Source organism: Ancylomarina salipaludis, assembly GCF_004122035.1.
GTDB lineage: Bacteria > Bacteroidota > Bacteroidia > Bacteroidales > Marinifilaceae > Ancylomarina > Ancylomarina salipaludis.
In genome coordinates this window covers 57,672-115,342 of sequence record NZ_SAXA01000012.1, presented here as the reverse complement: position 1 = coordinate 115,342, position 57,671 = coordinate 57,672, and the positions used below count along the sequence as shown (strand labels likewise).

Genomic DNA, 57,671 nt, shown 5'->3' with positions numbered 1-57,671 from the left:
AATCAAGCTGTAATTATACTGAAAGATATTATTAGGTAAGGCAATTGCATTATCCAGTCGGGTTTCTGAATCAATCATTATGGGACAGGTTTCGTTTATCTGACTAGCGGCAGCCATCATGGCTTTATCAAAGGTCGCTTCTTTAAAAAAATCTGTAAACGAAAAATTAACCAGATTTGTAGTTATCGTCACAATAGCAACCGTTGCAATCAATCCAATCCAGTATTTAGCCCCTTTGCGCTTAGCATGTCTTTGTTTTTCTATTCTAGCCCTATTGATATCTTCCTCTGAGATACATTCTATTCTTTTAAAATCTTCGAAAGACTGATCCGAATTTCTCCTTTTCCAATCGGAGTAGTTGTTATCCAATTTCTGATTGCAGTCGGTACAAAACACCTGATATTCGGTTTTTAATTTATTTAAATGACCACATTTATTGCACTTTAGGTATTCCATTTCGTCTTTGTTTTATTTATTTTCTATTCCTTAACACACTAAATCCCCTAAAAAGGATTCCTACATAGCACCCCTAGGCCCCTTTAGAGGTTTAGGGGAATATCCCATTCTCATTTGCTGACAAGAGTGCCGGGAACACTCATAAATGAAATGCTATCAAAAATAAAAATTATATGAATTAAACAGTATTTATCCCGGGAGTAAAACGACAATGCAAATCAAAATAGAAAGACTCTATATAATAAAACACAAAAGGCTCATTTGTAAACCAAAAACACAAGACCTACAAGCTTGACCTAAGGAAATTCGAGGCACAAAAAAGAGGAAACCTCAACTTATGGTTTCCTCTTTCTTATTATGTACTGGATCGATATCTATTTTTTTAGAATCCCCTTTTCCACACTATCGTCAAGAAGCTTTTCTGTATAATCCCATAATTCTTTCGAACCATGTTTTATCACTTTTTTCTTATCGTGAACCGTTTGGTAGTCGACTCCGAATTCTTTCCACGTCCCTCCCTTATTCGATGTATTCTGTAATAAAGGTTCAAGTCTGTCCATTGATTTTGCAAACTTCGCCTCATTCGAAATGCCTGCTTCAAACTCGTTCCATATTTCAATAAATTCTGCAGCTTGTTTCTCAGGTAAAATACCAAAAATCCGTTGGGCAGCTTTCAGTTCTTCCTCCGTATTGTCATGATTTTTATTCTGATCATAAATAAAAATATCTCCGGCATCAATTTCAACAATATCGTGAATCAAAACCATTTTTATAACTTTCAACAAATCAATATCACCATCAGAATAGTCACTTAAAACAAGTGCCATCATAGCCAAATGCCAACTGTGTTCAGCATCATTCTCATTTCGATCGCTATTAAATAATTTTGTCCGTCTCTTGATGTATTTTATTTTATCGATTTCTTTAATAAACTCGATTTGCTTTAATAAATTCTCACTGATCATATCCCATCTTATTTTATTATGCAGTTGTCAAGGCTTAGCTATAAATCGTTTGGCTTTATTACCAAACTATCCGCTCACTAAACGCCCATTATTTCGTCTAAATATACCACTTTCGATCAGATTTTATATATACAATGCTGCGCATTAGTTCATGCGATTTGTAGGTGAAATTTCTATCTTATTCTTTAGAGAAAAAAATCCACATTCATATCGACTAACACAAGCTTCAAATTTAAGTCAATATTATGTTTCAAAAACTTCACTAAAGCTACATCGGACCTTGATCGGACCAACATCGGACTTATACCGAATCTAGAAGCTTACAAAGCTGATCTAATTATTGTTTAACAAAAACTAAATTAAGACTCCTATTTCCCATAACACACCAATATCTTTAAAGACAAGTAGCATGTGACGCTTCGATCACAAATAGCAGCCTGACATTCTGTGCTTTTTACTTTTCATCTCGTTCAAAAACTAATGACAGGAGGTTGTGCAATTATTACTTCATAATATTTTGCCTAACGTTGAGTATATGCAAAAGGTAGATCTTATTAACAGTATTGAGATTATACTGTTTTAAAGACTTGGAAATATAGTAAATATACATTTTTTGTGTACAAGCATAAGGTAGTAGGGAAGAAATTAAAAGTATATGCAATTAAAGTTTAATGAAGAATTAATAGAAAAAGTCTTTTTAGGGCAATTGGCTTTTAAATTAAAATCACCAAACGAGAGTTTGGTGATTTTAAATTTTTATAAATTCCAAATCTGGGATTTATACTAGATTAACTACATTTCAAAAAAGTGATGTTGACAGTCACTTCCATTACCTTCCATTTGACCTGGAATTGATCCATCAGGGCATTTTTGGAAACATGAGCTATCTACTGGACCATGATTTTCCCAGCAAAAACATCTACAGTTAGCAGGAGGCATAGGTTGTCCGCCCAAGATTACTTTTTGTTCTGAATAGCTAAGCTTTTTAGCTCCAGTTAAGTTTTTTAATTTAGTCATTTTATATAAATATTTGGTTTACACCGATACTATTGGACTGTCGGTGTTTCAGTCATTAAAATTTATTCAAATATCAATTTGAACGTCTAGTTAAATGTAGTGAAAAAACACAAATGTTAAATAGATACTGAACAAAATTTAAACTTATTGCTAATTTAAATGAGAGCATGAGTAAATGATATAAAAAAAGGCTCACATGCTATGCGAGCCAGAAATCAATTTTCTGAATTTAAGGTTCAATTCGGCTTAGTTAATCCGATTTTAAGAAGCTGAAAAATTAAAAATAAGACTTGAAAATCTAGAATCAGGGGCCTTTAAACAGCCCCTAAATCATGCTAATTTTCTAAATGACTCTCTTTTGTTGCAATATTAGGGAGTTGTGCAACGCTTACTTTTGTTATAGCCAGATATTTTCATTTCTTCTCAATGCCTAATAAATATCTACTCACTGGAGCATATAAAAACATCACATCTTCACCTTCTGTACAAGTTTCAAACAATTCACTGCTTATTCTATATCTAGTATTCTCTACGATAAAATCGTATCTCATAAATTCTTTCATTTCATTGAAGTGCGGAAGAGTTGTCATATTGCCACTACCAGCTTCATGGTCAATTCGAGATTCTATTTTCTGAATTCGCTTGATTTCAATTACTTTTTCTTTATTTCTAATGTCTCTATAATATTTCCAATTCATTCCGTAACCTACTAAGAATGAAAATAAAGCTATTACAGATACGATTATTAATAATTTGTTTTCATTGAAAACGAATCCTGCGTTAATATCTTTCAACAAGAATAACATTGAAGAAGCTGACCCAATAATTAATATCATAGCTGGGATTACATATCCCATTCTACATTGATATTTCAGATCTTTAATTTCTTTTTCTGTAAGCCTTTTTCTCATCTCCAATGTATTTTCAATATTTGGCTATAACGGATGGCGCTATGTGCGCAGGCACCTTAGTTGATTTATGTTTCAAATTTTATAAAGAGGCAAGGTAATGATTTTAGGATTACAATTAACCATAACTATTCTAAAATAGCAACTTTGCCGTGCCCATTAAAAGTACAAACATTCGAAAATCTACGACAAACACCGCCTGTGGCATATGAGCCACTATGATAATGCATAGCAGCGCGTGTTATGCACTTTTTTATATGTCATGTAAATCTGTCAATTAGCGAATATAGAATTCAATTCGAGCCCCCCTTCATTAGCCAAAAAACTTAACTTTTTCGACAGTATAGGATTGCGCATAACGATAAACACAATACCTTGCAGTAATCAAATATGTTTTATTATCTTTTTAGAATGAATTATATTGTCTATTTCTACTTCAACAATATATTTACCCTCTTGTAGTTCATTAATATCCAGTTTGTATAAACCGTTGTTAAAAGTAACATACCCTTCATACTCCATATATATATATTCTTTATCTAGATCATAGATCTTTACTTTGACATGCTCATTTTCATTATTGTAAATACAAACATTCTGGTTACAAATAGTTGGAAATATTTTAACTCTATTGCTATAATAATTCTCATTTTTATACTTAAGAGAATCGGTTGTTGTTCCGCAGATATTTGATTTTACTATACGATATTTTCCATCAAGACGTAAATAGTTATTGTAATCGTTTGAAAAAGGTGTGGTTTCATTCTCATAAAACCATTTGATATCACTTATTGTATCAATTTGATTAAAATAAGAGACATTAAAATTGGCTTCTGTCATTTCGTTTTTATAAATAATCTCAGCCGGCTTATTAATTTTTGAAATATAGATAGAATCTGTATTTACACAGTTATCGGAACTAACCTCCAGATAATAGATACCTTGATTACTAATCTCAATAGAATCAACATTCTCTTTTAGAGCATCGCTTCCTCTATACCATTTATAGCTATACTTATTATCTCTATTCGTATTTAAGATAAGAGTCTCATTTTCACATAAAATGTTATCTTCTTTGTTTATAATACTCACAGAAATACCATCATGCTTGCTTAGACTTATAGTATCAGACAAATTGGAGTTGTCTGTATTAACAAAAACGATATATTCTCCCTCTTTAGAGGCAAGCAACTCACTTTCTGAGCCAACTATATTGTTATTATAGTACCAATTGCAGTTTTGCACATTATTGTTTTGTAGTGATAGTGTTACGCCTTTAGTTCCACATATTGCTTTACTAGTGGCCACGATCTCTGGTTTAGAATAATCATAGGATAATTCTATTTGTCCTACAGCAATATCGCTATAATCATACTCAGCAATAGTACTAAACTCGTAATCGCCTATCTTTATAGAGTCTCTAAAATTAATTGTGAAATAGAGTTTTGTGTCGACAACCTCAAGGGTCGTTACATTTTTAATATTGTCATATTTAAACAAGCTTTTGAGTTTTGAATTAACACTTGCAATAACAGAACCATTCGAAAAATATAGATTGCCATAATTATCACACTTCAAAATTGATTTGTAATTGTTATTATCATCAATTTTAAACACCGTACTATTCTCTATTTTACCACTAGAGTTAAGCTGAATTAAAACATTAGAGTATAATTTAGAATAATATACCTTACCGCTTACTTTTATGTTGCCTTTAAATTTACCACAAACATAAACCACTCCACTTGGAGAAACTGTAATATTATCGTAAATAAATTTTCTATTACTGACATTTATGGGTTTTTGCCATAAAACATTATAATTTTGGTCGAACTTTACGACTGTGAAATTTTCTTTTGTGCTATTCTCTATAGTATAACCATTAAATTCTAATTGTGAATTAATAAACTTCCCTATTAAATATATATTCCCATTTTTATCAATTTTAAGAGATATAAACTTCTCTTTGTCAGGCGTACTCATATGAACGACACTAGTTATGTCACCTAAAATAGAAAACTCAACTATTGAGGTACCAGAGATAATTTTTTTTCCCTGAACAACAACATCTGTACTGGTTCTGCATAAAGAGAATATCTTATTATTGACAAACTCTAACTCCAGTATTTCTAAGCCAGATGATTTAATCCAATCAATTTCATTAATATCCTTATATTTTATAAATAAGCTTTTAAAATTAACACCTATACGATGGTAATCCGTGTGATATTGCTCATAAAATGATCCCCACATATATATATTAGCATCACTATCTACAGTAAAATCATTGATTTTTTGGTGGTTTTTATCCGAAATAATTGGTTGGATCTTATTTACATTGCCATTTTTATCAATTTTTACTACTCTTTTTTCGTAACCCGTATTTCTATTATTTATTTTAACATTACCACCCTTAAACAGATAGTACACATTTCCACGATTATCTATTGAAGAGCTGTTAACATTATCAGCGTCACTACTAGTACTTAGCCCATGATATAACCAATTAATCTTTTGAGACTTTACCGAGTAAGGCACGAAGCATAAGCATACAATAAGTGATATATAATAAAATTTATTCATAATGTCTATTTTTCCTAAGTATGGTTATTACAACACTGTTAGTTATTGTTTTATTATCTTATAATTAGCCGTTTTCTCTCCATCTACAATACTAATAATATATAATCCGGGCTTTAAATAACTAACATTATACGATTTTTCAATACCCAACAGATCGCTTCTATTGTTGTGAACAAAAGTTTTTATCCTTCTGCCATTAATATCTAGCAGATATATTGATAATGCTTCATTCGTTTGGGGCAAATACTCAATATTTAAATAATCATTAACGGGGTTAGGGTAAATTTTTATTTGAGAATCACGAACATCCTCTATGGATGTAATTGTTGAATTAAATACCTCAAACTCCTGTACAGATGATGAATCAAACTCATCTACAACCATAATTTTTATCTTAAAACTACCTACATAATTATCTGTTTTACCAGATAAAGTATTGTAAGTGGCATCGAATGTTAACCAATCTGGTTTTTCTAAAATTCTAACACTTACCCTATCATAATCAGGATCATAAAAATCAATATTGTACACATACTCTTCTCCTGATGTAAATTCTAAAATAGGCGGCGAAATAATTATAGGCTTCTTATTAGTTGGGTGTGTTACATTAACTAACATGTACTTTTCTGAAGTGATTGACTTATCAGATATTTTAAATTTTAATGCATGAACGCCGTAATCTTTTTTCTTTGGAAAACCATAGAAAACTTTTCCTTCGTCAGAGTAATTTATCCAGCTTGGTTTTTCAATTATGCTAACATCTACAGCATCGCCATCTTTATCATTAATATTTAAAAGGTATGTATAATCGTTAAATACATGAGCTTGTTTTATAGGAGAAGAAGTTTCCGGGGCACTATTATTAGAATTTATAACAGATAGATCTATATACTCTCTGTCGGTTCCACCATAAGCATCAGAAACTGTAATACTAAAACTGTATGTTCCAATAGTTTTTAATGACGATTCACCTGATACCGTATTTGTTTCACTGTTCCAGTTTAACCAACTAGGGCAATTTTCTATTTTATATGTTAATGTATCATTATCTATGTCTTGTACAGATATCGTGTAGTTGAATTCCTCTCCTGCTTCTATACTTTTTGTAGAACATACAGACGTTATTTCAGGTAAATTATTCTGTTCTTTTACCTCAACATTAAATTCTGTTGTTATTTCATCCTCAAAAACAATGTCTTTAATCTCTACTTTTACTTTAAATGTTTTTCCAACATCCTCTTGCGAAGGGTATCCTTCGCAACTCGAACCAAACATATGCATCCAACTTGGAGCATCTACAAGGCGATATTCTAAGCTGTTTTTATCTGGATTTATCACCTGTAATCTATATGAAAATCTATTGTTTACATGAGCTATTTGATTTGCTATCGGTTTAATAGTATGGTTTAAATTTTTTCCGCAATACGATATATAATTAACAGTAATAGACTCACCAAATGGGTCAGTTGCTTTTACTGAAGTGGTATATTTACCTCTAATCATTTTACCCGAAAGAGAAGTATAAGAGGCATAATTATTCAAATACGGATTTTCCATTGAAGATGACACTATTTCGTAGCTTAACAGATCGTTATTGGGATCTGAAATTTTAAGATTCTCGCTAAAATATTGATATACGTCATCCTTATATATGGTATCGTTAATAACTTCTGCAACAGGAGGTAGATTAACTCTCTCCATATCCATCTTATATTTGTATACCACACCAATACCATAAGTATTTGCAGCTCCTATAATATTATGATTCTTATCAACTCGATTAAAATATTTCCTACAATAATCTATTGTTGAATCATTTTCTATTAAGTTACAGTATAGATAGTTTTCATTAGAATCAAACACAACCGTTCTTTCATTACAAAACAAATAGGTGTGTGTGTTATTTGAGTAGTGACCAGATATATATTGGTTCTTTATAGGCGTATCGAGAGGATTACTATTTCCATCACGATCTATTTTCATGCTTTTAATAGCCCCATCTTTATAAAACACAATTGCTGTATTATCGGGTTTGGCAATAAAATAGTTTAGATCTTTTATATCGTCAAAGTTTTTATTCCATAATATATTGCCCTCTAAGTCAATTTTAGTGATACTAAGATATGTATTGTAAGTATCGGCTACCATATTCTTACCGATAAGATAAAAACTGTTGTTTTTTAAATTAAGTTTTATCTCATTAACCGTAGTAATACTATTATTTTTTACTCTCCACTCAACAGCTCCAGTTTCAAAAGATATTTTTTCAATAAAATCTGTTTCTGTCACATACCTGAACATACAACTATCTGCAACAGCTGATACTTTTTGCATGCTACTAAAATTATTATCACTACTAACAATATCGTATACAGTATTAAACTCACTATCTAACTTTAATGACTTAAATTTCTGTTCATCATTATTGTAATACCAAAAATATGAATTTAGGTCATTATCAATGTGCATATTAAACAAACTGGACTTAGAGCTTATTCTTTTACTCTTTAATATATTTGCATCACTATCTACTTTTGTGAAAAAGAAAAAATTATCTCTATCTGGCTTATACACAATAAGAATATCATCATTCTTTCCTATAGTACAATCAAAATCTTGATATCTCCTGGTTTCAAATTCAATCTTCTTTGTATATACTAACTCCCCTTTGGTATCAATTTTTGTTATTAAAAGGTTTGAATTTTCGTCCTTACCAACAGCTATCGTATTATTATTAGAATCTGTTCCTAAAAATTCAATCCTATTCTCCCCTTTTCCTTCTCCATCGTACAAAATCTTAGAAATAAACTCTCCCGAAGGAGAAAACCTCATTATTACACCTCTCGAAAACTTATATTTTTTTGAAGAATAATCCAAGCCAGAATATTCATTGCATAGAATTAATAATTCATTGTTAGAGTTAATAATAATTTTTTTAGGCGTAATATTCTCATAATCGGTATTTAGGTCATACGCTTTTTTATAGACTAAATCTCCTTTTTCATTATACTTAATAATACATGTACTCGTGTTCGTGTATTTGCCATCTACATATTCAGATTTAGCAAAAACAATATAATTACTCTTATCTATAGATGTATGCTCTAAAAAATTATTTTCTCCGCTTCCAATCTCAGGAGACTCAAACATTTGCTCATTGATGACCTCTCCACTTTCATTTAAGGTAAATAGCTTTGTTCTATAGCCAACATGTTGATCATTCTCTATGATGTAATGCGTTACAAACAGCCTTATATTATTATTACTATTAAATATTCTGGAGTGTGAGAAATTGTATTTTTTAGAATCAGAGCTATTTTCTATAGCATCTTCAAATGTTTTTGTGAAAATTAATGAATCGTTAATACCATATTTTGTAATGGTGTACTGTTCTTGCCCATTAGAAATTTTAACTACACTACCATCTTCCAAAATTGAATAACTATAATAATCATTTCTTACTTGACCATAAAAAAGAGATAGCTTCTCACCATCTGTACTGTACTTAGCAAATAGAGAACGGTTATCGTATATTAAAAGTTGATTATTGCTATTCAACTTTATTTTATTGATAAAAACACCATTTATCTTCTTTTTCCATACAAATTCTCCGTTTTTATCAATTTTTAATAGATTATAGTCTGATGCTTGTGTTGATAAATATATATTTTGGTTTTCATCAACTGTCATATGTGATTTATTAGAAACATTATTTAAATTTTTCTCATAAAGTAAATCACCTGCACTACTATATTTTAATAATAATAAGTTATAATTATCAGACACTAGAACATAACAGTTTTTTTGAATATCCATTACTGTTACACACACCTTAGGATTCTCGTATTTTTTTTCCCTTAACTGGTAATCAACCCTCCATAACTCTTTTTCACTCTCATTATATAGAATAGTTCTAATAGTGGGAATAATCTTTCCATTATCAACAACTCCAGATACAAGAAGTAAACCAGAAGAGTAACAAAAGTCATTTATTAAACTTTTATTAGTAGATATATCTCCTTTTATTGGAGTAATCCAGTCAATAAATTTATTTTGTGAATCTGCATGTATTTGTAGTAGTAGTGTTAGTAATAGTAAAAGTGTGATTCTTTTCATAAATTGATAGTGTTAATAACGGTCTTGCAATATTGCGTGGACGATTTCGAAGAATTTTCCTTTCAAACCGCTAAAAAAGCAAGCCGAGTAAATTTACATATTATATTTTAACAAACACTAATTTGCTTGGCTTGCTGGTGTTTCTTAATTGAACTAAACTTTCGAACTGCTCATCACCGCCCATGAAATTTAGCTTTTGTTACCTGCTGTTTTTTCACTTATTAAACTTCTAATTTTCACCTCTAATTCTTTTCCTCTTAAGTTTTTTGCTATTACAACACCCTCCTCATTTAGAAGGTATGATGTAGGGAAAGCATTAATATTATATTGAGATAAAATATCATTATTGGGTGTTAATATTAAAGGCCAATTAATTGAGTTCTCATCTATTAATTTAGTTAATTCATGGGCTGGACTTTCACAAACAACACCAACCATTTCAAATTTCGACTTGTCAATGCTGTCATAGAACGATTGTAATTTTGGTAATTCATGTCGACAGGGACCACAATAAACCGACCAGAAATTGAGAAGTACAATTTTCCCTTTCAAATTAGATATGTCAATTGGAGCTTGAGTTCTGAAATCGTTTCCTTTGATTGGAAGTGGTTTAAAGCCAACCTGAGTTGAATTTATACGGTTTTTGGGTAAATTGATCTTTTTGATATCAAAAGAGTCTTGCAGAAGTTTATCTCCAATGATTTGATAATAATTATTATCGATTTTAAAATATTCATTCCTGTTAAATATGTCTTCACTATTAACTTTTCCGCCTCTTTTTAACTTATCATCTAATACAGTAATTATCGGATAATCGAAAGAGATAGTCTTAAAGTCTTTAGTGCAAATAGCAATTTCTTCTCCATTCAACTTGGCTACTAAATGTTGAGGAAAACTGTAATAAATACTATTCGTTCTACTACTATATGCAAATAGTAAGTGGGCATTCGTTTTTTCAATTCTGTTTTTTAAGAAACGCTCATAGCTTACCTCAATAGCGTTCTTTTGTGCTAAAGAATCCATATTGATGTGCCTTTTACCAGTTATATCTATAGGCGTATAAACCTTATCGTCGCTAAAATCTAGATTATTATTAGAATCAATAATTATTTTCGTAACACCTGTAGAGTCCTTGCCATATACAAAATTAACTTTACATTTTATTGGCTCTCTTGATAAGCTCAAGGTATCTGGCATGCAATGTTTAAGTCTTTCTGTCCAGGATTCGTAACGTTTTCTTGTCATATTTCCCTGCACGTAGGCCTGGTATCCTGACTGAAACACATTTGTAGTAAAGGCTCCTTGTTTTAGCCCATCCCAGTTATTGGGTATGCCAGATAAGTCTGAAACACTAGGTTTACCATAAGCTTTCATAAAACTAGCCTTAAAAGGGCCATATCCTTTTTTTACAATAACAGGAAGTTCAATCGTTGTTTTATCAGTACAACTTAATAAGCTAGAAAAGCAAATTAAAATCAAAGTAATGTATCTCAATCTCATAGTGTTAATTTGGGTTTTATTATAATTCTAGATTTCGAACAAAATTGCAGGTAACGGCCTGCCGCATGGTGCGTAAGGGAAATTTGTCCTCACAAACCTTTCAAATTTCGGGGAGCCGAAGCGTTGGGTTGGGTTTTATCTTTTCATTTTATTTTAAAGTCAAATCAACGATTTGGCGTTGTTCGCCGAAGCCGCAAACCTTCCAAATTGCTCTGCATCCCTTATGCACTATTGCGGTTTGTTGGGTGTAGTTTTTTATTTATAATTCTCTTCCACTACAGCTTCTACATATTTTTCAATTTCAAGCTTTGACTTTTGTTCATCAGATATAAAATCCATAATCATTTCATATGCAATTCCAGAGCGTTTGATTGAGAATGCATCAAGTTCTGACTTAGTCAAGCTCCTATTAAGTCTTAATTTTAGCTGGTCTACTATTGCTTTTATAAATGAGTTGTCAAAATTGGTCATAGCTCTATTTCAATTGTGTCATTCAAAGCTATATTTATCTTGTTCACTTCTTGTTTTGCTTTATTAGCAGTCAATTTATAATCAACTCTGATATATTCTTCAATCTCATTAAGTGTATTAAAATCAAGTGATGCCATGTAATCCTCATACTCGCCTTGAATTTCAGTCCAGTCAGAATATAATTTTTTAGTCAATAGCATCTTATTGCTTTTTAAGAATATGAGATTAAATCTTTTCATTTTAACTGTTAAAAGTTCAATAAATACTTTACTTTTTGCGAGATGTGTAAATTACACCCAACGGTAAATTGTATGAGTAGTGGCAGTTTGCGGGCTTCTTACCTGTCAAACCGCTACGTTGTTTAAGCGGACTACAAACCTTGAAATTTGCCACATCGCCTGCCATTACTTATACAAAGTGTTGTGCATAGTGTTTTCTATTTTACAATTCCATCTATCCATTCAAATAGTTCAGCTAAATCATAATCTCCGCTGTGAGGTTTATCCCAAGGCAACAGATAATCTACATCAAAACCATTATTTCGTAATTTTAGAGTCAGAATTGCAGAAATGGCTAAAGCTGTGTCTTTGTCTTTGCTTCCATGTCTGATTCGCCAATATTGTACTGTTTTGGTATTCGAAGTACCGATATAATTCATTGGGTTCAACATTTTAATAACTTTGGCATCGGCTAACTTAGAGTTTTCCACCAAACTGTGTTCTTTGCTATATTCTGTAAAATGTTGCTTGTCTATGGTTTCTGTGCCAAATTCCATATTTTCGGCAGAAGATAAATCTAAAGCATCAAATGCGGGAGGTGTTTTTTGCCTTTCCATATATTTCACATAACCATTCCAATCAATTTGAATAGCTTGATGGTTTCTAATAGACAACCAAGAATGCATAGATAAATCGTTTCCTTCATTAATTGCCTTATTGGCAGAAATTAGAACTTGTTTCTTCATAAATTCTTTAAAACTACCTTCTCCATTTTCATCTAGCTTTAATGAATTTCCTTGTTCATCTGTTAGTTTCAGAGAATTTAAGTATTTAGGAAATTGCGATTTTAAATCAGCTGATACACGTATTTGATTTTCTGATAATTTAGATGCACCAGAATTTGCTCCACGACCGGATTTATATTCATTTATACCATTGTATTGCCATTCGTAAGCTTTGTCTGCATTGTCTAGATTTGTTATAGGACAATAGTCTGAGGATGCAAAAATAGCATCGCTTGTTTCTGCCGCACCTATTTCTTTTAGATATGGAAGGTAATCAGGATTGTCGCCAGTTGCACCTAGTAATGCAGACATGGCTCCACCCGCACTTGTTCCATTTGAAATTATTTTATTAGCATCGCCGGGTAATATGTCATCGTTATATTTTAAATAGCGGACTCCGGCTTTAAGGTCAATTAAACCTGCTGGTGCTTTCCCAAAATATTTCCCATCGGTATTTTTATTAGTGCGCCCTCTTGCACCTGCAGAAGCCACAACATATCCGTGAGAAAGAGCTACAATTACTGTATTTTCTCTTTCTTTGAGTTCTTGGGGATTCATAGGGATATTTCCATTTAAAGGAGGCATAAACTTTGTTCCGGTAGTTGATGCCGGTTCTGCTGGCATATAACCACCAACTTGATTAGGGTAAAAAATAGGAGCTGTTTCAGCAGTATAACCATTTATACTTTTTCCGTTAAAATATTCTTCCGGGATATAAATATTCATGCTATGGAAAATAGAATCTACGGTTTTTTTTACATAAATAATACCTTGGTAGGCACGAACTTTAAATTCTTTTCCATTATAGCTTAATTCTTCAATTTTATAATTAGCAATATCAATTCTCAAACTATCAGTTTGCGTTTTATTCCCTGTTTTACAACCCATGGCTAAGGTTGAAACGCATATCAAGATTACAAATATTTTCTTCATGTTTACTATTATTTTATATACTTTCACTGTTTTAGGTTTCTTTACATTATGCACAACGGTCTTGCTAAGTTTTCGTGGGCGATTTCAAAGAGTTTTCCTTTCAAACCGCCAAGTAAGCAAGCCGCTTAAATTTGTTTATATTTTTACGCAAACCAATTTTGGTAGCTTGCTGGTGTTTAATAGTTGAGCTAAGCTTTCAAACTGCGCATCAGCGCCCATGAAATTTAGCTTTTGTTAGGGGGAGTTTTTACTTTCCAACCTCAAAATGGTCTTGATATTTATTTTTTCAACCATAGATAATTTAGATGATACAGTTTTATATTTTGGAGTATACCAAGATTTTGAGTTGAAATAGTTTTTCAGATCATTTGAATTAAATATGTAACCGTAGTCGGCAAAAATTTCATTTCTCATTATTCTCAATTCTTCCTTTGATAACTCATTAAGGTCTTTATGACTTAATATCCTTTCAGAGACTTGTTTATACATTCTACTTTCACTGATTTCTCTATTAGGACTAAACGTTGAAACGACACAGTTAGAATCAATTTTAATATACCTGTAGCTATCGAATGTAACTGTTTCTAAATCCCAAAATGAGTTATCTCCTTTAATCCAGTTCGTTTTTGAGTCATATTTAGATGAGTCTTTTACAATTTCCTTGGTGTCAATTAATTCAATTATGCTATCGTTAATAAAAATGTAATCAGTGTCTTTTGCTATTGCATAAGAACCATCATGATCACTGTTCTGCATTATTACATATTCTTCATTCTCACGACTCCTTGATTCATTAATGAACTTTAGAAGACTGTAAGCTCCTACACCAGTATAGTATTTCAATATTATCAATGAAGTGTCATCATATTTTTTATAATATTCTAGTTCTATAGGTTGTACTTCTCCATAATAGTCAGGTTTTGCCCCAAAATACTTTTCCGCGATTTCTGCAGGTAGGTTACTACCAATTTTCAATTCTTCAAGGGCTTTAAAGATTGAAGTATCTTGAGCAAGAACACTCAAAGAACTTAAAAGTATCAGATATATATAGATTAGTTTTTTCATAAAATTCCCCCTAACTAGTTTAAAACAAGCATATGGCTGTTATTTCCTATATATCTTCTGAAAAGGTGTTGTTATCCTGCCATATTGGAGAGATAACAGCACCTTCTGAATTTGGCTCACTAAATTTAAAAATTATTTGAACTAAACAGTATTTATCTTACCCGTAAAATGAAATTGCAATTCAAAATAGAAAGACTCTACATAATAAAATACTGACAAGCTTTAAGGGATCAATTCCTGTTCATTTTACCCCGATTGAAGGAGAAATAAATGCCGCTAAGGCAAATTAAAGAGAAAGTGATAAAACCCCATTTCATCGCGGTCATAAAGAGGGCATTCGGAACCTCCAAAATAGCCTGATTGCCAAACATGGCGGCAAAAAACAGGCTGGCAATGGTCATGCTCACTATTTGGCCAATCACTCGCATGGTGGCCGCAGAACCCGAAGCTAAGCCATACTGCCTTTTGTCTACTGAACTCATAATGGTGTTCATATTGGGTGACGAAAAAAAGGCAAAGCCAAGCCCTACCCATATCAGTATAGAAACGATACTCCAAACAGGTGTCGTGTTAGAAAGAAATGCAAAAGCAAGCAATCCCAGAGTACACATGCCCATTCCCAAACTGGCCAGATAGCGGGCTTGGATTCGATCAGAAAGCCTACCAGCCAAGGGCGAAAACAAAGCCATTACAATAGGTTGTGCAATCAGTATCATTCCTGCCTCACGAGGCGAGAGTCTTTGTATCTTTTGCAGATATAAGCTGAGTAAAAAGATAATGGCAAAGGTGGCGCTGTAGTTAATTAAAGCCGCCAGATTTGAATAGGCAAACAAGCGATTACGGGTATACAGTCTGGTCTCGATTACCGGCCTTGCAGACCTATTTTCAATCAGCCAAAAGATAATGAGAGCCAGTATGCCTCCCCCCTGCATCAACCATCCGGATACATCAGGAATAAATGAAGAGCCATAAACCAGTGAGACAAGCCCTAACATATAAAAAAACGTGCCTTTTAAATCTACTTTTTTCTCTTTACTGTCAAGCATATCGTCATTTCCTAAAAAAAGAAAGGTGATAACAGACGTAAACAGCCCCAATGCCGATGCCACAAAAAAAATGGATCGCCAACCAAAAAATTCCGTTAAGAAACCACCCGCAAAAGGGCCAAAGGCAAGCCCCAAATAAACTGCCGCCACAGCCAAACCGATAACCCGCCCCCTATACTGTGGCAAAAAAGCCGATACCAAAATAGCTGGTCCGGTCGTACTCGTAAATGCCGCTCCAATTCCCTGGATATACCGGAAGAAAATCAACCAAAATCCGGAAGGGGATAAACCACAAGCCAGTGACGACAGGGTAAATATGAGTACCCCCAGCTTAAAAAGTCGTCGAATCCCTTTCAGATCTCCCCAACGACCAACAGGCAGTAAAAACATGGCCGTGGAAAGTAAAAAAGCCGTCACTACCCAACTCAACGCCACCGCATCCAGACCAAAACTTTTTTCAATAGCAGGCAAAGCAATGCTCACCGACGATATAAGAAAAGTTCCCATAAATGCGGTAATTGCCACAATGCCCATAATTGAAAGATGCTTTTTTGTCCAGTCCATTTTTTGTGTATCGGTCAAAAATTAATGGTCTTAAGTTGTCATAAATACGAATCAGTAACAAATTAAATAAATATAAAATGGAAACAAACTCCATCAGACCTGATTCTCATAAAACATTGACAATCTGGCAAAAGATTCGTAAATTGAGGATTAAACTCAAAACGGCCTGCCTCCTTATGCGATCAATCTTAGGGTATGATACCTGATAAAATCGCCAAACCTCTCAACTCTAAATCATAAAAATGATTCACAATCTAATCATTAGAACCTAAAAACTATGTCTTGATAATCAACATCGGTTTTTATCCCTCTAATGTCTCCCATTCAGTGGCAGACATCAAATTATTTTCATTTTTAAATTCAACTTTTATGAAAGCTTTTAGTATTTTATTGTTGTGTGTGTTTTTAAGCACCACCTCTTTTTCGCAGAAAAAAAGTGGAACCGTGTATTCCGACCATGAGGCCATAACCAAAACCAGAGAACTCTGGAAAGCATTTGAAGCCGGAGATGCCGATGCTTTTTTAAGTTTTATGTCGGATACGGTTAAAGTATTTGTAAATGGCAACAAAGTGAATTCTTCAAAAGAAAGAACGGTAAGCTATATCAATTATTACCGGGATAACTATGACAATGTTATGATTCAGGATGACAAACCCGCTTATCCCGATGCAATAGATTATAAAGAATCGAGCATTTGGGTACAGGATTGGGTCAGACTAACAGGCACACACCGTGAAACCGGAATCAACCTTGACTTACCTGTTCATCATTTATACAGTTTTAATAAAGATGGTAAGATAACCTCGCTTCATTACTATTTTAATAACGACATTTTCGAAGAGATTAATAATAGCAAAAGAACAATAGAAAATGGAAAACTCTACATCAACCACCCTCACATTATAACAGTCAGAAAGATGGTAAATGCCTTCAAAGAAAAAGATTTGGATAAGTGGGCAAGTTTCTTTGATACGAAGGCAAGTTTTGGGAATTCGGCAATGAAATTTGGAGAAACCAATGACTTGGAAAAACAAATGGAAAGTCTTAAAGAAAGCAGGTTCTTACAGCCCGAAACAAAATTTAAAATCACTCAGGTTGGCTATCCCGATTGCATGTATTATGCAAAAAATGATCAGTATGTAGTTTATTCCTGGTGGCTATACACCGAGTGGGGAAAAGATAAAAAAATTGAAGTCCCCTACATGTTGGATTGTACCTTTAATAAAGACGGTAAAATCATCAGAGAATATATATGGTACAGCAGCAATCAGTTTAAAGAATAGTCTCAATGATTAAATTTTTATAATAATAAGCCCTGCATTAGTTTGATGTGGGGCTTACTATTGAAGACCTTTTAAATTTGCTGTTCGCTTTGCCCGTCTTTCTTTTCGTTTCATTTTTCTTCTCTCCTTTGCGATTTGAGCTTTGCTCTTCAGTTTAAGCTTTTCTCTGGGGATAGACACAAAGGAATCTTCATCAATTGGATTCGCTTTGGCATCCACCAGTTTTTTACTCATATCGGGTTCAGGCGCAATCACCGATGAATGATATGTTCGAGTGGGTTTATTTGTATCCTGAACATTGAGAGCTAATTTGTTGTTCTTTCTCTGGATATCGGACTCCAGCCAATCGCGACTTTGCACACTTTTAGTCTCATAAACAGGACTCATGTCCGAAATCCCCCCCTTCTGATAAAGCGAATTAGGCTTTTGTTTACGACTTTTCCCGAAAGAAATTCGCACACCAAAATTCACATTGAACATGGATAAAGAAAGACTTTCATTCTGAAGAGGTAATTTATTGGCTGCATCAAAATCTAATGTTCCATCCTCACGAAAGGCTTCACTCAAATCCCGGGTTTGATAATTCATATCGTTATTTAAACTGGTGATGTATTCCGAACTGAAATAAAGCTTGAGCCCCTGAACAATCTTGGCAGTCATATTAGCTCCCAAACGGGTTGTCAGGGCAGTGCTCTTATAGGCCTCCAGACTGGTAATCATGATATCCGTTTCGGGATACATCATAAAAGACTGGGGAGAATTAACAATGGACAAACCGGAACGTCCATAAAATTCCAAAGTAAAACGACCCAGGTTTAAATTGTATTGAGGCCCAATATCAAACGAAGTGGTACTTAATTCGTGACGTTGGGGGTTTGGATTAAGTCCTGTACTCTGCTTATGATTATATTGGCTGTAATTGGCACTTAAGCCTACGGATAACTTTTTACCAAAACGCTTATGAATTAAAACACCACTATTGAAACCATCCTTTAAAAAAGTATTTAAATTGCCTTGGGGAAAACTCAAGCCATTAAAAAAATCGATGGTGTAGGGTTGAGCTTTTTGCAAACTCATATTTGGCCTTATATCCCGATTGAGCTTATTGTCTTGTGCGAATACAATGCATACAATCGTAACCAGTACTAAGATGAAAAAGATCTTTTTCATAGTTCAGGATTTAGAAGAAAAGGCCAAAGTCTTCATCATCAGGATGAAGGGGGTTCTCGGTATTCCTTAATATAGTAAAAATCTTCTTAACCAGGAAAAAAAACATCATCTAAAAGCCTAATATATAAGCATTCAACTAGCTTATTCCAAGCCAATAAAGGTGCAATCAGGAATCGTATTTTACAAAAAAAACGCTTCACATTATAAATATGAAGCGTCGAATCCATTATATCTAAATACGTCCAATAATCCGGAACAAACGTTCAACTTTCCTACTCACTATTTCGTCCGCCACTGTTTCGGGCAATATCATCTTCAGCTCTGACTTCAGTTCCCTTTTTAAGGCTCATACTATAAGTTGTAGCAGGTCTCCCCTCGCTCTGCTTACCGTCACTGTTTCTGTCTATAATCCCAAGTGGAAAAACATATTGGATTTTATCAAGACCTTTGCTGTATGCTGTTGGCAATCGTCCCTCTCCATGTTTTCCGCCACTATTTCTGGCGATATCAAAAGAATCTGAACTTAAAACTTGCTTGTCAGACATAGCCTGATCAATACGACTCCATGTCGAACCAGGTTTATTCGCCAGATTTTGTTTTTGGGCAAAACTCATCTGAAGACTCAAATACAAAACTAAAATTAAGGCGATATATTTCATAACTAAAGGATTTAGTTGGCTATTACCAAATAGTTAAACATTCTATTTTTAAGGACTTATGCTACTGTCTATCAAGATAATAAAACCAACTTATTAAAAAAAACAATGGAAGCACTAATATCCTTATCAATAAGTAAAAATTTTAAACCGCAGCTCAGCGAAAATTTTTAAGCAGCTTGCAAACTGATATATAATTTCAGAACTAAAAAACCAAACGCACAGAATTCCCCCCTATTCTTACAAATCATTTGATTTTTATGGATTTTAAAAAAAACTTTTCGACTTTTGTAGAAATTAAATCAAGCTTAAAATGGATCAGGAAAAATACCAAAAATTACGCCAACAGCTTATTGACTCATCTCGATGGCCATCACTATATATGTTCAAGTTTATTATCCCCAATAAGGATGAAAAACTGGAGGCTGTTAAAGCGATGTTTCCTGCCGGAACAAAATTCGCTTTTAAAACCTCTAAGGATATCCGTTTCATCAGTATCACCGTGAAAATCAAAATGAAAAATGCCGATGAAGTCATCGACATCTATAGTCAAGCCAATAAAATAGAAGGCTTATTAGCTTTATAAAAATCCTAAAGTCAAAGAGTCAAAATCAAGGTATTTTGACTTTTTAGACTTTTAAAAATGCCGCCATGCTTTCAGGTGTTGAGTCCAAACTCAATTTCTTTGTTAATTGCAAAACCAAAGGCATTTCCAATCCGGCCCGTTCGATCAAGTCCTCATCCTTTAAGAGTTCGTGAGGATGACCTGTAGCCAGAATTTGCCCCTCTTTCATCACCACCAATTTATCGGCCCATTCGTACACAAAATTGATATCATGTGTCGATATAACAAGGGTTTTTTCTTGTTGATGAAGATCATCCAATATCTGAATGGTATTTTTCTTTTGCTGAGCATCCAACCAAGCAAAAGGTTCATCCAAAAGTAAAACTTCAGGCTTACAAGCCAAAACACCCGCAATGGCAACCCGCTTTTTTTGGCCGTAACTCAACTGATGCGGAGGCTTGTTTTTAAGCTCCCGGGTTTGTGTCATAGCCATCACCTCGTTCATACAAAGCTCTAGCGCCTCTCCTTTCATGCCTGCATTTATGGCTCCAAATGAGATGTCTTTTTCGACAGTCGAAGCAAAGAGTTGCACTTCCGGGTCCTGAAACACATAGCCCACCTTGGTAAACAGCTTGTTTCTGTCCTTCCGTTTGCACTTTTGCACTTCACCATCGAGAATATAACGTCCGCTTTGCGGATAATGAATACCACACAAACATAAAAACAAAGAGGATTTTCCCGAACCATTCTCTCCAACAACAGCAAGTTTCTGTCCTTTCTCAACACTCAGGTTAATCTGATTGAGAGCCAGGGTTTGATTGGGGTATTCAAAACTGATATTTTCTAATTCGATATAAGCCATTTTGATTGGATAATGTTTTAACGTGATAATTGGATGATTGAATAGAATCCGGACTCAGATAAAAAAGTCACAATTTTAGTTGCCCCAGCGCAATCAAGCCTATCATTAAAATAGTGGGGAAAATCAATCGTTTTACCTGCAAAGAACCGTGTGTATCGAGAAACTTCATTTCTCCTTTATACCCTCTATTGAGTAAGGCTTGATGCGAAAAATCGGCATGTATCAGGGATTTTATTAATACGGATGAAACCAACATCCCCAATGCCCGAACAGACGAGCCGAAACTGAGATAAGCCATTCTCTTTTTTTGAGACAAATAGCATTGCCGGGAGAAAGACAACAAAATGGTAATAAAACGAAAAGACAAAACAAAAAGCTCAATCAATAAATCAGGCAATTTCATCTTCCTCAGTAAATATTCTATCTCATCAATGGGACAAGTCAGAATCAGAAAATAGAACGCAAACATGGCCCCCATGGCTTTTCCCATGATATGAATCCCCTTATCCAAACTCAAATCGGAAAAACCAATGTAATAGCTGCCAAGCTTAATTAAATAAATCGCCTCAAAATTTTCCCGACTAATGATACAGATGATACTAAAAATGGCCAGCAGCATAAAACTCATAGGCAATGCGGCAATCTGCAACAGATCTTTTAGAGTCAAGCCCTGAATAAAGAAAAAGACCGAAATGCCCACCAGAATCAAAAAGGGCACGACACTGTTATGCGTCAACAGACTCCCCAAAAGAAAAGCAACAAAAAAAGTTAACTTCTCGAAAGGATGCCAGGTCGATTTGGCTTGCAGCAAATTGTATTTTTCGCTTATAAACACGCTGAATATTGAATATTTATGAGTTAAGAATTATGCTTTTAGAGTCTGACTTGAATTCAAAAATCACAAACCCTTATTGCATGCCCTCTTCTTCCCTTTATAGTAGCCAATGACATAAGCCACAACCCCGGTTCCAATTGCAGCCTGCAAAGAAAACAAAAGACTCTCAATTTCGCCACTTGGTGGTTCCCAAATGTTCGAAAACCAAGGCTTATAGTCCGGTTGTGATTGTGTGATATAATCCTCTGCCAAACCATCGGCTCCCATAAAGTCAGCATGGGGGAAAAAGTATAGGGTCAGCACTACAATCAGGATTATAGCAGCTGTTAAAATTAGATTACTCGTTTTATTCGTCATCATATCAAATTTACATCATCAAGTTATCTCATCGCCACATTAAGCTCTCTTCTTGTATTGACTTAAAAAGTCGAAACGCATGGGCACATGATCGGATAATAAATTTAAAACCACTACAGTCAGCAAGCCTTCAATAATCGCAATCGGAATCTGCGTCAGTCCAAAAATGCTCACAAATTTATAGAAGGCTGTGGTCACGCCATTTACCACATCGGGATGTGCAAAAGCCAACTGCGCAGATGTGCACACATAGGTTGCCATATTCCCAACAAAAACAGCTAAAAACACAGCGACTTTTTTATTCACGCCCATCTTATTACTCAGGGAAAAAATCAACCAGGTAAAAACCGGACCAATAAATGCCATCGAAAAGGCATTGGCTCCCAAAGTGGTGATTCCCCCATGGGCCAAAAGTAAAACCTGAAACAAAAGCACCAGCACACCAATAACCGACATCACCCAGGGACCAAAAAGCAAAGCGCCCAAGCCCACTCCGGTTGGATGCGAACAGGAACCGCTCACCGATGGTAATTTCAAAGCTGACAGGACAAAAGCAAAAGCCGTGGCCAAAGCTAAAAGCAATTTCAACTCCGGTTTCTCAACAAGCAGCTGCTTGATCTTTCTAAAGCCCCAAACAAAGATGGGCAAGTAAACCACCGACCAAAACAGTGACCAAAAGGCAGGTAAAAAGCCCTCCATAATGTGCATACTAAATGCAGGAATGGGGGAAAATATGGCTAGTATTATTAATATTTTCTTCATTTTGTTCGTTTTTACAGTCTCGTATATGTCTTTACCCATCAAACACGCTCAGGGGTCCACATTAACACATCGTCATATCAATACATCAACTCATCATTAAATTATCTCACCTTTGATATTCATCAAAAGCAATTCAATCCCGTAACCTTCAATCTCCTTTTCCAACACGTCATAGCACTTGCTTTTCAAATGCTTGTAAAAAAGTTCATTTTCGGTAAAAGGGAAAATTTCCTCCAGATCCCGGGCCATATTCACCGCTCGAATTTGATTGATAGATGACTCTTCATAACCAGCCTCTTTGGCTATCCGAATCAAAAAATCCTTATTGAAAACCACCTTCTGACTGTGTGTGTCCAAATGACCTTCGGCTAACTTCACCGCCTTGCCCATCATGATTCCCATACTCACTTTTTCAATACCACTCCCATTTATAGCATGAAGGGTATCACCAATAAAGTTTCCATATTGGATATAAGCTTGCTGTGGCATTTCAGGAAATTTCTGCTTCAGATAACGCTCACTGCGCCCCCCCGAATTAATAATCACCTCACGACTGCCATTTTCAACGGCAAATCGCACGTGTTTCTTAATTGTTTGAACGTAGGCTTCGGCAGAAAAAGGTTTCAATATGCCTGTCGTTCCAATAATTGAAATCCCTCCCTCAATTCCCAAACGCGGGTTGAAGGTTTTCTTTGCAAGCCTGGCTCCCATGGGTACAAAAACTGAAATGTCAAGACCTTTCCTTAATTGAGAAGTATCCAAAACCTGGGTTAACTCACGTTCTATTATTTTTCGAGGCGTTGGATTAACAGCAGGTTCCCCAACAGGAATTTCCAAACCCGCTTTGGTCACCCTTCCAACACCTTCACCTTTTACAAATCGAATCTCTCCTGTGGCATTAAAACTAATTCTGCAACCAATCTCAGTGCCATCTGTTACATCCGGATCGTCACCCGAATTCTTAATTACGGTACAAATAGCATAATCCGATGCCAACTCCGTACAATGTATGGGCATCATGGCTTCCCTGTTATTAGGCAAATCAACGCGCTCCCATTCTGTTTTTTCCTGAGTTATTAAAGCTTTCAGCGCCGCTTTTGCTGAAATAGCCGCACAGGTTCCAGTGGTATAACCATGCGCCAACTCAAGTCGCTTTATACCAAAGGCCTCATCCAAATAAGACTGAAACTCTGAACGGGTTTTGATAATTTTATCGTATTCCGGTAAATCCGGGCGCTTCACAATAAACAAAGGCAGCTCATGTTTTATGGCCAACTCCATCTTTTTATCGAGCAAACCCGAATAACCACTCTCTTTGGTTAGGATAGCCTGAATACCATGTTCTTTGATCAAATCTTCTTCCAAAAGCAGATTTTCAAAACGGGAAGACACAATCAAACGTTCTTCATTTACCTGAGCCTCGCGGGCAATACGAATAGATTCCGGAAAGTTGAGAATACGAAACCAAATATCACACTGGGGTAAAGCCTTCTTAATTTTGGGAAGATTTTTAACCCCTACCAAAGAAAGTACCCGCGTAATATGTCTCTCTTTTATCTCATTGATACAAGCATCCATTGATGGTAAATAATGAATGTATTCGTGATCCAGTCTCTCAACAAATTCGCGTTCTATCCGAACGATAGCAATATCGAGTTCAGAGGCCACATGATGCAAGTTCTGATGCAAATCTGCTGCAAAAGGATGCGCAGCATCGATGATCAAGCTGATCTCGTGCAATTGGCAGAATTCAATCATCTCGTCCTCATTCATGCCACCCGACAAACACTCGCCCATCTCCGAAATCAGAGGATGACTGGTCGTCTTGGTCGAATAGTAGAATGACTGCTTCAGGTCGCTCAGCCAATTGGCCACTTTACGTCCTTCTGTCGTTCCTCCAAATATTAAAATCTGCCTTTTCATTCTTCGTAATTAATGATTAACAATTTGTGATGATTAATTAATAATTCGAATCAAAATGTTTCATTATTTCACATCAACACATCACTCAATCAACACATCTCCATATCATCGTAATTAGCTTTTCTCTCTAAAAATATGTCTGAACGTCGGATCGTAAAGTTTCGATCGGTTCTTTCTGTTGTCAATGGCTTCTCCCACAACAATCATGGTGGTTAAAGTCAGCTCATTTTCTTTTACAATTCGAGCTAAATCTTTCAATTTTCCTCTCCAGATTTTTTCTTCCTGCCAGGTCAATTTGTGACAAATCGCAACAGGTGTTTCCGGTGGATAGGCTTCCAGCAAATCAGCCTGAACCTGATCAACCAGAGTCGCACTCAAAAACAAACAAATGGTCGATTGGAACTTTGCTAATTCTGTCAGTTTCTCTCTCTCCGGCATAGCCGTACGTCCCTCGCCACGAGTCAAAATAATGGTCTGAATACGATCAGGAATGGTAAATTGTGATTTCAGTCGAGCTGCTGCTGCCTGAAATGAAGAGATGCCTGGAACAATTTCATAAGACATCTGATGATGATCGAAATAATTCATTTGCTCCTGAATGGCTCCATAAATACAAGGATCCCCGGTGTGCAAGCGAACCACCGAATGTCCCTTTTTATAATGCTCATGCATGATATCGAATTGCTCCTCCAATGTCATCGATGCCGAATTTCGAACCACACAGCCTTCTTTTGCATATTCGGTCAATCGTCTAGGAACCAAACTCCCCGCATAAAGAATCAAATCAGCATTTTGCAAAAGCTTCTTCCCTTTTACCGATACCAATTCCGGATCGCCGGGACCTGCTCCCACAATCGTCACAAAACCCGCCTTTCTTTCCTGACGAACATCCATGGCCAGGGCCAATGTGAAATGTTTACCGAAGGAATCAATCTGCTTCGATTTTTCTACCAGGAGGTTTTTCGCTCCCGATGCCAACAAGGCAGCTGCTTCACTCACATTGTGAGCTCCCGTTGCCGCATGGGCAGCTTCAGAAAACAACAAACCGGCATCAATCTCATTTAAATCTTCAGCTCGATAACAATTAAAAGCCACATCGTGCTTTTCACTCATCGCTTTATAGGCCACTTCATCCTTTTTCAGATCAACTGTGTTGATGGCAAGCAATGAATACCCCGAATAATTATGTGCTTCAAGGAAATTTAAAACCTGCTCTTCGAATTGTTCCGAATTGATATTCTTTTGTGCACCCGTTCCCAAATGCAGGCATTTAGGTCGATAAAATAAAATCGGCAGTCTGGTCTCGTACAGCTTTGGGGTCACCGCAATAACTAAATCAAATTGCTGAGGATTGATTGCTGAAAACTCATAAAAGACCTCAACAAAATCGGGAAGGGTTCGTTCCAACTGTTCGGTTCCCTCATCCTTAATATCAAGCAACAAAGCCGTTCTCTTACCATTTACAAAGGCCGCAATAAAATCATTTTCGGTACTATTGAAATACTCATTCGTCCACTTGTATTTTCTACCGATGATATCCAAAGCCCACAAGTTCAATGTGTCGCTGGCCGTTGTTATCAAAGCTGTTCCTCCGGAGATGGAAGCAATGGTCTTAGCCAAATGATTGGCTCCTCCCTTATGTCCGGACAAAACGGGTTGAACATATTGACCTTTAATATCCATATTGATAACGGCCGGATCAATCTGTTTGTTCTGAATAAAAGGAGCAATAGAACGAACACATATTCCCAGTGCACCTATAAACACAAAGGCCTTGTATTGATTAAAATCTTTTTCAAGAAAGCCGTTTATCGACTCAATTTTTGTTGTTCCCTCATAGGCTCCAACCGAAAAAATCTCAACCTGATCCAGTTCTTTACGAATTGTATCAGCGACTTCAAGCGATTGTTTATTATTTATGATTATGGCTATTTTATCCATGGGTCTATATTTTTTTGAAGATCTCAGTGATATAAAAACCACCTCCCCCTCTCCCGATAAATCGGGGTCGGGTACTCCTCCTTCCCTTCGACTCCGCTCAGGGAACTAGAGGAGAAATCTAATTACTTGTTATTCAACTTTCGTTGCCTTTAATATTTCTATCGGATTAAATTCATCCAATTGTATTCGACTCGATTTTTCCAATCTCATCCCTAACTCAAGGGCTGACTCTTTAAATGTTGAAAGGGTTTCATCGCTAACCGCATTAAATACAATACATCCATCAGGCTTTAAAATCGCGTACAGTTTTTGCATCATTTCATTCAGTCTGCCGCCATGACCACCAATAAAAACGCGATCGGGTGCTGATAAAAGTTCAAGATTCTGTTCAAAGAAATCGCCATTGTGAATATCGATTCCCGGCACATGAAATCTTTTCATATTCTCGCGAATGATGGCGTCGGATTCTGTTCGTTTCTCAAAAGCAATCACCTTTAGCTTGGGAAATGCTTGCTTGGCTTCAATAGAAACCGAACCTGTACAATAGCCCACATCCCAAAGTACCGAAGCCGCGTCCAATTGTAAACTCGACAAACTGGCCAGGCGAATCAGACTCTTGGTCATCATCTTAGGACGTCCTTCAAGTCTTCGGAAAGCCTCATCCGGAATACCAAACTGTCGAATAATCGGTTTCTTCTGAACGAGAATCATACAATTGGGGTGAACAAAATCAAGCTCTAAAAGTTCTTCAATGCTTAATTTCCGGCATTTCTGATTGGGTCCACCCAACTTTTCACCTAAATAACAATCGTAATTATCGAAACCATAATCCAATAAATATTGCGCAATGGTATGGGGCGTTTTTTGCCTGTCGGTTAAAACCCCAATCATCTGCTCGCCCCTGATTAGAGGTAAATCGATCTCCGGCCAATCGCGCCCCGTAAGGGTTGCAATATGCATTTTACCATATTCCAGTTGATAATGATGTGCCAAAAGTTGAAGGCTGTTATGAGCTGGGTAAACGACCAGTTCAGCATCTGGAAATTCACGTTTTATGGTATTCCCAATGCCATAGAATAGAGGATCACCCGACGCGATGACCACAATGGTCTCATCAATTTGTCTGTACTGATCAAAAACATCAGTCAAAGGCACCGTAATATCAATCCATTCTGCCTCCTCAGGTAAATAATCCTGAATCAAGTCTTTATGGCGTATACCTCCCGAAAAGAAACGAGACTCAGCTATATACTGAATCGCCTCCCGGTTCAGGTTGGGATGTGGCATATCAGTAATGCCTATGATTACAAATTTAGACATCACGCCCCGGTTTTAATTCTTTAGCATCATCCAGACTTAATACCGAATTGACGATGGTTGCCGCCAAAGTCGAGCCTCCTTTTCGGCCTTCGATAATGACAGCCGGCAATTTGGCAAAGCTCTTCACACGATGTTTCGATTCCTGTACATTTACAAAGCCGACCGGCGATGCAATAATACCCATTGGAGCGAAATTCTTCGAACGCATTAAAGCGGTTAGTTCGATAAGAGCAGTCGGTGCATTGCCAAATACATAAAGCGCATCCGGATGATCTTCTACCGCAAGGCGAATACCCGCCTGTGTGCGAGTGATTTTGTGTTTTTCGGCTAAATCAGCCACACGCGGATCGTGCAGATAACATTTTACCTCAATCCCCATTCGCTCGCAAGCTGCCTTACGGATACCGGAGGTTATCATGGTGACATCAGATATAATCACACCGCCATTTTTCAACTTCTCGTACCAAACATTCAGTGCATTATTGCGCACTTTCAACAAATCAACCATCTGAAAATCGGCCGAAGTGTGAATCAAATGCAAGAGTGCCCACTTGGTCTCCAAGGGCATATCTTTTCCTTTTAATTCCTCAGCGATTGTTGCAAAACTCTTCTGCATAATCAGTGGTCCGGGCTTGCCATTCTCACTATACTTACCGTAATAGCCTCGTGGAGTGATAAACTTGTTGTTCTTTGAGATGTAAGATTGAGAATTGCCAATCACCACCAGAGAAAACATATCCACTTTTTCAAGATCAACATCAGCTAGTGTGCTCATCTCAATATGCTCCTCATCACGTCCAACCTGACGCACAATAGCAACAGGTGTTTCAGGGCTGCGCTCCTCAAGAAAAATTTCCTGTAAACGATAAATTTGCCAATAGCGCCCCTTGCTTTTGGGGTTATATAAAACGGTAACAAAATCGCCGAAAGCAGCAGCTTTTATCCGTTTTTCGATCAATTCCCAAGGCGTCAGCAAATCGGATAAAGACAGAATAACCGTATCGTGACCGATAGGGGCTCCCAGTTTTGCAGCAGCTGCCTGAAATGCCGAAATTCCCGGAATCAATTCGATTTCAACATTCGAATCACGTTTTTCAGCCATCTCGTAAATCAATGGCGACATGCCATAAATACCTGCATCCCCTGAGCTAATCACAGCCACTTTTTTGCCTTGCTCTGCATATTCAAATGCGATTTCAGCTCGTTGGGTTTCTTGTTTCATTCCCGTATCCAAACACGCTGTTCCCTCTTGAAGAAAAGTTTGAATAAATTGGAAGTAATACTTGTAACCAATTACCACATCTGCCTCTTTAATGGCATTGATAGCTGGGTTTAAAAACATATTGGGATCACCCGGCCCCAAACCAACGATATATATTTTTCCTTGCATAATTCAATATTTATTTAATGAACCGAGGTCTCAAACAGCCCTCTGTCCCAGGGACATCTCCACTCTTTTACGGTCTTCTTACTTGCTCACTCACTTTATCCTTTACCCCTTATCCTTTAACCTTTATCCTTTTTAAGCTTCTTCAGGATGATGATGGTGAAATAAGGGATTCTTCTATCGCGAAGGACTTCTGCATCGTCAGTGATAAACTCCTTATCAGTGCCTAAGTACTCTCCATAAAATAATTCTGGTTGGTGTTCTAAAATAAAGTCTGCAATCCAATCCTTTACTTTCGACACTTTCATCAACACAATGGTGTCATTTTCTTGTAAGCGTTTTAATAAGTCTTCAGGACTGTCCACATTCGGGTCAACCAAAACCTTATCACTTAAGGTGCAAATCGGCAATTTTGATTTTGCTCCTGCTAAGATAAAAGCAGGTACACCCGGAATCATCTCATAAGAAATTGCATTGGCTTTCAAATGCTTTAAGAGATATGCAAAAGTGCTGAAGAACGAGATATCCCCTTCGCTCACCACTGAGACATGAAGATCCTGATTGATATCTTCCTGAATTTTCTCGAACAAAGCATAATACGCCCCCTCCGCTTCTGATCTGTCGTAAGACATTTTCAGTGGAATGGGATGCAGTTGCAAATCATTTAAACCCAACTCTCTCAAAATAGGCAATGAAAAACTCGAATTCCCTTTCTTCTCAGACACACTGGCCGGATAATAGATTTTGTCCGAGTGCTGAAGCGTTTTAAGCGCTTTAATTGTGATCAATTCAGGATCGCCTGGCCCTAAAGAAACCCCATATACTTTACCTTTTGTGTTTGCCATGTGCTTGTTGGTTGTCAGTTTTCTGTTATCAGTTGTCGGTTTTTACTTTAACCTTTATCCTTGTTAGTGCTTGTGATGATGATGATGATGATGTCCATGGTGGTGGTGATGCGAACAAGCAGAAGGATCTCTGCTTTCAATTAAATCTACCTTGCCGTCTTCAACCTCTTTCAGTCTCAACATCAAGATATCAATCAGCCTGTCGCTCTCGCCAATTTTGGGACATAAAACAAACTCCTTTTCCGGATGTTTCAATTTGAATGCCTCTATACTTTTAATGGCATTATCCAGATAAACGCCCGGGAAGAAAATATAGGGCAACGCAATAATTCGCTTGTAGGATAACTGATCTAAAACAGCCAATGCACTATCTACCGAAGGAAATGTCATTCGCGAAGTGAACGCATTGATCATGAATGGCATCTTCAATTCTTCCTGAGCCAATCGGGATAACTTGAGCATATCGCCATTCGACTCAGCCATTGAAGCACCTATCCCGATTGGGAAGAAAGCCGTATCACTCATATCTTCATCAGCAATACTTTGCTTGATTAAATCAACTGACAAGTCAAGCATCTCCTGACAAACACCAATATAGTTGGCCAATTTGATACTCACGTCATATTTTTCCTGAAGCTCATGCAGCATATTTGGAATATCAGAAGCAATATGCACGCCATTGAATAAGAAAACCGGCACGGCAATAATTTCCGCTACACCTTTAGCTTTAAGCTTGCTGATGCCCTGCTCAAAGTTAGGTTCCGAAAGTTCCAGAAAACCATATTCAACTTCGTAATCGGTAATTGTATTGGCAAATTTCTCTGCAAATGCCTTAAATGCTAATTCTCCAACTTGAACACGCGTACCGTGTCCGCACAGTAAGATTCCTTTCATAATTCTAGATTTGAGATGTGAGTCATGAGATAACTAACTTTACTCATTCACTCCTTAAGCTTTATACTTTTAGATCTTAATAAGCCATCTGAGCTTCTTCAGCGACAGCCATCAGCTTGTCTGAAATGGAAACCACTTCCCCTACAACCATAATGGCTGGCGGACGAAAATCCAATTCTTCCATTTTTGCAATGATATTATGCAACTCGCCTTTCACAACTTCCTGTTCGGGACAGGTTCCCCAGCGAATTAAAGCAACCGGAGTCTCTTTTGAGCGTCCGTGCTCCATCAAATTGTTGACGATAGTTGGCGCATTGGTAACACCCATGTAAAAGACAAGGGTATCGATACCTGTCGAAATTTTATCCCATTGCAAATCTCTTTCGCGGCTTACCGGAGGATGCCCTGTGAAAAAAGCGACCGATGAAGACACATTGCGAGCCGTAACCGGAATACCGGCATAAGCAGGGGCAGCAATCCCCGAAGTAATTCCGGGAATCTCTTCAAACTCAATTCCATTTTCAAGCAATTTGATGGCCTCCTCACTTCCGCGACCAAACACATAGGGATCGCCACCTTTTAAACGCACAACCGTTTTTCCCATTTTGGCATAATCCACAATCATCTGATTGATATCTTCCTGCGGACAAGTGTGTTTCTTGTGTTTTTTGCCCACATAAATGCTTTCACAAGTAGCCTTGCAATAGTCAAGCAATTCAATATTAACCAGGTAATCGTAGAATACAACATCAGCTATTTTTAAGGCTTCAGCAGCTTTTACTGTTATTAATCCTTTATCTCCCGGACCCGCTCCGGTTATATATACTTTTCCGTTCATCAGTTTTTTCTTAATATCAGGTAGTCAGTATCGTATTTGGTTTGAGTCGTCAGATGCCTGCACCAACTCTATAGTTTCCATGTCTTATTATCAATCTTTTCCAGGAAGGATTCAACTTTTTCAAGTAGCCTGACCTTCATCAGTGTCTTCTTTTCCTGTTCACTAAATCCGGCACTCTCCTGTACCAACTGATTTCTCAGACGGCCCAATTCCAAAACCTCTTCCTGCAAAGAGTCATCAAATTTCTGATCGAGATATTTACGGATTTTCTTAGCCAAATAGGGATTTTGACCATTGGATGAAACGGCCAATTGAATATCGCCACACCGACTTGCAGCTGCCGGATAAAAATTGGAGTATTCCGATGAATTGACCGAATTAAACAGAATCGATTCGGCTTCAGCATCAGCACCTATTGCAGAATTAATTTCCGAACAATCGGTTGCAGCAATCACCAGAAAAAAGCCATTCACATCGTTCTTCTGATACGAACTTTTAAGATAATGGAAGTCTCCCAGCTCGTGCATTCGCTTCAGCTCAGAATTTATCTCAGGAGCAATTAATGTGACATTGGCCTCAGCCTTAATCAAAGACTTCAGCTTTCGCTCAGCCACTTTGCCTCCACCCACAATTAAACAGTTTCGTCCCTTTAAATTAAGACTAACAGGATACCAGCTCATCGTGCAATTTTTATATTAATAAATTGATAGCAGGGTAACCAAACTCGACTTATGGGGTATTTAATACTATTGAAGATGTATAGATCTGCAAACAACTCCCTTCCCCAAGAGTTTTAGGTTTGATTACCATTTTGGCAGGTTTCCTGACTTGTTTCGTAGATCGAATGATCGGTTTTTTTCCTTCCCATCCGCAAAATGCGAACAGTGGATGTGGTAAAAACCATAAAAAACTTACAGTAGCGGGGGCTGTCCCGGATTTTAACCGGATTCCCTTTTAAAGCTCAATCGAAGATGAAGCTTTCACCAAAACTGTGTCAAATGTAATGGTTTTTTATTCGCTCTAAAACGAATTCAGTTTTTTTTGAGCTTATTCATACTTGTTATAAAACAGCAAGCTTCTGATTAGGAATTGAATAATGGATTAAACCCTAATCGGGCCTGCTTCATTCATAAGGCATTCGGCCAATTTAGAAGCGCTTCGTTTATTATTCCATCATAAATTGCTTATCTATGTAGAATAAATCTATAAAAGAAATTAATCCAGCACATGCCTTCACTCCAAATCTTATCCATTGCCCTTTTGACTGTCTATGTTATTTTAATTGTCGGTTCATCCCTTCTTTCAAAAAAAAGCGATTCGGTGGAGGGCTATTTTCTGGCCAACAGGTCGCTCTCGTTTGTAGCTCTGGCAATTACCTTTATCGCTTCGTGGTGGGGAGCCGGATCGGCGATTGAAACGGCTGATCATTCCTATCAAAATGGCATCAGTGCCTTTTGGATCTACGGCATGCCTGTCCTGTTTTCAACCGGACTTCTCTTTGTTTTTGCAAGAGCCATCCGAAAAGTAGGCAGCATCACCCAACCCCAACTTTTGGAAGAACGCTATGGCAAGGCACCTGCTCTTATGTTATCGGTCCTTATTTTTCTTTTCATGACCATAACGGCCGCCTCACAAATTGTGGGTATTGGCATTTTCTTCGAAAAGTTTCTACACATAAATTATAAGCTATCAGCCATCATTGGAACGGCTATAGTCCTACTCTATTCCTTTTTTGGTGGTTTCAAGGCTGTGGTGCGCACCGATATCATTCAATTTATCTTCCTTTTATCGGCCTCAATATTGGTTTTTGGATATGCATATTATTACTCAGGAGGTATCCCGGCTATTGAAAGCATTGCAGAAACCAAAGAATTAACGCACTACTTTTCGTTCAGTTATCAGCTCTCAAACAATATGGTTTATATCATCACCTTTGGCAGTGCCTGGATGATTCAAGCCAATGTTTGGCAACGCATTTCAGCAGCACGTTCGCCTCTGGATGCCCGCAAAATGATTGGACTCAGTTTTCTGGTCTATATTCCACTTTATCTGATGGTAACTTTCACAGGAATGCTGGCTTTAGGTTTATTTGAGGAGCTACCACAAGGTGGCGTCATTTCAGGCATCATCAACAATTATATGCCTCCCTTACTTGGAGCCTTAATTTTTGTAGGCATTTGCTCGGCTATCATGTCGACCATGGATTCATTAATCAACACGGGTGCTATGGTACTTTGTGTCGATATTTACAAGAACAAATTCAGGCCAAAAGCTAGTCAAACACAATTATTATGGATGGGTAAAATTGGAACTCTGGTGGTAACCCTCATCGCCCTGTTAATCGGACTCGAAATTCGTTCGATACTTAAAGTTTCCTGGCTGGCTGCCGACCTGCTTTCTACAGGTGCCTTTGTTCCGTTGATGCTTGGTTTTATCTGGAAAAGAGGAACCAGTTTTGGAGCCATGTCATCCATGCTTTTCGGAAGCCTTTTTTCTCTTTACAATCTTGCTGTAGCCTTGGGAGCCCAACTGCCTTTAGCATGGGAAATTGGTACAGCCAAACATGTTTTGGTCGGGATGCTTGGATCAGCCCTGGTTTATTTCATTGCCAGCTTTTTCAGTAAAGCTGAACCCGATAAGTCAGCCTCCTTTATTGCGAAGGCTGCTCTCAAAAAATAAGATTAACAATGCTTAGCTACGGTGCCCTACCCCTAAATCCCCTAAAGGGGATCAAAAAAATCACCACTTTAAGCCCCTTTAGGGGTTTGGGGTAAATGGTCTGGAAAACCAAAACACAGCCCACAACAAAAGCCACTCACATCAACTGCAAGTGGCTCCCATTTTATTTTTACTTCCGCTTAACTACGGTGCCCTACCCCTAAGTCCCCTAAAGGGGATCAAAAAAATCACCACTTTAAGCCCCTTTAGGGGTTTGGGGTAAATACCTGGGGAACAAGTTGAGAACCAAAACACAGCCCCCAACTAAAAGCCACTCACATCAACTGCAAGTGGCTCCCATTTTATTTTTACTTCCGCTTAACTACGGTTTCCTACCCCTATGTCCCCTAAAGGGGATCAAAAAAATCACCACTTAAAGCCCCTTTAGGGGTTTGGGGTAAATGGTCTGGAAAACCAAAACACAACCCCCAACTAAAAGCCACTCACATCACTGCAAGCGGGTTGTGTTTACATTATTTTCTTTGAAAATAGATACGAGCGAGACGCTCGCACCAACAGTCAGTGCATACTCGGACTATCTGGGGAAACTTCCAAAAATAATAATTGAGAGAATCGTTAAGATAATAAAAGACCAGCTTGAAATGTTTTTAAAGGTAAACGTCTTTATATAAACGGATCTCGCTGAAATGACTAAAAGAATTAGTGTTCCCAGTAAAAAGGGGATGGTCAATAATTCCTGAAATACGCCAATTATTGCAGCATTATAATTAAATACATAGCCATTTAGAAATAATAGAGTGAAATAAACCACACAGAGAATACTTAATCTAAATATTATAAAATCATTATTTATTTTATTCATAGTCATGTTTTAGAACTGAAATATTGCATCACTGCCCCTCGATAATCCCAGTGTATTGTACAAATGATAGCGCGAGCGTTTCGCTCGTGCTCTGCGTAGCAGGCAATAATTTATAATAATACTACATCAATCTGCCCTTTCGCACCAGCAGTCATTGCATACTTGGACTATCTAGGGTGGTAAATTATTGCAATAGCCATAGGTATCCAAATAACAAAATGAAGTATTAACAATAGATCAATAATCAGTTTATACTTTTTAATTTGCTCAAATGAATTTTCTTGCTCATACTCTAAAATTAGTTTCTGGTAATTTTTATCTAAGTAGTTAGATGCTATTAGGCTTATTAAGAATATTATTCCTGTTAAGAGATAATAATAATATTCGTGTAATATTGGCTTGTGATATAAAACTTTTTCAGCAAGTCTAGGAGCGATATTCATATTGATCATTAAAGGCATAGTTATAATAAAAATACATGATCCTCCCCATAATCGTGTAAAATATTTGTCTGCAAATAATCTACATCTACTTACTACATAAATAAAAATTTTCATTTCGATCATTTATAAATTTGTGTATTAAAATAATTTATTATTATTTACCCATAAAAGAAGGATTCATCATAACACCATCCCTTGTATGCAGGTTATGTATAGTCATAATGTTATTTGAAATATCTTTACCCAAACCTTTCCAACTTCCAGGATAAAATTCAGTTACTGCCCAATCAGCTATAAAATATGCTGTCGATATACCTAACCCCCGATAGTCCCAGTGTATTGTACAAATGATAGCCCCTTTAGGGGTTTGGGGTAAATACCTGAGGAACAAGTTGAAAACAAAAACACAGCCCACAACAAAAACCCACTCACATCACTTCAACGGGGTTTATTACATTATTTTCTTTGAAAATAGATACGAGCGAAACGCTCGCACCAACAGTCAGTGCATGCTCGGACTATCTAGGGGGATATTTAATAATCGAGGTTACAAACCTCCTAAATTAGAGGATTTACTTAGGTTATTAATGAACCTATTACTAAAACCAGTAAAATTACAAATAACAGTCCTGTAAATGTATAATTAAATTCAGGTAGCTCCCAGTTTTTAAGCTTAACATTCTTACGTAATACGTAACGATGAACTAAAAATCCAATATAATTAAGTAATTGCCATAATATCATTGTTCCTTATCTTTTAAATTATTATATCCTTTTTGGCCTATAGTCAAAGTATTACCCCGATAATCCCAGTGTATTGTAAAAATGCTAGCGCGAGCGTTTCGCTCGTGCTCTGCGTAGCAGGCAATAATTTATAATAATACCTAATTACATTCCATACCACACATCTTTCACAAACCACACGAAAGGATTGATTTCATCGAACTTCGTTTCGTGCGGTAGAGGGGGGTTAATTAATTGCTGATGAAATTATCGCAGCAAACATTAAAATAAAAGTCATAATAATATATAACAAAAGATACCCCTTAAATTTCTCTTCTTTTTCTTTTTGTAATTTAATTGTAATAATATTTCTTTTTGGAAAGAAATATTTTAGCAAGTAATAAACTGAAAACAACAAGAATGCCATAATAGCAAATTTTAATATTTTAGTCTTACCTGCTAATAAAAAATCAAAAATCCATAAATTACCAATAGAAAGCTGTAAAATAGAAAATGAATTAATCAGAAGTAAAAGAAATATTACTTGTAAAGATCTTTCATATGCTATTATTTTTGTACCTCCATTGTTATAGTATTTATAGAACAGATAAATTACTACTTCAAAAATATTTTTCATTTTACTATTTTATTATGTACATGGTAAATATTATTACCATCAAAATTATTTACTTTGAAATATTACCCCCGATAGTCCCAGTGTATTGTACAAATGCTAGCGCGAGCGTTTCGCTCGTGCTCTGCGTAGCAGGCAATAATTTATAATAATACCTAATTACATTCCTTACCACACATCTTTCACAAACCGCACGATTTAAACCATTCCGCTGTCTACCTTATCTGTTTTGCGACGGCGTTTGACCCATTCATTATTCTTATCAATCAACTCGGCAATTGTTTTGGCAATCGCCTCATATGTACCGGGCTTTACCCTGGCCATGGTGTTCAAATAGTCCACCAAATTGGCATTCAGCTCAGCGATCGTTTCTTTCTTTAAGTTAGAGGCAGAAACCAAATCTTTCTTCGCACTCTCTCCCTCTGCCTCTTGCAAGGCCACATTTTCAAAATCTTTTTGAGCGGCCTCCAAAGCTGTAATTGTTTCAGCCACGCCCTGCAAGCTGGCTATTGCCGTCACAACATCGGGCTCACTTAAATCGTTGAGTAGGGATGCAATTTCTGCTGATTCCTCAGCATAATCCTTGTATTGCATACCTAAACCATACTGCTTTAATATATTCTCTACGACCCAGGCAGCTTCTTTCATTTCGGCAACAGGAATATGCACATAGCCCTCTACCAACTTAAACAAGTCTCTGATTGCCATATTGCGCACACGATTTTTCTCTGCCATCTGAGAATACACTCTCAAACGTTGCAATGCCTCAATCAGTGCCATGTTAACAACACGCATTTTCTCAATTACAGGTTTGAGATAAGTGTCTGCACTCCAATCATTCTTCGCAAATGCTTTTAGAATAAGAGTTAATAAGGCACTTATATCACCATTGCGACTATTCGTTCTGATTTTCTTAATCAATGCCATAAAAGAGTTACAATTTTGTATTTTATTAAGCACTCATCGCTTTCATTTAGCTTTATTCAAATAATAATTGTTCTAAATGCTATTTTATTGTCTTTCACTAAATACTTATAGCTAGAAAAATTCATTTTTTGATCTATCATTAAATAATGATTGATTGAAAAACTACTTTTTTAGCCTTTAACTAAACAGTAATTAAGCAAAAAAATCATTTTTTAGTCTTTAACTATATGATAATTTACAAAACAACCAACATATATAACTAAGATCTAATACCATACAAGCTTCTTGCTCTTTCTTTAAAACATAACTAAATATACTTATTTTATACTAAATAACAGAAATAAAAAAAAACGGGCCGACAAGAATAAATCCTTATCGGCCCGGGAATAAAAACAAACAAATTCGTTTCTTATCGTCTTAAGAAGCTTTATTCATCTTCTCTAACATCGTTTTTAGAATCACATCATCGGTTACCTCCATACCTTCAGTGGCCAAACGACCAATATTACGGATGGTAGCTTCAACATCTTCATCAACAATACCATCGACATTAGTTAAGCATTGACTATTTAAAGCCAATAGCGACGATTGAATTCCGGCGCTTACACTGGCTGAAATTTTATGTGCGCAACTTGAGTTGGCTCCGTCACAAATCATCCCAGTAACGCTACCCGTCATATTTTTTAGGGTCGAACTCAAATGAGCCAAATCTCCCCCCATCATGTAAGTGATGCCACAAGCAGCTCCTGAAGTCGACAATAACACGCCACAAAGCGCCGACAATTGACCAATAAAAGATTTCATATGTATCGAAATCAGTAAGGCCAGAGCCAAGGCTCTAAGTAAAGTATCGTCATCAACCTTAAGTTTTTCTGCCACAACCATAATAGGCAGAGTAAGACTCATCCCCTGGTTACCGCTACCGCAGTTGGACATAACAGGCAGTGAACAACCCGCCATTCGGGCATCCGAACCTGCAGCTGCCATCATCACCGATTTGTTGATGATATCTTCAGAAAGAATACCTTTTTCGATATTCATCAACATCGATTTACCCACTTGCAAACCATAGCTTCCTTTTAGCCCTTCTTCAGCAATCTTCTTATTCAGCTGAACGCCTTGATGCAGAAACTGAAGCTCAGCAATATCAACCGTTTTAATAAAATTATAAATGGATTGAACGCTCCAGTCCTCTTTTTCTTCGGTGATTTCTTCTGCTGTTTTGACTTCTTTTGTAAAAACCACCTCGCCATTGCGTTCTACATGAACAATATTCTCATGTCTGTCCTGAATCACAACACGACTTGTATCATCGCCTTTATAGCAGATACATTCAACGTGAAGCTTAGGTACATCATGCAGCATATGAATTTCAACCTTACCATCACGAACAAAAGCTTTAGCCTGATTCGCGATTTCTTCACTAATATTTGTAAAAATCTCCAGGCCATTTTTGGATTCACCTCCTAAAGCTCCCAGAGCAACTGAAATGGGTAATCCTACCATATTGGAACCGGGTATGCCGACCCCCATCACATTTTTAAAAACATTACCACTTACCTTCATTTCTACGCGTTCAGGTATGGCATTCAATGTTTCTCGTGCCTTGGCTGCAGCCAAAGCGATTGAAGCAGGTTCTGTGCAACCAGCGGCAGGCACAAACTCCTTTTTTAATTTTTGTAAGTAAACGTCCTTCATTGTTGTTGTTTATTAAAAGCAAATGGTCACTTTTAAATTAGCTTAAGTATGACAGCAAAGCCAGCTCGCATTGCCATCAGTTTCAATCTCATGCCTGAGATTCAAATTTCGAACAAAAATGTTCTTTTTTTTAGAATATGATGCCCTAACACATCATATATTCTCTTAATTTTTTCAATTAAAATCTATAAAAGAGTGGATCAACCTGTTAAGAAAAAACAGATCGATCCACAACTAACACAAACTAACAATCAAAATTATTCAGCAGGGTTCATAATCACCTCTACCAGATTTGTTTTCTTGAATAATTTCTTAGCAAACTTCTTAACAGAAGCTGCATCGATACCTTCAACCAATTTCTTATACTCCTCCTTAGATGTAAATTCTGAACCTAACATCAAATTGTTTTGAACAACACTTAACCAAAATGAATTTTGCAATTCAGCCTCTTCTCTGCTTTTAATAAAATTGTTTTTAATCTCAGTTAAATCGGCAGCATTACAGGCTTCTTTCTGAATTCTTGTGATTTCTTCTTCAACAATCTCAACCAAACGATCACACTTTGCCGGATCCGTATCAAAATTGATACTTAATGAGAACTCCGGGCTAGGCAATTTAGATGCAGATGGGCGAACACCAACACCATACGATCCCCCTTCTTCTTCACGAATAGTTGTCATATAACGCTTCGATAAAAGTTGGGATACCACATTCAACATCAATTTATTCTTCAAAGTATAATCCAAATCACCCTGGATGCTATAAGATACCGTTGTTTTTGGCACAGCCATCTTACGAGTAAAAATCTTACTTGTTTTTCCTTTAGCCGGACCTACTTTATGGTCTACAAAAGATTCTTTTCTGTTAGAAGAGCTAATACTACCGATATACTTTTGAATCATTGGCAAATGCTCTTCTTCATTGATGTTTCCAACGAAAATGAAGGTAAAGTCACTCGCATCAGAAAAACGCTCTTTATAAATTTCAGACGCTCTGTTGAAATCAAGCTTATTGATAAACTCTTCGCCAAATAGTAACATACGAGGCGAATAATTGGTCGTTGCCAAAGCAATTGTATCCTTTAAAGCTTTACCATTGTCAACGCCTATATTGGTAAGGTAGTTTTTCATACGTGCTACTTGTGCATTATAGGGTGCTTCTTCGAAACGAGGTGCTTCAAAGTTCAAATAAAGCAACTGCATCAAGGTTTCAAAATCCTGAGGTGAGGCCGAACCGGAGAAACCTTCAGTTAACTCACCCAAATTTGCACTCAAGCCAGCAATTTTACCGGTTAATTTTTTCTGTAACTGAGTCGCATTGAATTCACCAACTCCTGACATTTGGACGATACCGGTTGCCATATCTGCAGAAGCCAAATCCTTAACATCAAGTAATGAACTCCCTCCAAAACTGAATGAAGACATTGAAATATTATCCTTGCTAAATTCTGTAGGAAGAATTACAACTTTTGCCCCATTTTCAAGAACATAACCTTTTGCATCTGTCCCTTCAACCTTAAATGTATCAGTAATTTTAGCGGGTTTTAATTCTTTAGCAACAAGAGGCTGATCGCCCGCTTCATCCACATAAGCCTCAACATCAGAAGCCTTCACTTTAGCTGCAACAGCCAGTAATTCGTCTTTAGTTGGGAAATACTGAGTCGCGTTTTCAGGTCCTTTTAAAATGAGTGCTGAATTTGCCTCATTTGAATATTTTGAAACCATTGCATTCACTTCATCCAAAGTGATAGCCGGGATTGTTTTAGCTGCAAAAGCCATTTCCCACTCTATAGAAGGGAATGGTTTTGACTTTAGATACAAGTCTCCCAGTTGCTTCGCCCAACTATCGTTACTTATTTTAGCACGATTGGCATAATAGGACTCATATGATCTTTGAAACTGAACTTTCACCCGATCTAATTCCGACTGGTTAAAACCATAACGTTTCACACGTTCGAGTTCGGTTAAAACTTCTGCAAAAGCCTCCAGTTCCTTTCCTATCTTAGGCGAAACATAAATATAGTTAAGACCTTTGGTTCGAGCCATTTCAAAACTTCCAAATCCCATCCCAACAGCAGAACATTCTAATTTTTTAGTTTGTTCAGAAATACGACTTTTTAGCATCTGAGAAAACATCGAATTAGCCATATTGCGTCTCTGTGTCTCTTCAGTAATCACAGAGTCAAGATCGTAACGAAATCCCCACATGATACTCAAACTTTTTGCTTCTTTATCCTTAGCAGCAACGTAAGCCAATGCTTTTGAATCCGGAACCTGGCAATAGGTACGCTCAGCCGCATTCTTTGGCATTGGAATTTTTGAGAACAAAGCCTTTACCTTCGCTTCCATTTTCTCAGCATCGATATCTCCAACAATAACGACAGCTTGCAAATCCGGACGATACCATTTCTCATAATAATCGCGTAGAGCCTGATGCTCGAAATTATCAATCACATCCAAAGATCCAATGACATCACGATCAGCATATTTAGAGTTATTAAACATCACTGCGTTTGTCATGTTTCTCAATCTGAAATCTGCATTACGACGCGTTCTCCATTCCTCATGAATAACACCACGCTCCGATTCAATTTCTTCTGCTTCCAAAAGAAGTCCTCCAGACCAATCGTGTAATACTAAAAGTGCAGAATCCAATAAATTCTCGCTTGCAACAGGAATATTACTTAAGTTATAAACCGTTTCGTCCTGAGCTGTGTAGGCATTGATATCACGACCAAAAAGAATACCGTTTTTCTCCAGATAATCAAGCATGTTCTTACCTGGGAAATTCTTTAGTCCATTAAAAGCCATATGCTCCAAAAAGTGAGCTAAACCATTTTGAGCATCATCTTCAAGAATAGCACCTACATTCTGAACAAAGTAAAAACTCGCCCTATCCTTAGGTTCCTCGTTATGCATGATATAATAAGTCATGCCATTCTTCAGTTTCCCAGTCTTTACCGCCTCATTAACAGGCACAGTAGTGGTATACTGAGCAAAAGAGCTCAATCCCAAAATGCTAAAGCACAACAGGAGAGAAAATTTAAATATTGAAGTCATATAAAAAGTATTTGATTCAGATTGGATTAGAGATAAAACTGATCTTTAATGTGGTGTTCAAAACAAAATTATCACTATCTGAATTTGATTTTAAAAGTTAAATATCTACTGGTTTAACTGGTTTCTTTCGACTTTGAAATTCTTCTACTAGTTAGTTTTATACGCCTTCTAAAAAGAAAGGACAGAATCCAAGAATTCGTTTTCAGTTTCTATAAAATCAGATCCGACCAAAGATGATTTTAAAGAAGGTTGCGTCTCTTAGACACCAAACGATTCTATACAGATTCTGCCCCTCTACCGACTAACTAAAAAAAAAAATAATTAAAAACTATTTGCAAACATCTAAGAACAAGTGCGCTGCAAATATACTGCCTTATTTACACATGAAAACTAGAGAGCAACGCTCTTCCCGTTCTTAAAATTCTTTACCCCTTCGTCAAGAAACTTAATAAATGCATCCACATCTAAATCGTAAGCTCTTGGTGTATGCAATGCTTTACCTTCATTGTCAAGAAGCACATAATAAGGCTGAGCATTTACATTATAATTTTCTATTTGATAATTCGCATTCTTTTTTCCTAATGTCTTTTTAGTTTTACCATCGTAGTTAGATACAATCCATTCTTCCTTTGGTAATTCTTTTTTATCATCCACATACATGGCTACAATGACATAATCGTCTCTCAGGCGTCTTAACACTTCAGGATTTGACCACACATTCGATTCCATCTCACGACAATTTACACATCCGTGACCTGTGAAGTCGATGAATAAAGGTTTATTCTGAGCCTTAGCTGCAGCTTTAGCTTCATCCATATCGAAGTAGCCTTGCAGGCCGTGAGGTAAATGAAGGAAATCGCTGTACTTGGCATTTATTTTTTCATGCTTAACTCCCGTTGAACCTGCATTTTCAACAATCATTGTAGGAAGATCAAAATCCAAACTTGATTTTGGAGGGGTAAATCCGGATAACATCTTAAGTGGCGCTCCGAACAAACCTGGAATCATATACACAACAAAAGAGAATGAAGCGATCGCTAACATTAATCTTGGTACACTGACATGCTTCACTGGACTATCGTGAGAGAACATGAGTTTTCCTAACAGATAAAATCCTAATAATGTAAAGATCACAATCCAGATTGCTAAATAAACTTCTCTGTCCAAAATTCCCCAATGGTAAACCTGATCGGCAACGCTTAAAAATTTCAATCCTAAAGCCAACTCAATAAAACCTAATACAACTTTTACAGAGTTTAACCAACCACCTGACTTAGGCATGGTATTCAACCAACCCGGGAAAATGGCAAATAATGTAAATGGCAGAGCAAAGGCTAATGAGAAACCCAACATACCAATAATTGGCATCAAGACCTGACCACCTGCTGAGGCAACCAAAATAGATCCTACAATAGGTCCTGTACACGAGAATGATACCAACACCAATGTAAAGGCCATAAAGAATGAGCCCATAAACCCACCTTTATCTTCATTCGCAACTGACTTGTTTACCATCCAACTTGGCATTGTAATTTCAAACATACCAAAGAATGAGAATGCAAACACCATGAAAATAACAAAGAAGAAAACATTAGGAATCCAGTGCGTACTCAGAAAGTTTGCAAAATCGGGTCCCATAACAACAGCCAGAATCGTTCCAACAACCGTATAAATGGCAATAATTGAGAAACCATAGAAGAAGGCATTCATTCTACCTTTAGCCTTATTATCACCACCACTATGCATAAAATAACTCACAGTCATCGGAATCATAGGGAATACACAAGGTGTTACAATTGCAACTAAACCACCCACGAATGCAAGTAGAAAAATAGTCCAAAGACCTTTTTTATCTTCTTTTTTATTTTGAACCGGAGCCTCGTCTTTTGTTTCTGCCTTAACCTCTTCTTTTACAACAGCCGCAACTTCTTTCTTTTCTTCTTTAACAACTGGTTTGGCAGTTGGTTCTGCTTTAGCAACAGCATCCGCCTTTGCAGTTAAAGACAAGTTAAAATCTTCTTCTCCCGTAACACAACGACCGGACACATCAGTACATGCCTGATATTCGAATGAACCTGCAACTTTTAAGTCTGCTTTAAGAACTTTAATTTTCTGACGGAATTCAGCTTGCTTCTCGAAATAACTCACTTCACCTTCCCAAACTTCATCGAAATGCTTGATTGGTTTAATTGGAGTGACTTTACCTACCAATTCGTAAGAATCATTTTTAGTAAAATTAAACGATGCCACTATAGGACCTAAATCCGGATCAAAATCATTTGAATACACATGCCATGTATCCTGAATATCTCCCTTAATTAATACTTCAAGAGTCTCTCCAACTTTCACATCCTTCTTCGAAAATTCAACCTTCCATTTTGCCGGCTGAACAATCTGACTAAATGCACTCAAAGTAATCATGCTGCTCATTATAAAAAATAGAGCAAACTTAAAATTCAATTTCATTGGACTTAATTTTTGTTAGTTGTTGTGTGTGACAATCGCTTATCACTGATTTTTATTTTTATCATCCTTAAACGGACAAGTCTTTTTAATCTGTTTTTAATTTTCGTACACTCATAAGACCCCTATTTCATAAAAAAGGGTGAATCGGATTTCATTTATTTTTGTCAAAAAATGTTAAACTCAGCAAGATAGCACCCATATCAATGAACAATCACCCTAAGTGTTTTGTTAATTTACTATCTGATAAAAAGCTTATATATCTTCAACTTACACTTTCTCTTATAATCCAGATTAGATAAAAATAGGAAATGATTATCTACCGAAAAAAAATAAATTTTATCTGGTTTCATTTTAATTCAGGCATCTTTTAAATCATAAGCTGAGGTAAAATTGAAAAAATCAAATTAAAACAAAGCCTATTTATCCTGTTTTTTATCCTCAGTTCCATTCTTTTAACAAGGAGTTAACAATTGTAAGCTTAGAATAACTAAACCAATGAATTCCAATACAACAAAAACCACCCTAAAGGTGGTTTTAAAAAAACAAAAGGACAGAATCAGGAAAGCTTTTACATTTCATAAAACCTGATCCGACCAAAGATGATAATATAAAAATAATGCCCCCAACCATCAAACGCCTCTACGAAGGATTCTGGCCTATCATTAACTAAAAATTCTAATCCTAAAACAAGTCAAAATTGAAAGGGGATGGCTCATAGTCTGATTTTTTTCGGAGCCCTAATTTAGGATCCGAAAAAAATCAAAATAACTTTATAGTGAAAATCAACCTTTTTCAGGACGATACAAACTCTAGATATACCATTTGTATCCCATCTGGGGATGTTTCTTCAAACATGTAATTTTTAGTGCTTTTTAGAAAACTCACATTGCTTTTGTCATTTTCTTCACTAACTGAAGATGGGATCATGAAATACTTATTAATAAATTTCATAGCCGAATCAAGTTGAGAAATTGAATTAATGGGTTGTAAGTCCTTGTAAATACTATTTTTCAATTCAGATTCCTCAACATCTTATATATTGTACTTTTCCATTAGAGCATTGAACCTAGTATCATCTATGTCCTCGATAATTTCATTTTGAATACAGGCCAAACACATAGCGCTAAATACAATTATTCCAACTGCTCTACATAAACTTTCAACTCAAATATTCACATACATCTATTTTATTAATTTTATACCCTTTGAACTCACTTTCTTACTCATTTTAAATTTCCTGCTGAATTGGAAATATATAATGGTACCGATTACAGGAAATACTATAATCAAAATGAAGAATAATAATTTCTGCAATTTATTTTTATACAGTGATTTTTGAATATCAATAAAAGCCCAACACCATAATATTATTGCTAATAATAGAAATATAATCACTAAAAAATTTCTCATTATCATACAAGATTAATTTTTAATATTACTACAATTTGTCAATTGCTTCCTTTAAGCGGGTAACAGAAGGATGTGTATTGTTACCACCAACTTTACCATTTTCAGTGATGAAAATATCAAAAGCGTTCGCAGCTTTCTCCTTATCCTTCTTGTGCAGATAAAGTTTTGCCAACATCATATTTCCCATGATGATGCCATTTTCTCTGTCAGCGGCAAATGTTTGAGCAATCTTGATAAAATCATTTACTATTTCTTTTTGGGCGGCCAGTTTTTCCGTTCTTAAAATCTCATCACATATACTATGATACGTAAAAATATTGCCGTTTGAGGCTTTTGCCTCTTTGATTTTAAGATTGTACCATGTTTGCAATTGATTGTTTGCTATGTAATAGGTATACTTTAAACTTTTCTTTGTATGCTCTAAATTATCATTTGGAAATTCCTTATGACATTTATCAATTTCATCATTCAGTTCTTTTAAGTTTTTACACGCTTTAGCATACTGTTCCAAATGCGTATAATAAGCAGAACCAAATAATGTTGCATATTCATAAGACTCGGTAATTTCTTTTACTTTGTCCTTATTCATCAATAAGTAGTTGAATTCTTTTGACCCATATGGAAATTTAGCAGCTGAAATCACATAGAACTGTTCTTTGTTCATGTATTTCTCTATAGAGGTTTTATTGATGATTTCTTTGGCAACAATGGACATCGTTTCCTTGTCATACAGAGCTTTTACTGCATTCAGATAAGTCATTAAAAATTCCAAATCTCTATTCCCGTTCTCGAACTTGGCCCTAAGGGTTCCAATACGCATTTCCGGGTTCAGAGCTGCCTTTGCACCTTTGATTAAATCCTCCGCTGGCATTCCCCCTACCAACTTGTGAACAGTCTTTCCGCTGGCATCTATAAAAAGCAAGGTAGGATAAGAAGTTATTCCATATTGCTTGTTTAAGGCAATCCCTTCTCCTTTTTCCATATCCATTTTTACATTCACAAAATTTTGGTTAAAATAGTCACCAACCTCCTTTTGTGGAAAAATGTCTTTTGCCAAATACTTACATGGACCACACCAACTTGTATAGCAATCCATAAAGATCAATTTGTTCTCTTTCTTGGCTTTTGCCAAAGCTTCCTTAAAAGTTCCATGTTCGAACTCAATGCCTTGAGCAAACAAACCTCTACAGATAAATGTAGCTACTATTAGTACTAAAATCTTTTTCATTACCATTAAATTATTTATTACAAGAATTCCGAGGCAAAAGAACTCAACTCATTTATTCTTAATTAAAATCAAAATTTTCTTAGGAGGTAGAGAGTTAGCCCCGATTAATTTCGGGGCTACTATGGTTTCCACTAACGAGGGTTTTGTTCGATTTCACGATTCTTTAAGATGTACTTTCTTGCTATTGGCTGAGCCCACTTGTTATCTCCAGGTAATAAGATGTGCGACTTTCCCGCTACACTATGATCGATGGAGATATTTGCATCATCATATGCATTGTAACGCTTAATGTCGAACCATCTTGATCCCTTAAAGGCAAGTTCTCTTCTACGCTCCTGTTTTACTTTGATCAAAGCATCTGCTGCATCTGTAGCTGTCAGTTCAGTATAAGCTTCTGTCTTAATTCGGTTTTGACGAATCAAATTCACATCCGACATTGCATCACTAATATTTCCATTTCTTGCATTACATTCCGCTCTAGTCAATATCATTTCAGGTACAGATAATCCACATGTTCTTCCTACCAAATACTCTTGCAAATATATCTTGTCAGCATAAGGAGGGAACCACTCCGTTTCAAACATTCCTGTAAACCTTAAATCATTTTCCAAATCATACAAATCCTTCAATTGCTGACTTGGATAAATCAATTCATACGAATTTTGAGGTTCTTTCCACAAGATTTGTTCTTTGTTTTCGTGGTTATTCGGTAAATCAATCATATTTGCGTACCAAGCATTCTTTGGTAATTCATTGTAGTTATACATGAAATTATAGTATGATAAAGATTCATCCGCATTTGAAAGTGCTTTGTTAAAATCACCCATCAACAAGTATGTTCTTGCCAAAAGTGCACTGGCTGAAGCCTTAGAAGGACGATAAGATTGCTCCTGAACACCAGGCAAATCATTGTATACTGCATCTAAGTCACTTAAAATTAAATCATATACGTCCTTCACAGTTGATCGTTCCAAACTTCCTTCAATAGCAGGTTCAATAAGCAAAGGAACTCCTAAATCAGTTGCCGCAGTAGATGAATTATAATGCTTCCCATATAAATTTACCAAATTCAAGTAAGCAAAAGCTCTGTGAATAATTGCCTCTGCATACAATTGATTCTTTTCGTCTTCACCTCCGGTTGCGGACTTCACTTCTGCAATAACAATATTACACATGTAAATCTGATTGTAAATCGTTGTCCAATCCGGATCTTCCTGCTCTTCCAGATAGATATGATCCTCAAAAGTGTACGCATTTCTGATGCTCTCACCATATTTGCTTTCGAATCTATCATCGGTAATTACAATATCATCACTCAAATATAGATCTCCTCCGTAACTCTCAACAACACCAACAGATTCTCCTCGCGAATAAGCCTGATCCATCAGTAATCGATAATCCTCTACTTTTTGAGGTATAATTTTTCCTTTGGGTTTGATATCCAACCAATCATCACATGATGTAAATAGCATCAGTAATGCGACTATATATATGTATGTTCTCATTTTTTTTTATTTTAAAAGATCGATTGTATTGATCTCTTGATTATCAATTTAAATCAGTTAAAATGTAGCTTTCAAGCTAAAGGTATATTCAGGCTTTAAAGGCATGCCTGATAAAGTTTGATTATTCCTAACACGAGGTACATATTCAGGATCCAATCCAGAATCATTGAATGTTATAACACCTAAATTTCTTACCTGTACGCCCACATTCAAAGCTCTCAATTTCAAAGGCTCCACAAACTTCTTAGGCAAGTCATAGCTTAAAATCACTTCTTTGAATCTAATGTGTGAAGCACTTTCTACTCTATTGTCTGATGTTCGGCTGTAACTACCAAAATAACTACCTATTTGACTAAAATCTGTTGGCAGAACAGGAATATCTGTGTGAGCCTCATCCCCTGGCTTTTGCCATCTCTTCACATAGTCCTTATGAACAAAGTGTCTATACAATGGAGTTTTTAAGTCAGAGTAGTTAATGGTAGGCACTCTAAACTTGTGACCAAACTTATAAGTAAACAATGTACTTAATGAAAAACCTTTATAACTAATCACATTTGACCAACTGCCATAAAACTTCGGAATCAGGTTTCCTTCATATTTTAAGGCTTTTGGATCTTCCAACTGGGTTTCATGATCAATAATTTCACCCTTTTCATTGTAAATTTGAGGTAACCCTTCATTCGATAATCCAGCCCAACGATAACTATACATGTAATGCAATGGTTTTCCTACCCTGGCTACTCCTCCAATATAGCTTGACACGGTTTCATCAGGCATTTCAACCTTTTCAACTCGGTTTTTATTGTAACTGAAATTCAGAATACTGTTCCACTTTATGCCTTTGTTCAAAACACCAACATTCACACTTGCATCAATCCCTTTGTTGCTCATTTCAGCGAAATTCATTAATGCACTGGAGAACCCATAAGTTGAATTCAATGATACATTACCCAATAAGTCGGTACTGTTTTTAGAGTAGTACTCAACAGATCCGGATAATCTATTCGAAAACAGTGAGTAATCAACCCCAACATTTACAACTGCAGTTTTTTCCCATCGAAGATTCGGATTTTTCGGATTCTTCAAATAGGCATATTGATGCTGATCTCTGTAATCCTTGGTAACTTCAGCAATCAAATATGGACTGGTATCTTTGTCAACATTACCATTGGTACCATAGGTTAATCTAAAATTCAATCGATTCACAAAGTCCAGATTTATAAAATCTTCTTTATGCATCTGCCAGTTCAAACCAGTTGACCAAAGTGGAACATTACGATATTTCGAATCTGCACCAAACAAATTCGAATCGTCCAATCGTGCACTTGCCGTTAAGGTATATTTATCGTTGTAGGTATAGGCCATATTCCCATAATAGGATACAAAACGGTCTTCCAAATGACCAAATGAAGTATTATCCCCTATATTTCTTTTTTGTCCACTGATAGCCGTTGTATATCTCTCATTGTGATTTACACTGATATATTGCAAACTTTGCGGATCATACCCATATTTACTGTACGAAGATTTCTCACTTTCATATTTTCTGACCTCCATACCTGCAAGAGCATTCAATTGGTGCTTGTTATCATCAAATGCACGATTAAAATTCAATTGCCCTCTGGTAGTGAAAGTGCTATACTTTTCAAAAGACTGATTGAAAATGTGACCTTTGGGGAAATTACTGATGATATTTCCATCTTTAATATAAGTAAATGTATTTACACGATTTCGAACCGTATAAGTCTCTTCATTATATAAATTTTCTCCTTCCTTATTTCCCCACTCATACTGATATCTTCCTTCAAAATCAAGTCCATCTACAAGCTTCACATTAACACCAACATTCATACGAATATCCGTATTCTTTACAGTATTGTCTTTATTCTGAAATTCCTGATACAAGTTGTAATCCCAATTGTACGGATAACCTTGTGCAACCAAATCTTCCTTAGTTGATTGATAGTAGGATTCAGGCTGCGGAATGTAGTTCCCATCAGCATCTACTATTGTTTGATATTGTGGAGTTCTAAGAATACTTTGAATTCCAATTCCATTGTTATACTGATTTCTAAGCGTAGTAGAAATTCCAGCATTCACATTGATGCGATCAGTAATTTTAGTATTGATTTTAAAATTCGCAATCAAACGATCATTTTGATTTTCCTTAGAAGATGTTTTGTTATCATCGTAACTCAATGAGAGACGATAGTTGCTATTATCACTGGCTCCGCTGATTGCAAGATTGTATTGTTGACGAACAGATTTTCTTAAAAACAGATCCGCAAATTCGTCTCTTACATCAACTCCTTTAAGCTGATTAATGATAGCATCTGCTTCGGCTTGATCGATTTGTCCATCATTTAGTTTTAAAAAAGTATCCATACCCTGAGTAATCGGATATTGATTAGCTCCCGATGGCAAATTTTGCCATCCATTGTCGGCAAGAAATTTCTCTACCTCTAAAAACTTTTCAGTTGAGGCAAATGGCAACTCGTATAAATCAGTATGATCAGCAATGGATAAAGTTGAAGAAAACTCTACCATTGGTTTTCCTTTCTTCGCATTTTTTTTTGAAACAATTACAATAACACCATTGGCAGCACGAGCTCCCCAAATAGATGCTGCAGCCGCATCTTTCAAAACAGTCATACTTTCAATGTCATTAGGATTTAAGGTTTCTAGATCTCCCTCAATAGGAAATCCATCAATAACATATAAAGGATCGCGATTTCCTTTCATTGTACTAATTCCTCGGATGGTTATATTTCCCTCATTGTCAAATAATACACCTGCGGCCTGTCCTTCCAGCTTATCTACCACATTTAAAGTTGATTTTTGATCCAAAACTTCTGAATCTACTTTTTCAAATGCTCCTGAAGCTCTTTCTCTCGAAATAGACTGGTATCCGGTCACAACCACCTCATCCATTTGTTTTGAATCAGCTGTTAAACTTACATTTTGCACAGACTGGCCTTTGTAGGCAATTTCCTGAGGTAACATTCCCACAAATGAATAGATCAATACTACATGATCATCTTCAAATTGTATAGTATAATTCCCATCAATATCAGTAGCCACCCCATTTGATGTTCCTTTTACCACCACCGAAACACCTGGTAAAGTATTCCCATCCTTATCAGTAACCGTTCCTTTTAGTTGTTTTTTCGCTTGTTTTTTATCCTTGTTAACAACTTCAATTTGAGGTTTTGGCTCAGGCAGTTTTTTCTTGATCACCACAACATTATTGTCTAGTGCATACTCCAAATCGGTATCCAACAAAATTTCATCAAGAATTTCATTTATACTGGCCCCTTCTTTTTTAATACTTACCACAGGAAAATCCTTTAAATCCTTGGTCTTGTAAACAAACACAATCCCTGAATTTTCCTGAAGTTCCCACAAGAGATCCGATAAACTAACTTGACTGACCTGCACGTTGATTTTTCCTGCCTGAGAATACACATTGGCAGAAACTTGCATCATGCCAATCAGCATCAAAAAAACTGAAAGTTTCATAATTCTAAACGTTTGATTTCGTTTCCGCATAAAAATGCGAAACACATCTGCAAATTTTTCCATAAATTTGTCTGGGTTAAGTAATGATTAGTACTAGAATTTAACTCAAGGGGGAGGATATTCGCCGTATCACTCTCCCTATTTTTTTATTCAACAATTAGTGCCGACTTATTTATTTTCAAATGAATATTTCCTGTTAACTCAATATGATTAAGAAGGGGTTGAATTTCATCATAACGATTTACACTGATTGAGAAACGCTCCTCCTTTTGTTGTGCATGCTTATAAAAAACTTTCACGCCATACCACCTGCTCAAACTGCTGAGAATATCTTCCAATCGTTCATCTTTAAAAACAAATTGGCCCTTTGTCCAGGCGGAATAGATTGAAGCATCAACCACCTTTTTCGTATACTGACGATTCTTTTTATCAAAAACGACTTGTTCATTAGGTGCCATTATTTGTTGCTTGTCATCCATTATCAACTTCACTTTCCCTTCATTAAGAGTGGTATAAGTATAAGCTTCATCGGCATAAGCTTTCACATTAAACTTCGTTCCTAAAACTTTTACAAAGGTGTTAGCTGTTCTGACTATAAAGGGTTGGTCCGGATTTTTAGCAACTTCGAAATATGCTTCTCCCACAAGATCGACAACACGCTGCTTGCCTGTGAACTTTGATTTGAAACGCAATGAAGATTCCGAATTCATCCAAACCTTTGTCCCATCAGACAATTGCACAAAATACTCACCTTTGCTAGGCACATTAATGGTGTGGGTCTCAATTTTAGATAGATCACCTTCAATCTTAGCGTACACCAATTGCCCCGAATCGACCTGAGCATTTACCTGATAAAAAAGCAGTAGGGTATCTTGTACAGACAAATCAATTTTATTTTGATTGTCAACCTGAAGGTAGGCAAGTGATTCGCCAGGAAGAACCTCAACTGTTTTTACAGTCTGTAAATCCTGGAAAATAAAATACAACTCAGCCCCCAATACCATCAGTAAAATAGCGGCCGCCACCGAACGCCACGGCTTTAATAAACGAATAATCTTAGGCAGCTGCTGCTCCCCCTTCCCAATCTTATTTTCGATATTGGCCCACACAGCTTTTTCATTAAACCTCTTAACTTGAGTATTTCTCCAGACTTCATACTTGCCAGATGCAACATCATGTATATCGTCGAGCTCCGAATCGTTTAGTTCTGAATTCGATAAATCATCGGACAATATCAATTTTGCCCAAATTCTTGCCCGCTCTATATAAGTCTTAATTGATTTCATTTTTAAGTATTGGTTTACCTATATACTCGAAAAATGAAAAGCGGGTGAGTGAAAAATGAAATTTCTTGTAAAATTTACGAATTAAGAATATCCGTAATAAAAAGAAGGGCAAAAACATGTTTATGGAGTTTCTCCCTCAACTTGGCATAACCCGCCTTTTTAAGCGTTTTTACAGAATTGATTGAGATACCCAATTCGTCTGCTATTTCCTGATTTAAACAGCCATTTAAGGTCAGACTGATGATTTTACGAGTTTGATCGGGTAAATTTTTAACGGCATCCCGCACCAATTTGTACGACTCCTCCTTTAATATTTGAGAATTAAATTCCACCTCATCTTCCACATCTTTTGCTGAATGATTCTCGATGGATACCGTTCTTAAATCACGGATATGATTTAAAATATTGTTACGAACAACTGTATAGAGATAAGATTTAGTTCCCACTAGAGAATTAAACTCTTCGCGTTTATTCCAGACTGTGATGAAAGCTTCCTGCACAATATCAGCCACAACATCCTCATTTGAAATCATTTTGTAACCATATAAACACAGAGAGTGAAACATATTTTCATACATCTCTCTAAACGATTTCAAATCACCTTTGGCAATTTGACGAATATGGTCATTAGTTAGGTTCATAGGTCGGCGTAAAGATATATAAAGAATATTTTTAGCCAAATTTCAAGCTATATATAAGATTTAGGCGACAAAATAAAACAAAAGCCACCCCAAAGGATGGCCTGCAAATTTAAAAAGACAGAAAACCGACATGCGATTAAATTCAGTTAGCACTTAGAATTTTACATCGGGATTTACAATATCTTCAGCATCGCATTTAACTATTGGTCAATTCTTTTATTTTTTCTTTGGCATTAAGGTTATCAGAGTTTAGAGCTAAACTCTTTTTATAATTTTTAATTGCCTTTTGGGGATTACCATTATTCATGTAAGCTTCTCCAAGAGAATCGTAAGCATCATAAGAATTGGGGAAAGCAAGAGTCTCTAGTTTAAACAATTCAATTGCTTTGGGGTAATTCCCCCTTTTTATCATTTCATATCCTTTAGCATTGAGGTCTATTTCTGATAATTTAGAGTTGGAATCCTTCATCATTTTAGTGGCGTATTCAACACCATCATACAAGCAGGCTTTTACAACTTTCTTTGTAAAAAAATAAGCCTCTAATTTGGGTGTGCTCCCTGAAATGGTTTTCTCTATAAAAAAACGAGCATCCAAAAATCCCTGATCCAAATCTTTATTGGTTAAAAGAACTACGGTATAGTTTTGTTTTTCGAATACCCGCCATTCAGCCCCGACACCAAAATGCCCGCCACTGTGTCCGTATATACCAGACCCCGCTGCTCCGGCAAATTGCATTCCATACCCGTATGAACCACTTTCGGGTTCCGTTTTCATTATAGCCGTATAGCTCGCATTTAATAAGTGCTTATTTTTGAATGCCGTAGCAAACTGATACAAGTCGTTGAGCGTTGAGAAACCGCCACCTGCGGGACCGCCTTTAACGGTACCCATAAAAAAAGTCTTCTGAAGTTTATTGGGGTATGTATCAGAAAGAGTGTAATTTTCAGCAGCATTGTTAATAGGATGATCGATGTCGAAATTACCGGTATTTTCCATTTTTGCCAGCGAAAAAACATTGTCTTTAATATACTGTTCGTAGGATGTTTGTGTTACTTTTTCAATGATTCTGCCCAATAAAATATAATTTGTGTTTCTGTAGGCAAACGCTTCATCTGGCTTAAACTCCAAAGGCTTATTTTCATACAAAAACGTAAGACTTTCTATGCTTCTAAATTGGTCTTTTGAGGTATTCTTAAACGTCTCGGTGGCAAAATAATTAGGCAAACCACTTCGGTGAGTCAAGAGCAGTCTGATTGTAATCGAATCTCTTGCAATTTTATTAGGATAATTGGGAAAAAATTTTCCAATAGGATCATCTAACGCCAATTTCCCTGCTTGAATCAATTGAAAGATGGCAACCGCTGTAAATGATTTGCCTATTGAGGCATAAGTAAATTTTGTTTCCGTATTATTTTTCACCCGATGACCTAAATGAGCAAATCCATAAGTCTTTTTAAACACAATACTGTCATTTTTGGCAATTAAAACGACCCCGCTAAAACCATCTAAAGTGTCAAGATAATTGCTGATTTCAGCAACTTTACTATCCTGATATAAAACTGATTTGTCATTCGTGCAAGAGAAGAAAACAACGACTGTTAATAGGTAGATTATTTTTTTCATATAGGTCTTGTTTTAAGTTATTTTTCAGAAAATCGAATGGTTAATGAGTCATAGATCAATGATGTCACTTAAACTTGTCCTTCTATTATTTACGCTCATATTTTCGTTATGAGATGGAGCCCCTATGGGTTTCTTTTTTTAATCTCTTTCACTCCTGCTTTTGTGACTATTAGTTCTGCGACTTTTCCTTTTTCGTTTCTAACAAATTCAATTGTTCTGTTCGAATTATCTGATCGAAAAAATTTGATTCTAGATTCCGGAATTAATTCAATATCCTCATCCTGATAGTACAGTTTTTCATTCTTTTTAAAAATGATAACATTCTCATACCTTCCGATGTAGTCATCATAAACAGTAGGGTTTAAACTGATGGGAATATGTTTGTAGGGAAGTTCAACGGGCTTATCAAAAACAATTGCAGCAAGCCCGTAAGCAATTAAATATGACGGAGATTGATTATTGGATAATACAGTGATAAAAACACCGTCATCCGTAAATTTATTAAAGGATGTCATCGCTCCAAAAAAACCACCATCGTGAGCAATTAATTGATGATTGTGATTGTAAAAAGGATTGATTAACAACCCCAATCCAAAATGATGGTCATTATACGAGGTAAACATTTTCCTTTTAGACGCGTCGTTGAGTAAAACTGAACTTTCAAATAAGGCTTTATTCCATAAATCTAAATCCTCAACGGT

General features: G+C 36.2%; 42 protein-coding genes and 1 riboswitch (2 of these 43 cut by a window edge). Of the genes, 3 read left to right on the top strand and 39 right to left on the bottom strand.

Annotation, left to right across the window (positions count from 1 at the left end; all coding sequences use genetic code 11):
• The 12 genes from EO244_RS13010 to EO244_RS12955 form a co-directional block, all read right to left on the bottom strand.
• Positions 1-456, bottom strand: partial view of a hypothetical protein gene (locus tag EO244_RS13010; RefSeq protein ID WP_129255120.1) — the 5' portion only. It extends 198 nt beyond the left edge of the window; only the first 456 of its 654 coding nucleotides appear in the window; the start codon lies at positions 454-456; its stop codon lies beyond the left edge, outside the window.
• A gap of 374 nt (positions 457-830) precedes the next feature.
• Positions 831-1,421: an HD domain-containing protein gene (locus EO244_RS13005; RefSeq protein ID WP_129255119.1), complete on the bottom strand. Its 591-nt coding sequence runs from the start codon at positions 1,419-1,421 to the stop codon at positions 831-833.
• 792 nt (positions 1,422-2,213) lie between these two features.
• Positions 2,214-2,438 carry a hypothetical protein gene (locus EO244_RS13000; RefSeq protein ID WP_129255118.1) on the bottom strand — a complete coding sequence of 75 codons (225 nt, stop codon included), beginning with the start codon at positions 2,436-2,438 and terminating at the stop codon, positions 2,214-2,216.
• 413 nt (positions 2,439-2,851) lie between these two features.
• On the bottom strand, positions 2,852-3,349 hold the full coding sequence (locus tag EO244_RS12995; RefSeq protein ID WP_129255117.1) for a hypothetical protein: 498 nt from the start codon (positions 3,347-3,349) through the stop codon (positions 2,852-2,854).
• A gap of 381 nt (positions 3,350-3,730) precedes the next feature.
• Complete coding sequence (locus tag EO244_RS12990) at positions 3,731-5,929, bottom strand: T9SS type A sorting domain-containing protein (RefSeq protein ID WP_129255116.1); 2,199 nt, start codon at positions 5,927-5,929, stop codon at positions 3,731-3,733.
• Between the two features lie 42 nt (positions 5,930-5,971).
• Positions 5,972-10,045 carry a putative Ig domain-containing protein gene (locus tag EO244_RS12985; RefSeq protein ID WP_129255115.1) on the bottom strand — a complete coding sequence of 1,358 codons (4,074 nt, stop codon included), beginning with the start codon at positions 10,043-10,045 and terminating at the stop codon, positions 5,972-5,974.
• A 189-nt stretch (positions 10,046-10,234) separates the two neighbouring features.
• Positions 10,235-11,545, bottom strand: coding sequence for a TlpA disulfide reductase family protein (locus tag EO244_RS12980; protein WP_129255114.1), 1,311 nt, complete (start codon positions 11,543-11,545; stop codon positions 10,235-10,237).
• Between the two features lie 255 nt (positions 11,546-11,800).
• Complete coding sequence (locus EO244_RS12975; RefSeq protein WP_129255113.1) at positions 11,801-12,016, bottom strand: hypothetical protein; 216 nt, start codon at positions 12,014-12,016, stop codon at positions 11,801-11,803.
• A complete protein-coding gene (locus EO244_RS12970; RefSeq protein ID WP_129255112.1) occupies positions 12,013-12,216 on the bottom strand; it encodes a hypothetical protein in 204 nt (67 codons plus the stop codon). The genes EO244_RS12975 and EO244_RS12970 overlap by 4 nt, the downstream gene beginning before the upstream one ends.
• A gap of 236 nt (positions 12,217-12,452) precedes the next feature.
• Entirely contained in the window at positions 12,453-13,952 is a 1,500-nt protein-coding gene (locus EO244_RS12965) for a subtype B tannase (RefSeq protein ID WP_129255111.1), read from the bottom strand.
• 234 nt (positions 13,953-14,186) lie between these two features.
• Positions 14,187-15,017, bottom strand: a complete 831-nt coding sequence (locus EO244_RS12960) for a YARHG domain-containing protein (protein ID WP_129255110.1) — start codon at positions 15,015-15,017, stop codon at positions 14,187-14,189.
• A 230-nt stretch (positions 15,018-15,247) separates the two neighbouring features.
• Positions 15,248-16,645: an MFS transporter gene (locus EO244_RS12955; RefSeq protein ID WP_241687984.1), complete on the bottom strand. Its 1,398-nt coding sequence runs from the start codon at positions 16,643-16,645 to the stop codon at positions 15,248-15,250.
• A gap of 351 nt (positions 16,646-16,996) precedes the next feature.
• Here EO244_RS12955 and EO244_RS12950 point away from each other — a divergent pair, with 351 nt between their 5' ends.
• Positions 16,997-17,911 carry a nuclear transport factor 2 family protein gene (locus EO244_RS12950; protein WP_129255109.1) on the top strand — a complete coding sequence of 305 codons (915 nt, stop codon included), beginning with the start codon at positions 16,997-16,999 and terminating at the stop codon, positions 17,909-17,911.
• 57 nt (positions 17,912-17,968) lie between these two features.
• Here the strand turns inward: EO244_RS12950 and EO244_RS12945 are convergent, their stop codons facing one another.
• Both EO244_RS12945 and EO244_RS12940 read right to left on the bottom strand, forming a co-directional pair.
• The gene (locus EO244_RS12945) at positions 17,969-19,081 is read right to left on the bottom strand and encodes an outer membrane beta-barrel protein (RefSeq protein ID WP_129255108.1); all 1,113 of its coding nucleotides are present in this window, start codon (positions 19,079-19,081) and stop codon (positions 17,969-17,971) included.
• 272 nt (positions 19,082-19,353) lie between these two features.
• The gene (locus tag EO244_RS12940) at positions 19,354-19,740 is read right to left on the bottom strand and encodes a hypothetical protein (protein WP_129255107.1); all 387 of its coding nucleotides are present in this window, start codon (positions 19,738-19,740) and stop codon (positions 19,354-19,356) included.
• Positions 19,741-20,050: 310 nt separating this feature from the next.
• On the opposite strand from EO244_RS12940, the gene EO244_RS12935 reads away from it, so the two are divergent.
• Entirely contained in the window at positions 20,051-20,323 is a 273-nt protein-coding gene (locus EO244_RS12935) for a DUF493 family protein (RefSeq protein ID WP_129255106.1), read from the top strand.
• A 43-nt stretch (positions 20,324-20,366) separates the two neighbouring features.
• On the opposite strand, the gene EO244_RS12930 is transcribed toward EO244_RS12935, so the two are convergent.
• The 12 genes from EO244_RS12930 to EO244_RS12875 all read right to left on the bottom strand — a co-directional run bounded on the left by EO244_RS12930 (position 20,367) and on the right by EO244_RS12875 (position 32,946).
• Positions 20,367-21,164, bottom strand: a complete 798-nt coding sequence (locus tag EO244_RS12930) for an energy-coupling factor ABC transporter ATP-binding protein (RefSeq protein WP_129255105.1) — start codon at positions 21,162-21,164, stop codon at positions 20,367-20,369.
• 67 nt (positions 21,165-21,231) lie between these two features.
• Positions 21,232-21,999, bottom strand: a complete 768-nt coding sequence (locus EO244_RS12925; RefSeq protein ID WP_164977497.1) for an energy-coupling factor transporter transmembrane component T family protein — start codon at positions 21,997-21,999, stop codon at positions 21,232-21,234.
• 63 nt (positions 22,000-22,062) lie between these two features.
• Positions 22,063-22,356, bottom strand: coding sequence for an energy-coupling factor ABC transporter substrate-binding protein (locus tag EO244_RS12920; RefSeq protein WP_129255103.1), 294 nt, complete (start codon positions 22,354-22,356; stop codon positions 22,063-22,065).
• 39 nt (positions 22,357-22,395) lie between these two features.
• On the bottom strand, positions 22,396-23,118 hold the full coding sequence (locus EO244_RS12915) for an energy-coupling factor ABC transporter permease (RefSeq protein ID WP_129255102.1): 723 nt from the start codon (positions 23,116-23,118) through the stop codon (positions 22,396-22,398).
• A 96-nt stretch (positions 23,119-23,214) separates the two neighbouring features.
• Positions 23,215-25,041, bottom strand: a complete 1,827-nt coding sequence (gene cbiD, locus EO244_RS12910; RefSeq protein WP_129255101.1) for a cobalt-precorrin-5B (C(1))-methyltransferase CbiD — start codon at positions 25,039-25,041, stop codon at positions 23,215-23,217.
• A gap of 114 nt (positions 25,042-25,155) precedes the next feature.
• Positions 25,156-26,982: a precorrin-4 C(11)-methyltransferase gene (cobM, locus tag EO244_RS12905; protein WP_129255100.1), complete on the bottom strand. Its 1,827-nt coding sequence runs from the start codon at positions 26,980-26,982 to the stop codon at positions 25,156-25,158.
• Positions 26,983-27,111: 129 nt separating this feature from the next.
• Entirely contained in the window at positions 27,112-28,302 is a 1,191-nt protein-coding gene (gene cbiE / locus EO244_RS12900; RefSeq protein WP_129255099.1) for a precorrin-6y C5,15-methyltransferase (decarboxylating) subunit CbiE, read from the bottom strand.
• The gene (cobJ, locus tag EO244_RS12895) at positions 28,295-29,692 is read right to left on the bottom strand and encodes a precorrin-3B C(17)-methyltransferase (RefSeq protein ID WP_206734562.1); all 1,398 of its coding nucleotides are present in this window, start codon (positions 29,690-29,692) and stop codon (positions 28,295-28,297) included. Before cobJ ends, cbiE begins: the two co-directional genes overlap by 8 nt.
• Before the next feature lie 116 nt (positions 29,693-29,808).
• Positions 29,809-30,534: a precorrin-2 C(20)-methyltransferase gene (gene cobI, locus EO244_RS12890; RefSeq protein WP_129255097.1), complete on the bottom strand. Its 726-nt coding sequence runs from the start codon at positions 30,532-30,534 to the stop codon at positions 29,809-29,811.
• 63 nt (positions 30,535-30,597) lie between these two features.
• Entirely contained in the window at positions 30,598-31,428 is an 831-nt protein-coding gene (locus tag EO244_RS12885; protein WP_129255096.1) for a sirohydrochlorin chelatase, read from the bottom strand.
• Between the two features lie 76 nt (positions 31,429-31,504).
• Positions 31,505-32,266: a uroporphyrinogen-III C-methyltransferase gene (cobA, locus tag EO244_RS12880; RefSeq protein ID WP_129255095.1), complete on the bottom strand. Its 762-nt coding sequence runs from the start codon at positions 32,264-32,266 to the stop codon at positions 31,505-31,507.
• 68 nt (positions 32,267-32,334) lie between these two features.
• A complete protein-coding gene (locus tag EO244_RS12875; RefSeq protein WP_129255094.1) occupies positions 32,335-32,946 on the bottom strand; it encodes a precorrin-2 dehydrogenase/sirohydrochlorin ferrochelatase family protein in 612 nt (203 codons plus the stop codon).
• A gap of 116 nt (positions 32,947-33,062) precedes the next feature.
• Positions 33,063-33,269, bottom strand: a riboswitch (cobalamin riboswitch).
• 224 nt (positions 33,270-33,493) lie between these two features.
• Between EO244_RS12875 and EO244_RS12870 the strand changes: the two genes are divergently transcribed.
• A complete protein-coding gene (locus tag EO244_RS12870; RefSeq protein ID WP_129255093.1) occupies positions 33,494-34,945 on the top strand; it encodes a sodium:solute symporter family protein in 1,452 nt (483 codons plus the stop codon).
• A 2,275-nt stretch (positions 34,946-37,220) separates the two neighbouring features.
• Here EO244_RS12870 and EO244_RS12865 read toward each other — a convergent pair.
• The 13 genes from EO244_RS12865 to EO244_RS12805 form a co-directional block, all read right to left on the bottom strand.
• A complete protein-coding gene (locus EO244_RS12865; RefSeq protein WP_129255092.1) occupies positions 37,221-37,610 on the bottom strand; it encodes a hypothetical protein in 390 nt (129 codons plus the stop codon).
• 195 nt (positions 37,611-37,805) lie between these two features.
• Positions 37,806-38,534, bottom strand: coding sequence for a DUF6261 family protein (locus EO244_RS12860; protein ID WP_129255091.1), 729 nt, complete (start codon positions 38,532-38,534; stop codon positions 37,806-37,808).
• 417 nt (positions 38,535-38,951) lie between these two features.
• The gene (locus tag EO244_RS12855) at positions 38,952-40,232 is read right to left on the bottom strand and encodes an L-cysteine desulfidase family protein (protein ID WP_129255090.1); all 1,281 of its coding nucleotides are present in this window, start codon (positions 40,230-40,232) and stop codon (positions 38,952-38,954) included.
• A gap of 257 nt (positions 40,233-40,489) precedes the next feature.
• The gene (locus EO244_RS12850; RefSeq protein WP_129255089.1) at positions 40,490-43,291 is read right to left on the bottom strand and encodes a M16 family metallopeptidase; all 2,802 of its coding nucleotides are present in this window, start codon (positions 43,289-43,291) and stop codon (positions 40,490-40,492) included.
• A gap of 390 nt (positions 43,292-43,681) precedes the next feature.
• On the bottom strand, positions 43,682-45,757 hold the full coding sequence (locus EO244_RS12845) for a protein-disulfide reductase DsbD family protein (RefSeq protein ID WP_129255088.1): 2,076 nt from the start codon (positions 45,755-45,757) through the stop codon (positions 43,682-43,684).
• 1,182 nt (positions 45,758-46,939) lie between these two features.
• Complete coding sequence (locus EO244_RS17240) at positions 46,940-47,167, bottom strand: PLDc N-terminal domain-containing protein (protein ID WP_164977496.1); 228 nt, start codon at positions 47,165-47,167, stop codon at positions 46,940-46,942.
• Positions 47,168-47,195: 28 nt separating this feature from the next.
• Positions 47,196-48,395 (bottom strand): thioredoxin family protein, encoded by a 1,200-nt coding sequence (locus EO244_RS12835; protein ID WP_164977495.1) that lies wholly within the window; start codon positions 48,393-48,395, stop codon positions 47,196-47,198.
• 131 nt (positions 48,396-48,526) lie between these two features.
• Positions 48,527-49,900, bottom strand: a complete 1,374-nt coding sequence (locus EO244_RS12830) for a RagB/SusD family nutrient uptake outer membrane protein (RefSeq protein WP_129255085.1) — start codon at positions 49,898-49,900, stop codon at positions 48,527-48,529.
• Positions 49,901-49,957: 57 nt separating this feature from the next.
• Entirely contained in the window at positions 49,958-53,482 is a 3,525-nt protein-coding gene (locus tag EO244_RS12825) for a SusC/RagA family TonB-linked outer membrane protein (protein ID WP_129255084.1), read from the bottom strand.
• An 83-nt stretch (positions 53,483-53,565) separates the two neighbouring features.
• Positions 53,566-54,705: a FecR family protein gene (locus EO244_RS12820; RefSeq protein WP_129255083.1), complete on the bottom strand. Its 1,140-nt coding sequence runs from the start codon at positions 54,703-54,705 to the stop codon at positions 53,566-53,568.
• Between the two features lie 74 nt (positions 54,706-54,779).
• Complete coding sequence (locus tag EO244_RS12815) at positions 54,780-55,346, bottom strand: RNA polymerase sigma factor (protein WP_129255082.1); 567 nt, start codon at positions 55,344-55,346, stop codon at positions 54,780-54,782.
• 196 nt (positions 55,347-55,542) lie between these two features.
• Entirely contained in the window at positions 55,543-56,970 is a 1,428-nt protein-coding gene (locus EO244_RS12810) for a serine hydrolase (RefSeq protein WP_129255081.1), read from the bottom strand.
• A gap of 122 nt (positions 56,971-57,092) precedes the next feature.
• Positions 57,093-57,671, bottom strand: partial view of a serine hydrolase gene (locus tag EO244_RS12805; RefSeq protein ID WP_129255080.1) — the end only. It continues 726 nt past the right edge of the window; the window shows 579 of its 1,305 coding nt (coding positions 727-1,305); the start codon falls outside the window, past its right edge; it ends in the stop codon at positions 57,093-57,095.

Excerpts from the sequence above, each read along its gene's own strand:
- EO244_RS12870 (WP_129255093.1), top strand. The coding sequence starts at position 33,494 with ATGCCTTCACTCCAAATCTTATCCATTGCCCTTTTGACTGTCTATGTT.
- EO244_RS12995 (WP_129255117.1), bottom strand. The coding sequence starts at position 3,349 with ATGAGAAAAAGGCTTACAGAAAAAGAAATTAAAGATCTGAAATATCAA.
- EO244_RS12950 (WP_129255109.1), top strand. The coding sequence starts at position 16,997 with ATGAAAGCTTTTAGTATTTTATTGTTGTGTGTGTTTTTAAGCACCACC.
- EO244_RS12930 (WP_129255105.1), bottom strand. The coding sequence starts at position 21,164 with ATGGCTTATATCGAATTAGAAAATATCAGTTTTGAATACCCCAATCAA.
- EO244_RS12940 (WP_129255107.1), bottom strand. The coding sequence starts at position 19,740 with ATGAAATATATCGCCTTAATTTTAGTTTTGTATTTGAGTCTTCAGATG.
- EO244_RS12810 (WP_129255081.1), bottom strand. The coding sequence starts at position 56,970 with ATGAAAAAAATAATCTACCTATTAACAGTCGTTGTTTTCTTCTCTTGC.
- EO244_RS12985 (WP_129255115.1), bottom strand. The coding sequence starts at position 10,045 with ATGAAAAGAATCACACTTTTACTATTACTAACACTACTACTACAAATA.
- cbiD (WP_129255101.1), bottom strand. The coding sequence starts at position 25,041 with ATGAAAAGGCAGATTTTAATATTTGGAGGAACGACAGAAGGACGTAAA.
- EO244_RS12835 (WP_164977495.1), bottom strand. The coding sequence starts at position 48,395 with ATGAAAAAGATTTTAGTACTAATAGTAGCTACATTTATCTGTAGAGGT.
- EO244_RS12960 (WP_129255110.1), bottom strand. The coding sequence starts at position 15,017 with ATGAAAAAACTAATCTATATATATCTGATACTTTTAAGTTCTTTGAGT.
- EO244_RS12920 (WP_129255103.1), bottom strand. The coding sequence starts at position 22,356 with ATGACGAATAAAACGAGTAATCTAATTTTAACAGCTGCTATAATCCTG.
- EO244_RS12815 (WP_129255082.1), bottom strand. The coding sequence starts at position 55,346 with ATGAACCTAACTAATGACCATATTCGTCAAATTGCCAAAGGTGATTTG.
- EO244_RS12990 (WP_129255116.1), bottom strand. The coding sequence starts at position 5,929 with ATGAATAAATTTTATTATATATCACTTATTGTATGCTTATGCTTCGTG.
- EO244_RS12830 (WP_129255085.1), bottom strand. The coding sequence starts at position 49,900 with ATGAGAACATACATATATATAGTCGCATTACTGATGCTATTTACATCA.
- EO244_RS12860 (WP_129255091.1), bottom strand. The coding sequence starts at position 38,534 with ATGGCATTGATTAAGAAAATCAGAACGAATAGTCGCAATGGTGATATA.
- EO244_RS12975 (WP_129255113.1), bottom strand. The coding sequence starts at position 12,016 with ATGACCAATTTTGACAACTCATTTATAAAAGCAATAGTAGACCAGCTA.
- cobJ (WP_206734562.1), bottom strand. The coding sequence starts at position 29,692 with ATGCAAGGAAAAATATATATCGTTGGTTTGGGGCCGGGTGATCCCAAT.
- EO244_RS12825 (WP_129255084.1), bottom strand. The coding sequence starts at position 53,482 with ATGGAAAAATTTGCAGATGTGTTTCGCATTTTTATGCGGAAACGAAAT.
- cobM (WP_129255100.1), bottom strand. The coding sequence starts at position 26,982 with ATGGATAAAATAGCCATAATCATAAATAATAAACAATCGCTTGAAGTC.
- EO244_RS12845 (WP_129255088.1), bottom strand. The coding sequence starts at position 45,757 with ATGAAATTGAATTTTAAGTTTGCTCTATTTTTTATAATGAGCAGCATG.
- EO244_RS12850 (WP_129255089.1), bottom strand. The coding sequence starts at position 43,291 with ATGACTTCAATATTTAAATTTTCTCTCCTGTTGTGCTTTAGCATTTTG.
- EO244_RS12935 (WP_129255106.1), top strand. The coding sequence starts at position 20,051 with ATGGATCAGGAAAAATACCAAAAATTACGCCAACAGCTTATTGACTCA.
- EO244_RS12875 (WP_129255094.1), bottom strand. The coding sequence starts at position 32,946 with ATGAGCTGGTATCCTGTTAGTCTTAATTTAAAGGGACGAAACTGTTTA.
- EO244_RS12820 (WP_129255083.1), bottom strand. The coding sequence starts at position 54,705 with ATGAAATCAATTAAGACTTATATAGAGCGGGCAAGAATTTGGGCAAAA.
- EO244_RS13000 (WP_129255118.1), bottom strand. The coding sequence starts at position 2,438 with ATGACTAAATTAAAAAACTTAACTGGAGCTAAAAAGCTTAGCTATTCA.
- EO244_RS17240 (WP_164977496.1), bottom strand. The coding sequence starts at position 47,167 with ATGAGAAATTTTTTAGTGATTATATTTCTATTATTAGCAATAATATTA.
- EO244_RS12855 (WP_129255090.1), bottom strand. The coding sequence starts at position 40,232 with ATGAAGGACGTTTACTTACAAAAATTAAAAAAGGAGTTTGTGCCTGCC.
- EO244_RS12885 (WP_129255096.1), bottom strand. The coding sequence starts at position 31,428 with ATGAAAGGAATCTTACTGTGCGGACACGGTACGCGTGTTCAAGTTGGA.
- EO244_RS12865 (WP_129255092.1), bottom strand. The coding sequence starts at position 37,610 with ATGAAAAATATTTTTGAAGTAGTAATTTATCTGTTCTATAAATACTAT.
- EO244_RS12980 (WP_129255114.1), bottom strand. The coding sequence starts at position 11,545 with ATGAGATTGAGATACATTACTTTGATTTTAATTTGCTTTTCTAGCTTA.
- EO244_RS12945 (WP_129255108.1), bottom strand. The coding sequence starts at position 19,081 with ATGAAAAAGATCTTTTTCATCTTAGTACTGGTTACGATTGTATGCATT.
- cobI (WP_129255097.1), bottom strand. The coding sequence starts at position 30,534 with ATGGCAAACACAAAAGGTAAAGTATATGGGGTTTCTTTAGGGCCAGGC.
- EO244_RS13005 (WP_129255119.1), bottom strand. The coding sequence starts at position 1,421 with ATGATCAGTGAGAATTTATTAAAGCAAATCGAGTTTATTAAAGAAATC.
- EO244_RS12970 (WP_129255112.1), bottom strand. The coding sequence starts at position 12,216 with ATGCTATTGACTAAAAAATTATATTCTGACTGGACTGAAATTCAAGGC.
- cobA (WP_129255095.1), bottom strand. The coding sequence starts at position 32,266 with ATGAACGGAAAAGTATATATAACCGGAGCGGGTCCGGGAGATAAAGGA.
- EO244_RS12965 (WP_129255111.1), bottom strand. The coding sequence starts at position 13,952 with ATGAAGAAAATATTTGTAATCTTGATATGCGTTTCAACCTTAGCCATG.
- EO244_RS12915 (WP_129255102.1), bottom strand. The coding sequence starts at position 23,118 with ATGAAGAAAATATTAATAATACTAGCCATATTTTCCCCCATTCCTGCA.
- cbiE (WP_129255099.1), bottom strand. The coding sequence starts at position 28,302 with ATGTCTAAATTTGTAATCATAGGCATTACTGATATGCCACATCCCAAC.